Raw genomic sequence first — 57,671 nt, 5'->3', positions numbered from 1 at the left:
GGTGCGGCAGGCGCACGCGCCGATGAGCGCGGCGGGTGCGGTTCCATTCCGCGATCTGGTCGTGTTCCCCGGCGGTGAGCATGGGGAGCGTCGCCACCAGGCGGTCCGGCTCGGCCACCGCGGCGGCCAGCAGCGTCAGCAGGTGGCCGGTGAGCCGTTCGACGGTGTCCGCCGTGAACAGGTCCACGTCGTACTCGAATACGCCGCGCAGGCGGTCGGCGTCCTCGACCAGGTAGAGCGCCAGGTCGAACTTCGCCGTACCGGTGTCCGGAGGGAAGAGCTCCTCGGCCTGCCCGGCGGTTCCGTCCAGCGGCGCCGCGGCCTGCAGGGTCAGCATCACCTGGAAGAGGGGGTTGTGCGCCATGCTCCGCCGCGGCGCCAACTCCTCCACGAGCCGTTCGAAAGGCATCTCCTGGTGGGCGTAGGCGCGCAGGCAGGTGCGGCGGACCCCGTCCAGCAACCGGCGGAACGACGGCCGTCCGGAGGTGTCGGTGCGCAGCACCAGGGTGTTGGCGAAGAAACCCGCCAGCTCTTCGACATCGGCGGCCGGCCGGCCGGCGACCGGGGCGCCGACCACGACGTCCGACTGGCCGGACCAGCGGGACAGGACGGCGGCGAAGCCGGCGAGCAGCGTCATGAACAGCGTCGCGCCCTCGGCGGCGCCCAGTCTCCGCATCGCGGCGAGCAGGGCCGGAGGAACCTCCACGTCGTGGCGGGCTCCGCGGTGCGCCTGAACACGCGGGCGCGGGCGATCGGTCGGTAGTTCCAGGAGCTGCGGCGCCCCGGCGAGTTCGTCCGTCCAGAACCGCACCAGGTCCGCCTGCCGCTCGCTGGTCAGCAGCTCGCGCTGCCAGGCGGCGAAGTCGGCGAACTGCACCGGCAGCGGCGCCAGGGTGTCGGAGGCGAGGAGACGGAGCAGATCGCGCAACAGCACACCGCCCGACCAGCCGTCGGTGATGAGGTGGTGCAGGGTGAGACCCAGTACGTGGTCTCCTTCGGACAGCCGGATCAGGCAGGCCCGCCACAGCGGTGCCGTGCCCAGGTCGAAGAGACGCCGCGCCTCGGCGTCCAGCACGTCGCGCGCCCCGGCGAGCGGATCCGCCGATCCCCCGCTCGGGGCCGGCGGGCCGGATCCGTCGAGCTCGATCTCCTTGAGCTCGACGGCGACGGACTCGTGCACCGTCTGGAACGGACGTCCGTCCACCACCGTCACCGAGGTGCGCAGAACCTCGTGGCGCCCGGCCAACTCGGCCAGCGCGACGCGCAGCCGGGCCGTGTCCAGCTCGCAGCGCAGCCGCACGGCCACGGGGACGTTGTACGTGGCCTGACCGGGTTGCAGTTGCTCCAGCACCCAGAGCCGTTCCTGGGAGAACGATGCCGGAAGGGGCCCGCCGTCGCGTGGCCCCCGGCGCAGCTCCGGGGTCGCGACGGTGGCCTCGTGCCGTCCGAGCGCCTCCCGAACGGCGCTCGCGGCGCCGGCGACGGTCGCCTCCTCGAACAGTTCGGCGATTCCCAGGTCGACGCCGAAGACGTCCTGCACCCGGGTCAGCAGCCGTACCGCGAGGATCGAGTTGCCGCTCAGCGCGAAGAAGTTGTCGAACACCCCGAAGCGATCGGTCCGCAGTACCTCGGCCCAGAGTCCGGCCAGCCTGCGCTCGATGTCGTCGCGAGGTGGGACGGAGTCCTCCGGCGGCTGCCCGTCCACCGTCTCGGGGATCGGCAGCGCCTGCCGGTCGATCTTCCCGTTGGCCGTCACCGGAAGCGCCTCCAGCAGCACGAACGCCGCCGGGACCATGTAGTCGGGCAACCGGGAGGCCACGAACCCCCGCAGTTCCTCCGGACGAGGCCGCTCCGCCTCCGCGGGCACCAGATAGCCCACCAGCCGCCGCGAGTCGGGGCCGTGGTCCTCCCGGACCGTCACGACCGCTTCGCGCACCCCGGGATGGCGGGTCAGCGCGGCCTCGATCTCGCCGGGTTCGACGCGGAACCCGCGTATCTTCACCTGGAAGTCGGCTCTGCCGACGAAGTCCAGGGTGCCGTTCCGCGCCCACCGCACGAGATCACCCGTCCGGTACAGCCGGCCGCCTCCGCGCTGGAACGGGTCCGGCACGAACCGCTCCGCGGTCAGCCCCGGGCGCCCCGCGTACCCCCGGCCGATCCCGGTGCCGCCGAGGTAGAGCTCGCCGACGACTCCGGCGGGCACCGGCTGCATCTCGCGGTCGACCACGTAGGCCCGCATCCCCGGCACCGGCCGGCCGATGGTCGCGATCGGGCCGGACGTGCCGTCCGGCGGCGCGTCGATCACGGCGTGGCACTGGTCGTCGCTGCACTCGGTGAGGCCGTAGGTGTTGAGCAGCGGGACGGCGGGATGGAGGTCGAGCCACCGGCGCACGAGATCGCCGGGCAGCGCGTCGCCCGTGGGCACCAGCCAGCGCAGTCCCGCCAGCCGCGACGCGGCGGGACCGGCGAGCATCATGCTGATCGCCGCGGGCACGGCCTGGAGCACGCTCACCCCGCCGCTCCGCACCTCTTCGGCGAGCCGTTCGGGATCCTCCAGGGCCTCATCGGGCACCACGTGCACCCGACCGCCGATCGTCAGGGGGGTGAGGCACTGCCACACCACCACGTCGAAGGTGGCCGGCCCGTTCTGGGCGAGCACGTCCTCCGGTCCCATGCCCAGGTCGCTGATCTTGGCGGTCATGTGGTTGAGCAGGCCGCGGTGCAGGACGCCGGCCCCCTTCGGCGCGCCGGTGGTGCCGGAGGTGAACATGACGTAGGCCACCGCGTCGGGGAGGCAGCGGGCCGGCGGATCCCCGGCGGGCCGGTCGAGATGGGCCCGCGGGTCGATGTCGATCCAGACGGGGCGCCGGTCCTGCGGCGCCGCCGCCATCGCGCCGGTGAGGGCCTCGCGGCCCGCCGCGTCGCCCAGCACCACGCCGCAGCCGCTCTGGGCGATGATGTAGCGCAGCCGGTCGGCCGGCTGGGCCGGGCTGAGCGGGACGAACGCGCCCCCGGCCTTGAGCGTGGCGAGCATCCCCGCGATGAAGTCGGGACCCCGCCGGGCCATGAGACCGACGAACATCTCGGCCCCGGGCCCCGGCCCGAGCGAGCGGTGTTCGCGCAGCCGGTGCGCCAGCCGGTTGGCGCGCGCGTTGAGTTCCGCGTAGCTGACCCGTTCGGAGCCGCTGCTGACGGCGATGGCCTCCGGGGTGCGGGCGGCCTGCGCTTCGAACAACGCCGGCAGGCAGTCTTCCGGCCGGTCCACGCTCACCGGGGCCGGTCCACCGTCGGCCCAGCCGGCCAGCGTCCGGCGTTCGGACGCCGTCAGCAGCGGCAGGGCGGCCACCGGCCGGTCGGGGTCGGCCGCGGCCGCGGCCAGCAACGTGCGCAGGCTGCCGGCCAGCCGCTGCGCCGTATCCCTGTCGAAGAGGCCCGTGTCGTAGTCCAACGCGCCGCTGAGAGCGTTCTCGCGCTCCGTGAATCGCAGAGCCAGGTCCAGTGACGTCCCGGCAGGACCCCTGGCCGGCGCCACCGGGGCGTCCAGCGCTTCGTCGTCCAGCGTGAGCGCCACCTGGAACACGGGGTGGTGGGCCGGGTCCGGCGGCAGCGCCAACGCCTCCACCAGGGACTCGAAGGGGAGATCACTGTGCGCGTCCACCCGTTCGCACGTCCGCCGCAGCCGCCCCACCACCTCGCGGAACGACGGGCGGCCCGAGAGGTCCGCGCGCGTCGGCATCGGCGAACCCACCACGATGTCCGTGAGACCGGACCATCGCGCCATGACGACGGAGAAGGCCGCCAGCAGCGGGACGAGAGGCGTCGTCCGCTCAGCGGCGGCCAGTTCCCTCAAGGAGGAAAGGGTCTCCCCGGGCACCTCGACGGGGAGCCGCCCGGTTCGACGGGACGCCGCATGGCGGGGTCGATCGGTCGGAAGCGTCAGGACCTCGGGCGCGCCGGAAAGCTCCTCCCGCCAGAACGCGACGAGTGGGACCATCTCGACCTCCTTGCTGCGTTGGACCGGCGGGCGGCCGGGCGGTCGACCGGGCGCCGGCCTCACGAGCGGCTCAGCGGTCGCGGGGGTGACGACGACCAGTCGAATCTCGGTTCGGCCGGGGCGTCCGCGTAGAGCAGGTCGAGATAGCGCTCACCGCGGTCCGGTAGAAGGGTCAGCACCCGCACCGGGCGAGGCAGCCGCGGCAGGAGCTGCCAGAGCCCGGCGACGACGGCCCCGGACGACCCTCCGGCGAGGATCCCTTCGGAGCGCAGCAGTTCGTGGCAGCCTTGGACGGCCTGGTCGTCGTCGACGAGGACCACGTCGTCGATCTCGTCCCGGCACAGGAGCTCGGGGACACGGCCCGCACCGATGCCGGGCACCCGGCGCGGGGCCGGCGGATGACCGAAGATCACCGAGCCGACGGCGTCCACGGCGACGACCCGCAACCGCGGATGCGCGGCGCGCAGCGCCCGGGCGACCCCGTGGATGGTCCCCGTGGTGCTCACCGCCATGACCACGCAGTCCAGCGGCCCGTCGACGTCGGCGAGGATCTCCTTCCCGGTGGTCTCCGCGTGCGCCTGCCAGTTCAGCCGGTTCGCGTACTGGTTGACCCACACGGACCCGGGCACGGCGCCGACGATCTCCCGGACCCGGCGCAGGCGCTGCTCCAGGTAGCCGCCGCTGCCGTCGCCCTCGCTCACCATGTCGACGTGCGCGCCGTACCGGCGCAGCAGCTGCAGGTTCGTGGCGGTGATGTTCGGGTCGACGACCACCGTCAACGCCAGGTCGTAGATCCGGCACACCATGGCCAGCGCGATCCCGAAGTTGCCCGAGGTGCTCTCGACCAGGTGCGAGTCGGGGGCGATGGCGCCGTTCCGCAGGCCCTCCTCGATGATGTGCCGGGCCGGGCGGTCCTTGACGCTGCCGCCGGGGTTGAGCATCTCCAGCTTGGCGAGGACCTCGACGCCCGGCTCGTCGAACAGCCGGCGCAGCGCGACGATCGGCGTGCGGCCGATGCAGCTGACCACGGATTCGTGGATCACCGGTCCGCTCCCGGGTCCCCGTGCGCGGGCTCGTCCAGGCATGCCTCCAGCCGCCGGGCCACCTCGGCGACGGCCGGTCCGTAGACGAACTCCATATGGGAGCCGGCGTCGATCTCCTCGACCTTCAGGCCGCCGATCGGGAAGCGGGCCCACTCGGCCGGCAGGTCGCGGTCGGTGCGGTCCCGCTGCGTCAGCAGCGTCACCGTTCCCGGATAGGACGGACGGTAGGGGGAGATGGCCCGCGCGTTCAGCTCCAGACGGCGGCAGAAGGACTCGAACTCGGCCGGCTCGACGTCCGGCGGCAGGTCACCGGCGCGCTTTCCGGCCTCCAGGACCCGCTGCAGCTGCGCCTGCGGGTCCAGCCCGCGCAGTTCCTCCTCCGGCGGTGAGAACAGCAGCCACCCCGCGAGGATGAACGCGCGGTCAGGCGCGGGTGGAGCGTCGGTGAGCGGTGCCGTGTCCAGCAGCGCCACCGTGCCCACCCGGTCGCCTGCGGCGTGCAGGCTGTCGGCGACCGCCAGCGCGAACCTGCCCGCTCCCGAGAAGCCGCACAGGTGGTACGGCCCCTCCGGGTGGACCCGGCGCACTTCTTCGGCGTAGCGGTCCGCCATCTGCTCCATGGTCAGCACGCCCGGGTCGGCTCCGCCGTGGAAGAAGCCGTCGTTCTGGACGCCGTAGAGCGCCCGGCCGGTGCCCAGCGCCCTGGCCAGCTCGAAATAGTGGTACAGCTCTCCGAGCACCGCGTGGAGGAAGAACAGCGGGGCTCGCGGCCCACCGGGCTGCAACTCCACGACGAACTGGGGATCCGGCGAGACGGTCTCGCCGGAGCGGATCCAGTCGGCCAGCGCCTCCACCGTGCGCGTCGCGTACAGGTCGTGCAGGGTCACCGACCGGCCCGTGAGCCTGCACAGCCGGTCGACCACCAGCATCCCCGGCATGGAACTGCCGCCGAGTTCGAAGAACTCGTCGTGCGCGCCGATCGGCGTGACGCCGAGCACCTCCGACCAGACCTGCGCGACGTAGCGCTCCCAGCGGTCGCGCGGCTCGACGAAGCCGGGGGAGGCCGGCCAGAGGGACGGGGCGGGCGGCTCACCGGGGTCGCCGGTCTCCGGAGTGCTCCCCGACGGGGTTCCCGGCCGCTGTCCCGGTCGCGGGTCCGGCAGGTGGGCGATGGGCAGGTCGGGATCGGCGGTGACGGCGGCGAGGACCTCGACCAGGTATCCCGCGAGGCGCTCGATGGTCGCCGCGTCGAAGATGTCGGTGGCGTACTCGAACGTTCCGGCCAGCCGGCCCCGGTCCTCGTTCAGGTAGAGCGACAGGTCGAACTTCGCTCCGGCGCCGCTCGGGACGGCCACCGGCTCCGCGACCGTCCCCGGGAGGTCGAGGTGGCCGCGCGGTACGTTGCCGAACCCGAAATTGACCTGGAAGAGGGGGTTGTAGGCGGTGTCGCGCGTCGGCGCCAGGTGTTCGACGAGTTTCTCGAAGGGCAGGTCCTGGTGCTCGAACGCGCGCAGGGACTGCCGGCGCACGTGGTGGAGGAGCCGCCGGAACGAGGGGCCGCCGGACAGGTCCGTGCGCACCACCACGCTGTTGACGAAGAAGCCGATCAGGCCCTCGAGGTCCGGGTGGTGGCGCCCCGCGACGGGTGTTCCCACGACGACGTCGGTCTCTCCCGACCATCGCGACAGCACGGTGACGAACGCGGCCAGCAATGCCATGAACAGCGTGACGTCGGTGCTGCCGCTCAGTTCCCGGGCCGCCCGGAGCAGGTCGCCGGGCACCTCGAAGTCATGGCGGGCGCCGCGGCCGCTCCGCACCTGAGGTCTCGGCCGGTCGGTGGGCAGCGCCAGCAGTTCCGGGGCGCCGGCGAGCTCCTCCTTCCAGAAGCCCGTCAATCCGGCGACCAGGTCGTCGGTCAGGCGCTCGCGCTGCCAGACCGCGAAGTCGCCGTACTGCAGGGGCAGCGGCGGCAGCACCGGCCGTTCCGGCGCCGGATCCTTGCGCGACGCGGTGTAGAGCCGGCCGAGCTCGGAGAGGAGCACGCCGACCGACCACGCGTCGGTGATCGTATGGTGCATGGCGACGCCGAACAGGTGGTCCCGCGGGCCCATCCGCACCAGCCGCGCCCGCCAGAGCGGTGCCGCCGTGAGATCGAAACCGCGCTCGACATCGCCCGCCAGGATCCGTTCGGCGTCGGCGCGGGGGTCGGGTACGTCCGACAGGTCGGTCATCTCCCAGGGCACGGTCACCGAGTCGTGAACGATCTGGGCCGTCCGGTCGCCGGTCCAGGCCAAGGAGGTCCGGAGGATCTCGTGTCTGGCGGTCAGGTCGGCGAGTCCGGCGCGTAACCGGTCGACGTCGAGGTCGCCGCGCAGCCGACCGGCGGTCGAGACGACGTAGGCCGCCGAGTCGGGGCGGAGCCGGTCCAGCAACCACAGCCGCTCCTGGGAGAAGGACGCGGGCAGCGGGGCGCCGGTGCGGGGCACCGGCCGCGGATCCGCCGTCGCGGCGCCGTCCCGGGCCGGGCCGCGCATCCGGCGCAGGACGAGTTCGCGTGCCCGCGGGCTGAGGGCGGCCAGGCGCTCGGCGCGGTCGGACGGACCGGAGGTTGCTTCACTCATGTGACTTCTCGCCTTCCGCGAGCCTGGCGGCGATCTCTTCGTCGGACAGGCCGGCCACCTCGTCCACCAGTGCGTCCAGGTCGGCCGCGTCGCTGAGCAGGCGCTCGACCGCGGCGGCGCATCCGCTGATGGAGGGGGCGGCGAACAGCTCCGGCAGGGTGTAGTCGGCCGGGAAGGCCTCGCGGATCCGCCCCACGACGCGGACGGCCATGAGGGAGTCTCCGCCGAGGGTGAAGAAGTTGTCGTGGACCCCGATCTCCGAAACACCCAGAACCTCGCTCCACAACCCCGCCAGCACCCGCTCCGCCGACGTCCGCGGCGCCACGAACCGCTGCCCCAACCGCGGACGCTCCCCCTCCGGAACCGGCAACGCCCCCCGATCCACCTTCCCGTTCACCGTCAACGGCAACGAACCCAGCCACACGAACACCGCCGGCACCATGTACTCCGGCAACCGACCCGAAACAAACCCCCGCAACTCCTCGACCCCCACCTCACCCCCCACCTCCGAAGCCACCACATACGCCACCAGACGAACCACCCCACCCCCACCATCAGACCGAGCCACCACCACCGCATCACGCACCCCCCGATGCGCCCCCAACACCGACTCCACCTCCCCCAACTCCACCCGGAAACCCCGCACCTTCACCTGAAAATCAGCACGCCCCACAAACTCCAAACCCCCATCACCCGACCACCGCACCAAATCCCCGGTCCGATACAAACGACCACCCGAACCACCGAACACATCAGGCACGAACCGCTCCGCCGTCAAACCCGGCCGCCCCAAATACCCACGCGCCAAACCAGCACCACCCACGAACAACTCCCCCACCACACCAGGCGGGCATGGCTCCAGTTCGCGATTGAGCACGTGCACTCGCGTGTTGGCGATCGGACGGCCGATGGGGACGGCCCCTCGCCTCTCGGCGAACCCCCGCGGCAGAGCCTGGTAGGTCGCATAGATCGCCGACTCGGTCATTCCGTAGATGTTGGCGATCCTGCCGTTGCGGAACTGCCGGTCCCATTCGACGGCGAAGGACTGCGGCAATGGCTCACCGCCGTTGAAGACCCCGCGCAGGCGCGGCAGGGGATCATCGGCGCCGCGCCGCGCCGCGGCGGCCATGAACAGATCGAGTTGGCGCGGCACGAATTGGCAGTAGGTGACGTCGTGCCGGTCCAGTGCCTCGTACAGCGCGTCCGGGTCGCGTACGGTGTCGTCGTCGAAGACGGCCAGTGCGGCTCCGTGGCAGAGCGGCCACAGCACCTCGCAGACCGAGTCGGTGAAGCTGACGGGGGTCTTGAAGGCGACCACGTCGCCGGGACCGCAGCCGAGTTCCTCCCGCAGCCACCGCAGCGTGTTCAGCACCGCCCGGTGATCGACCACCACGCCCTTCGGCGTTCCGGTGGAACCGGACGTGTAGATCACGTAGGCGGGGTTGCCGGGGCGCGCCGGCAGCGGGCGCGCGGGCCCGGTCGAGCCGCCCTCGGCCGGAGGCGAGTCCAAGCAGACGATCCGGACCGCGGCTCCGCAGTCGGCCGGGAGCCGGTCGAGAAGGTCGCTACGGGTGATCACGGTGCGGCAGTCGCCGTCCTCGATCATCCAGGCGATGCGCGCCGCCGGATACCCGGGATCGATCGGGACGTAGGCGGCCCCGGACTTCAGAATCGCCATGGCCGCCGTCACGAACTCCACGGAACGCTCCAGCAGGACCGCCACCCGTTCCTCGGCCCGCGCGCCCTGCTCGACGAGCGTGCGCGCCAGCCGGTCGGTCCGCCGGTCCAGCTCCCGGTAGCTCAGCCGGGAATCGCCATGGAGGACGGCCGGCTCGTCGGGCGTCCGCCTGACCTGCGCCTCGAAGAGCTCCGCGACGGTGTGCGGGGGAGGGAACCGGCGCTCGGTGGCGTTGACCCGGTCGCGCAGGCCGCGAGTCGCCGCCGTTCCCGTGCCGAAGACCGGGACCGTGCCGAGGGGCCGATCCGCGCCGGCGGCCAGGCCGTTCAGCGCCGTGAGCACGGACTCGGCGAGGAGCGCGGCACTTCCGCCGTCGACCGTCGCCTGATCGTGCACCACCCGTATCTCAAGCCGCTCGCCGGGCACCGCGAACACCGTGATCGGGTAATGGGTGGTCTCGAACCCGCGCAGGTCGCTGGGACGGTATCCGGGGTCGATCTGCCCGGTCTCGTCCAGCCGCGGATAGTTCTGGACGACCAGCACGGTCTGGAAGAGCTCCTGCCCGGCGGGCATCTCGCTGCACCGCTGCACCTGGGACAGCGGGGTGTGCTCGTACTGCAGGGTGGCGGACTGCCGCGCGTGGAGCGCCCGCAGCCACGTCCCCACCCGGTCGTCGTGCCCGGCCGCCGCGCGGACCGGGACGGTGTTGGTGAGAAGTCCCACCATGTCCTGCACTCCGGGAAGGTCACCGCCGCGGCCGGAGACGACCTGGCCGAAGACGACGTCGTCGACGCCGGTGTGCCGCATCAACGTCAGCGCCCATGCGCCCTGCACCATGACGCCGAGCGGAACCCGGTACGTCCGGGCGGCCGCGGCGACGCGTTCCGTGTCCGCGGGCGAGAGCCGTGCGGTGTGCTCGGCCACCCCCGTCCGGCCGCCGCCGTCCGAGCCGCCCGGCCCGGCGACCGGCAGCGGCGTCGGCTTCGTGAAACCGCGCAGCGTCTCCCGCCAGTGGCGGTGGGCGTCGTCGTGGTCGCGCCGGCGGGTCCATTCGACGAAGTCCCGGTACGGGGCCCGGTCCGGTGACGGCATCACCTCGCCGGCGCGGGCCGCCGCACCGTGGCGGACCAGGTCCCGCATCACCATCGCTGTGCTCCAGCCGTCGAGCAGGATGGCGTGGTAGGTCCAGACGAACTGGTAGTCGTCCTCGCCGAGCCGCAGGAGCGCGTAACGGGCCAGCGGCGCGTGGGACAGCCGGAACGGCTCGTCGCGGTCCCGGTCGAGGAAGGCGGTGAGGCGCCGTTGCCTGATCTCGGGGGGCAGGTCGCGCCAGTCCTGCGTGTGGAACCGGACCGGCGCTCTCCTGTAGACCACCTGGACCGGCTCGTCCGCGCCTTCCCACAGGAAGGCCGAACGGAGCGCCGGGTGCCAGGCCACCGTCTGCTCCCAGCTGCGCCGGAAGGCGACCGGATCGAGCCCGGACAAGAGGGCCGTGGTCTGGCTGAGATAGACCGCCGAGTCCGACTCGCGCAACGTGTGGAAGAGCAGTCCCTGCTGCAGTGGCGACAGCGGATGGATGTCCTCGATGACGTCGGCCGCCGCCGGCCGTTGCCGCTGCTCCGGTTCCACCGTGTCACTCATCTGGTCGCGCCTCCGTCACATCGGCCGTGGTCTCCGGCGCCAGGGCCAGCGCCTTGTCGAGCAACGTGTGGAATCGCGTCCTGCCCGAGCGCCCGCAGTGGTCGATCAGCTCGCCGAGCCGGGCGACCACATCGCCGGTCAGCCGGTCGATGGTCGCCCGGTCATGGTGGGCACGGCTGTAGCCGACGCGTATCCGGAGCCGGCCGCCGACCACGGCGGCCGTGACGTCCAGCAGGTGCGTGCGCCGGTTGCCCGGATGCTGCGGCGGGGGCATCGGCTCGGGGGCGGCGGCCAGGTCCAGGTGATCGCCGGGCGGCCGGGTCGTCCGCGTCTCGGCGCTCGCGTCGAACTGGCCGAGGTAGTTGAAGCTCACCTGGGGAGCCGGTGGTTCGGCCAGCGCCTGACCGCGCACCGGATCAAGATGGCGCAGGATGCCGTGGCCGAGACCTCCGTGCGGGACGGCGCGCATCTGCTCCTTGACGGCGGCGAGCGCGTCGCCCGGGGCCGAGCCGTCCGGCAGGCGCAGCAGCAGCGGAGCGATCGCCGTGAACCACCCGACCGTGCGGGACAGGTCCGCCCCCTCCACGAGGTGCTGCTCCCGGCCGTGCCCTTCCACGTCGACGTACAGCCGAGTGATGCCGAACGACTTGGTCATCGCCAGGGCGAGCGCGGTGAGCAGGACTTCGTCGACGCGGCTGTGGTGGATCGCCGGCAGGTCCCGCAGCAGGACCGTGGTCTCCTCGGCGCCGAGGACTCCCTCGACGTCCTCGGCGTCGCCGTACGTTCCGGCACCGCCCGCCTGACGGTCCAGGGGCACCTCCCACCGCCCGGAAGGCCGTTGGGCACGCCAGAACTCCAGGTCGTCGGCGACCGCGCCGGGCAGTTCGGTGAGCGCGCGGGCCCAGGCCGCGAACGAGGTCGTGGCGTCGGTGATCCCGGCTTCACCGCCGGCGGCGAGCGCCCGGTACGCCTCGCGCAGGTCGTCGAGGAGGATCCGCCAGGAGACCGCGTCGATGACGAGATGATGGGCGATCAACGCGAGGCGACACCGGTCCTCCCGGCCGCCGTCGATCAGCAGCGCTCGCAGGGGCGGGTCCCGTTCCAGGTCGATGTCCTGGGCATCGGCGAGGGCGCGGGCGAGCGCGGGTTCCCACTGCGCCGAGCCGGACAGGTCCACGCGGCGGAACGCGGCGGGCGCCGGGGCCGCGTCCGGCGCGGTGTACTCCGCCCGCCGGCCCCCGGCCGCCCGGGTGTCCCGCGGGAACCGCAGCCGGAGCGCGTCGTGCCGCTCCAGCAGGCCCGTGATCGCGGCGGCGAGCCGATCGGCGTCCACCGTCGCGGGGACGCGGAACAACCATCCCTGGTTGTAGTGGCCGGGATGGGAGAACGCCTGGTCGAAGAACCAGCGCTGGACGGGCGTCAGCGGTGCGGGGCCGGCGGCCGGCGCCGCGGAGCCGGCCCGGTCTTCGACGGCCACCACCGGCACGGCCACCCGGGCCTGCCCCGCGACGGTCTGGTTCTCGAAGAACTGCCAGGGTGTGATGCGCAGACCGCGGCGGGCGGCCCGCGACATCACCACGATGCTCGTGATCGAGTCTCCGCCGAGGGTGAAGAAGTTGTCGTGGACCCCGATCTCCGAAACACCCAGAACCTCGCTCCACAACCCCGCCAGCACCCGCTCCGCCGACGTCCGCGGCGCCACGAACCGCTGCCCCAACCGCGGACGCTCCCCCTCCGGAACCGGCAACGCCCCCCGATCCACCTTCCCGTTCACCGTCAACGGCAACGAACCCAGCCACACGAACACCGCCGGCACCATGTACTCCGGCAACCGACCCGAAACAAACCCCCGCAACTCCTCGACCCCCACCTCACCCCCCACCTCCGAAGCCACCACATACGCCACCAGACGAACCACCCCACCCCCACCATCAGACCGAGCCACCACCACCGCATCACGCACCCCCCGATGCGCCCCCAACACCGACTCCACCTCCCCCAACTCCACCCGGAAACCCCGCACCTTCACCTGAAAATCAGCACGCCCCACAAACTCCAAACCCCCATCACCCGACCACCGCACCAAATCCCCGGTCCGATACAAACGACCACCCGAACCACCGAACACATCAGGCACGAACCGCTCCGCCGTCAAACCCGGCCGCCCCAAATACCCACGCGCCAAACCAGCACCACCCACGAACAACTCCCCCACCACACCAGGCGGGACGGGATGCAGTTCTCCGTCGAGTACGTAAGCGCTCAGGTCCGGGAGCGGAACTCCGATGGGGCTCCGCTCGGAGGACGGGGAATCCGGCGCCTCGGCGAAATCGGCCGCGGGGACGTCGGCCGCCGACAGCGGGTAGTAGGTCGCGTGCACCGTGGTCTCGGTGATGCCGTACATGTTGACCAGCCGCGGCGCCTGGTCGCCGTTGCGGGCGAACCAGCCGGTGAGCATGCCGGGCATCAGGGCTTCGCCGCCGAACACCACCACGCGCAGCGCCGGCCATCCCTCGGTGGCGTCCGCGTCCTCGGCGGCCATCAGGTTGCGGAAGGCCCCCGGCGTCTGGTTGAGCACGGTCACCCGCTCCCGCACCAGGAGGGCGCGGAACTTCTCCGGCGACCGTGTGACGGCCGTCGGCACGACGACCGCCCGGCCGCCGCTCACCAGCGCGCCCCAGAGCTCCCAGGCCGCGAAGTCGAACGTGACGGTGTGGAACAGCGTCCAGACGTCGTCCGGCCCGAAGGAGAACCACGGCCGGGTGGCGGTCAGCAGCCGGACGAGAGCGGCATGGGTGACCATCACCCCCTTGGGCCGTCCGGTCGACCCGGAGGTGTAGATGACGTAGAGCAGACTGACGGGCACCGTGTTCGGCGGCGGCGCCTCGGCGGGCCACCGGTCGATCGCCGCCGCGTCCTCGTCCATCCGTACCGTCGGCAGATCCGTTCCCGCGGGTGCCCGCTCGCCCGCCCGCCCGGACGTGACGAGGATCCGCACGCCGGCGTCGTCGAGGACGTAGGCGATCCGCTCCCCGGGATGATCCGGGTCCACCGGGACATAGGCCCCGCCCGACTTGACGACCGCGAGCAGTGCGATGACCAGTTCGATCGAGCGGGGCAGGCAGACCCCCACCCGCACCTCCGGACCGGCCCCGAGCGCGCGCAGGTGATGAGCAAGCCGGTTGGCCCGGCGTTCCAGCTCCCCGTAGGTCAGCCGTTGCGTGCCGCACACCACGGCCACGGCCTCGGGCCGCCGCGCGGCCTGCTCCTCCACCAGTGCCGCAAGGCGTGCCCCGGATGATTCGCCCTCCGGGTCCCCGCTCGATCGCAGCAGCAGCCGTCGTCCTTCCGGCCCCAGAAGGTCCAGGTCCCGGCAGGCGCTGTCGGGCCGGTCCAGCGAGTCGGCCACCAGTGCCAGGAAGGACTCCATCAGCTGCCCGGCGGCGGAACGCGGCAGCGCGTCGCCGTCGTACCCGAGCGTGAACCGCATCCGCTCCCCGGTGTCCTGGCAGGAAAGGCGGACCAGGAACCTGTCGTGGTGGCCGTACGACTCGGTCGGGCCGGCGCCGTCGTGGTCCGCGGGCCGTTGCCCGGCGTCGAAGTCGAAGCCGATCGGGAACCAGGACGGCCGGCCGGGTGCGGCGGGGGGAACGCAGCGCTCCCAGCTGTACCACTCGGCGTGAGCATCGCCCGCCTCGATCTGCTCGGCCGTCTCGGCGGCGGCGGCCGAGACGGCGACGTCGAGCGGCCGGTCGAGGCGCACGGGCAGGGTGACGGTCAACGGCCCGGAGCAGCCCCGCAGCTCCTCGTGCCGGCGCAGGTCCGTCGCCACGCCGACGACCAGGGCGCCGGCGCCGGTCATCCTGCGCAGCAGCACCTGCCAGCAGGCCAGCAGCCAGCCGCGTGCGTCGTTCGGCGAGGGGCACCGGCGGCGCAGCGCCATGGTCTCGGCGGGGGGAAGGAAACCGGTCAGGGCCTGAGGGCGGAACGGCCCGGCCCGGTGCTTGCGCTGCCCCGGCAGCTCTATCGGCTGATCCCACCCGGCGCAGCGGGAACGCCAGAACTCCCGGGCCGTCGCCCCCTCCGGCAGCTCGGCCATCTCGTTCCACCAGGCGGCCACGCCGTCGTACGGCAGGCCGCCGGCACGGGGGGTGCGGCCCGCCGCGCGTTCGACGACCTCATGGGCCAGGCTCCGCATCGTCGTGACATCGGCGCAGATGGCCGGAAGCGAGAAGGTGACCGCGTGACGGCCCTCGGCCAGCCGTACGGCGAGAACGTTGAGTTCGACGCCCTCGGTCAGCGGAGTCGGGTGTTCCACCTCTGCCGCGTGTTCCGCCGGTTCGGCCGCGCCCTCGGCAGGGTCAGGGCACATCAGGTCGAGGCGGCGGAACGTGATCCGGGGCCGGGCGGCGACCGTCTGGACGGGGCCCGTTCGGGCCGCCGCCGAATCATCGTGGGGGGAGAACACCAGCCGCGACTCGGTGCGGCGGGCGGCGACGGCCTCGGCCGCCGCGGCGAGGCGGTCGACGTCCAGGCCGCCGGTCAGGTGCACGGTGCACGTCGTCGCGTACGGGCCGACCCCGGGGCCTCCTTGCAGCCGCCAGAGCCGGCGCTGCGCGGGAGTCAGCGGAATGGCGGCGGCGCGGTGGTCGCGTGGAGACCCGGTTTCGAATTCCCCGTCATCCATGTTTTGGTGGCCCTCCTCGCTTGCGCGCATCAGGTGCGCCGGCGCCCGCGCTGAGCGGCATGCCCAGCATCCATATTCAGTGGGTCACGTTTGTAATTCATGTCCCACAAACCGGTGACATGCGATATCAGAAAGCCGCCGCACTACCATTTTGGTTCTGGCTCGTCAAGGTCGGCTTCACTGCCGGTCTCCGCCGCCTCGGTGATGCCGATCGCGGCGACGGCCCGCAGGTCGGCCGCCACCGGGACGGCCCTCCCGCCCTCCGCGGAAGGCGCGGCCTTCAGTCCGCTGCCGGTGTTGAGCAGTACGACGCGGTCCGCGCTCCCGAGCTCCCCCCGCGCCACGAGGGCGGGCAGTGCGGCGGCTCCGGCCGCACTGGCCGGCTCGGGATACACGCCGCTTTCCGCGGCGAGCCAGTCGACCGCGGCGAATATCTCCTCGTCCTCCACCGCGACCACGAGTCCCGCGGTGTCCCGCACCGCCGCCAGGGCCCGGAATCCGTCCTGCGGCTCCCCGACGTTGATGCTCTCGGCGCGCGTGCGGGCCGGAGCCGGGCTGACGTCCGCGGCGCCCTCGGCCCAGGCGCGGTGAACCGCCGGCGAGGCGGCGGCCTGCACCCCGATCAGGCGCGGCATGCGGTCGATCCAGCCCATCGCCAGGGCGTCGCACAGCCCTCTGTACAGGCCGACCAGGATGTTCCCGTCCCCCACGGGCACCACCACCGCGTCCGGCGCGGACCAGCCGAGCTGCTCGACGATCTCCAGAGCGGCGGTCTTCTTGCCCTCGGCGGTGCAGGGGTTGTACGCGGTGTTCCGGCAGTACCAACCCCATCGCCGGCACGCGGCCGTGCTCAGCCGGACGGCGTCGTCGTAGTCGCCGTCGACCACCAGAACGCGCGCCCCGTACCGGCTGATCTGGGTGACCTTCGTCGCCGGGGTGCCGCGGGGCACGAAGACCACGCACCGCAGGCCGACCGCCGCGGCCGCGCCGGCGAGCGCGGCCCCCGCGTTGCCCGAGGACGCCGTGGCGATCACGTTCCGGCCGCGGTCGAGCGCGTCGGCGACCGCGACGACGCTGGCCCGGTCCTTGAGGGCTCCGGACGGGTTGGCGGCCTCGTCCTTGATCCACAGTCGGCCCAGCCCCAGCCGGCGGGCGAGCCGGTCGGCCCGGTGCAGCGGGGTCCAGCCGGCCACGTACCGGGACCTGACCCGGCGGGAACCGCCCCCGTCCATGCCGACGGGCAGCAGGCGGGCGTACCGCCAGAGGGAGTGCTCGTCGGTGAGCAGCACGTCGGCGGGCGGCCGGCCCGCACCGACCCGCTCGTAGTCGATGACCAGGGTCAGCCTGCCGGACCACCGGCACCGGGTGCACGCGTAGCGCAGGTCGCCGACCGGCGAGAAGGCGGCACATCGCGAGCACTGCCACCGCAGGTGGTCCATGCCGCCGGCGTCGGCCACGGGCTTCGGCGTCATCGCCGATCCCTCAACCTCGCGGCACGGCGTCGGCGTCCGCGTCGACGTCCGGAGGGGCTCCCGTGAAGAAGCCGGCCAGACGGTCGATGCCCTCCTCGTAGCGGGCGGAGGTGTAGGAGAGCCGTAGCGTGTCCGGCAAGCCGAAGTCCGAGCCGGGCACGGTCGCCACCCGCGTCGCCCGCATGATGCGCTCGGCCAGGGCGAGCGAACCGGGGACGTCGTGCCGGCGCAGATACTCGGCGCAGTCGAGGGTCAGATAGAAGCTCCCCCGGGAAGGGACGGCCCGCACCGAGGAAACCTGGCCCAGGCGTTCGAGCGTGTAGTCGCGCCGGGCGCCGTAGCGACCGGTCAGCGACCGCACGCCGTCCTGGTGGTCGAGCGCCGCGATGGCGCCGAACTGCGGCACCGGATCGGTGGTGAGAAGGGTGTGGTGCTGGATGACGGTGAGCGGGTGGACCAGCTCGTCCGGGACGATGGCGTAGCCGACCCGCCGCGCGTACATCCGGTGGGCCTTGGAGAACGCGTTCGTCACCACCAGCGGACTGGTCATCTCGTCGGCCAGGGCGATGGCCGAATACGGTTCGTCGTCGAAGTGGACGTTGTTGTAGATCTCGTCGGCGATCAGCACGGCGCGACCGGCGACGACCTCGTCGATCCGCCGGAAGGTCGCGGGATCGATGACGTTCCCCAGCGGGTTCCCAGGGGAGTTGACCACCACGATCCGGGTGCGCTCGTTGATCGCCGCGGCCAGCGAGTCCATGTCCACCTGGAGCGTGTCGAGGTCGATGCGGTAATGCCGGACCCGAGCGCCGGCCAGTCGCGCGGTGAAGGGGTAGAGCGGGTAGTAGGGCAGGGGCACGACCACCTCGTCGCCCGGGCCGGCGAGCAGCTGGGTGAGATTCCGGAAAGCCATGCTGGTGCCCACGCTGATGACGAACCGTTCGGACGGCACCTCGACGCCGTAGCGGCTCCGGTACTCGGCGGCCAACCGGCGGCGCAACTGCGGAAGGCCGCCGGGGAAGACCAGACTCGCCTTCGCGTAGTCCTGTGCCGCGTCCAGCATGGCCGCGATGATGGGCGGTTCCGGCGGCAGCTCGGACTTGCCGAGCGTGAGCCGGATGACGTCGTCATATCGCTGCTCGTAGTCACCCGCCATCTCGTCGAGGACGAACATGAGGAACCGTTCGTCCTCGAAGGAGATCGCCGGACGCAGCCGGCTTCCCGCGAGCGTGGGCGGCCGGGTGTCCTGTCCAACGGTCATGGTGCCTCCTGAGACCGGCGAGTTGAGATGGTCCGGGCTGATCACGATGGGGCTCGGCGGGGCTCGGGTGCGACGGCCTCCGCCAGCTGGGCGACCGTCGGCCGGCCGAGGATCTGGGCGGCCGAGAGGGGTGCACCGTTCCCCGGGTCGGCCCGCCCGGCGAGGCGCAAGGCGTGCAGAGGGCGGGCCCCCAGCCAGACGAGGTCGTCGGACCTTCCCACCTCGTCCACGCCGAGCGACCCGGCGAAGCCGGACGCGAGCCGTTCCTCGACGGGGTCGGCCGGTGGCCGGTACCTTTCACCGGCTCCGGTGATGTCGGTGCTCCGAAGCCGCCGACGGTCGAGTTTTCCGTTGGGCAGCAGCGGCGGTTCCGCCAGGGCGATGAACGCGGTCGGCACCATCGCCTCGGGAACCCGTCCGCGCAGGTGGTCCCGCAGTTCGGCGACCGCTTCCTCGTGCTGCCCGGGCGGGTCGCCCGCCCAGGAGACGAACGCGGTCAGCGTCATGCCGTCCGAAGCCTCCCCGGCCCCCTCCCGCCGGGGGACGACGGCGGCGTGCCGTACTCGCGGATGGTCGGTCAGCGCCGCCTCCACCTCGCCCGGCTCGGTCCGCACACCACGGACCTTGACCTGGTCGTCGGTCCGGTTGAGGAACTCCAGCTCCGCGCCGGGCAGTCGGCGGGCGCGGTCCCCGGTGCGGTAGAGCCGGTCTCCGGGCCGGCCGGACAGGTGATCCGGCACGAACCGTTCGGCGGTCTCGGCCGGGCGGCCCCGGTAGCCCCACGCCAGCTGGGCGCCGCCGACGAAGAGCTCGCCCGGGGTTCCGGGTGGGACCGGTTGGCCCAGCTCGTCCAGCAGGTACAGCCGCACACCGGTGACCGGGTGCCCGATCGGCACGGTCGTCCCCCGGGCTCCGGCCTCCGCCCGCCACCAGGTGGCGTCGACGCATGCCTCGGTCGGGCCGTAGAGGTTGAGCAGCGCGGCCTCGGTGTGGCCGATCACCGCGTCGGCCAGCCGCTGCGGCAGCGCCTCACCGCCGCAGCACACCAGCCGCAGTTCCGGGCACCGGGTGAAGGTGGCGCTCTCGGCCAGCACGGCGAGCAGGCTCGGCACCACCTGCAGAACGGTGACGGCCCGCTCCGTGAGGACCGTTTCCAGGGCGGCGATGTCCCGGTCCGCCCCGGCCGGGACGGTGACGACGGCCGCTCCGCAGCTCAGCGGGGCGAAGAACTCCCACAGCGCGGCGTCGAAGGCGACCGGTGTCCGCTGCGCCACCCGGTCGCCGGGCCGCAGCCCGAAGGCCTCCACCGCCCACCGCACCTGCTCGACCACCGCGCTGTGCGGCATCACCACGCCCTTGGGACGACCGGTGGAGCCGGAGGTGTAGAGCACGTAGGCGGGGGACTCCGGCGACGACCGGTCCAGCGGGGGCCGCCGCTCCTCGGGGCCGTCGCCCCGCCGGTCGAGGATCATCGTGGGCCCGGTGAAGTCGAGCCGGTCCGCCACGTCCGAACGGGTCAGCAGAAGGTCGGCGCCGGCGTCGTCGAGCGCGAACTCGCAGCGGCGCCGCGGATACCGGACGTCCAGGGGGAGGAAGGCGCAGCCCGCGGCCAGCACCGCGACCATGGCGACGACCAGGTCCGCCCCGGGGGGCACGTGCACCCCGACCAGGCCCTGCGGCGCCACGCCGGCCGTCCGGATCCGGTCGGCCAGTACGGTCGCCCGTTCGTACAGCTCGTCGTAGCCGACCACAGTGTCCCCGTCGATGACCGCGGGCGCGTCCGGGGTACGGGCCGCCTGCCGTGCGATGAGCCCGTGGAGTGTGGCCGGGTCTTCGGCGGCGGCGGACGATGAGGGCGTCGACTCGGCGGGCCGGACGGACGCCGGGCCGGGGGGCACGGAACCGAGCAGCGGGGCACTGGTGCGGGGATCGCCTTCGACGTCGGTGGTGATCTCGGTCAGCGCCCGCAGGTAGTAGCCGAGGATCTCGTCCGGGTCGCCGCCGTGCCGGAACAGCCGGAGGGTCATGCCGCCGGTCTCGGCGGCGTCCTCCACGGTGAGGGTCAGCGGCGCGACGGGAGACTCGGTGAAGGTGTGCTCGACCGCGTCCAGCAGTTCGCCGCCCGGCGGTCGATCGGCGGCCGGCGTCTCGCAGTACTCGAACAGCGCACCCGGGACCAGGCCCGTCTCGACGAGTTCGGCCACCGGGAAGGACCGGTACGGCCGGTGGGCCGCCAGTGCCGCGTCCGTCCGCTCCACGAGCGAGGCCCAGGTCGGGACGTCGCAGCACATCGAGACCGGCAGCAGGGAGCGGAAGTCCCCCAGGGCCCCTCCGTCGACGCCCGCGGGCCCGCGCGCGTCATCGAGCAGCCACGTCCCCGCCGTGGCGGTGCCGCCGATCAGGGCGAGTACACGCAGGTAGGCGGCCAGCAGCACCGCGTCCCGGGAGGTCCCCGCCCGCTGGGCGGTCCGCCCCAGCCGGGTCGCCAGATCGGGGGGCAGCGCCGCCACCGCGGGAACGCCCCGCGCGGCCGCCGCGTCGGGTGATCGCCATGCCAGGCCGTCCGCGGCCCGTTCCAGCGTTCGCCGCCAGTACCCGGTCGCCTCGGCCGTGACGGCGCCCCACTCCGCGGCGGCCATGTCGCGCATCCCGGTCACCGGTGGCGCGTCCGCGGACGGTCGGCCACGGAGTTCTGCCGCGTAACCGCGAAGCAGCGCGGTGGTGAGCAGCGCACTGCTGCGCCTGTCGAGCAGTGGCCCGGCGAGCCGGAGCGAGACCGTCACCCGGCCACCGGACGATCGTCGCACCGTGCAGCGCGAAGAGGCGGGCAGGCCGAGCGGGCCGGTGGGCAGTTCGGCGACCTCGCCGCCATCGGTCCCCGTCCGCGGCCGGCCGGCGAACGCGGGCTCGGCGGGGTCCGTGGTCGGGGCCGGATGCACCAGGTGCACCGGTCCCCCGGACGGCGGCAGGTGGACCGTACTGCGCAGTACGGGATGGCGCCCGACCAGACCGGCGAGCGCGCGGACGAGCGCGGGCCGGTCGCACGGGCCGTCGAACGCGACGCTCACCTCGCTCGTCCGGCCGGGATCGGCCAGCAGCGCCGCCTGCTGCCAGGCGGTGAGCGGAAAGACGTCCGCGATCCGCCCCGGTCCCGCGGCGGTCGCGTCGCGGTGCGCCACCGGCCCCTGCGTCATCATCACGGTTCTCCCATCGGCTCGCCGCAGCCTCAGCCCTGTCCCTGCAGAGCTCGCAGCCGGTTCACGCTTGAGGTGTCCAGCGCCTGCCGCACCTGTGCGGACACGTTCACGTCACCGTCCGCGGTGGCGAAGACCAGGCCGTCCGGCTCGGCGGCCAGGCGCCGCACGAGGTCGAGGTACTCGTCGGCGAACTGGCCGACGAACGCCGGTTCGAACAGATCGGCCGAGTAGTGGAACATGCAGTGCACACCGCCCTCCCATTCGTAGAGCTCGGCGACCAGGTCGAAGCGGGCCACTTCGTGATCGGTCTCGAACAGGGTCGCCTCCACCTCCCCGAACCGCAGAGGCGCGAACGGCGCGTTCTGGAAGTTGAACGCCACCTGCACCAGCGGGACGCGGTCCGTGGCGCGGTCCGGTCCGAGCTCGCTGACCAGCCGCTCGAACGGCAGGTCCTCATGGGCGAGGGCGCCCAGGTGCACCCGCCGGACATGCTGCAGAAGCCGGCGGAACGTCGGTTCTCCGGAAAGGTCGAGACGCACCGGGAGGGTGTTGACGAAGAACCCGACGAGGTTCTCCAGATCCGGATGGGAGCGGCCCGCCACCGGCACCCCGATGACGAAGTCGCGCCGGCCGGCACGGCGGGCGACCAGCACGGCGAACGCCGCGAACAGCACCATGAACAGCGTGCCGCCCTCCTGCCGGGCCAGATCGCGCACGACCCGGAGGACGTCGGGCGTGAGGTCGACATCGCACCGGCCGCCCCGGTGGGACCGTTCCGCGGGCCGCGGCCGCCCGGGCTGGAGTTCGAGCATCTCCGGCGCGTCCCTGAGCCGCCCGACCCAGTACTTCAGCAGTTCGTCGAGCGGCTCGCCGGTCAGCCGCCGCCGCTGCCATGCCGCGAAGTCGGCGTACTGTGCCGACAGCGGGGCCAGCGTCCCCTCGCGTCCGTCGGCGAACCTCTGATAGAGCTCGCCCAGATCACGGAAGAGCACGCCGGTCGACCAGCCGTCGATCGCCAGGTGGTGCAGGCAGATGCCGATCACGTGATCGTCGTCGTCCAGCCGGACGACCCGGACCTTGAACAGCGGGGCGACCGACAGGTCGAAGCGCCCGGAGCTGTCCTCCTCCAGCATCGTGCGCGCTCTGCTCTCGGCCTCCGGCAGCGGAAGGGACGAGAGGTCGCTGAAGGCGAGCGGCGGTTCCAGCGACCCGTGGACGACCTGGACGGGACGTCCGTCCCTCTCGTCCAGGCGGGTCCGCAGCAACTCGTGGCGCTCCATGACGGCGGCGAGCGCGGCCCGGAACGCCGGCACGTCCACGGGTCCGCGCAGCCGGCAGGGCAGCAGGATGTTGTCGTGGCGCGCCGCCCCTCCGAGCCGGTCCATGATCCACAGGCGCTCCTGGGCGAAGGACGCGGGAATCGGCCCGGTCCGATCGCACCTCGGAATCGCCCGCTCCGGCTCCAGCGTGGCTCCGGAGCGCAGCGCCGCCATCACGGCGTGCGCCGTGCCGATCACCGTGGGGTCCCCGAACAGGTCGTTGAGGGTGAAGTCCACGCCCAGGGCCGAGCGGATCCGCGACACCAGTTTGATCGCGAGGAGCGAGTGACCTCCGAGGTCGAAGAAGTCCTCGTCGACGCCGGGGGCGCGGTCGAAGACCTGGGCCCAGATGCCCGTCAGGACCTCGATCATCACGGCGGCGGGCGACGCCGCGGGCACCGCCTCCCGCCCGCCGTCCTCCTCCGGTGCCGGCAGGGCGGCCACGTCCGGCTGCCCGTCCCGGGCCGTCGGCATGGCGGCGAGCGGTACGAACGCCGACGGCACCAGCCGTGCCGGCAGCCGGAGCATGAGGAACTCCTCCAGCTCCGCGGCGTCCGGCATGTCCTGCACGGACTCGCCGGCCGGGACGACATGCGCGGTGAGCCGTTGTTCACCGGACGGGCCCGTTCCCACGGTCACCGCCGCGTCCCGCACACCCGGATGCCCGGCCAGCACCGCCTCCACCGCCCACTGCCGGGCGCCTGCGTTCCTCGCGGGCACGGGGCCGTCGGCGTCGGCCGCGGACGGCAGCACCCGCGCATGGCCCCGGCGGCGCGCCACGAGCGGCGCCGCGACGAGTTCTCCCGTACCTGCGTGCCAGAACGAACTCTGCGGCACCGGATGCGGGAACCGGTACTCCTCCACCAGATCCGCGCCTGTCCCCTGGGTCAGCTCAAGCCGCGACGCCGTCGGCACCGGGCCGGGCACGAAGACGAGGCGCAGGGAACGGCACCGCCCGAGGGCGGATGCCACCGAGCCCGGTGGCGAGCCGGGGATGACGGCGACGGTGGCCTCGTTCTCGACGAGGATCTCTTCGAGGACGGCCGGGGACACCCCCGCGGACGGCCGGGCGGCGCGCGGCGGGAGGACCAGCGCCGCACCGGCGGACATCGTCCAGAAGATGTCGCGCACCGACTCCGCCGAACCGGGCGAACGCAGATGCGCGACGCGGTCATCGGCGGACAGGGGGAAGTGCTCGCCCATCCAGTGCAGCAGCCCCGCCAGCGCGTCGTACCTGATCAGGGAGGCCGCGGGCTCCTGCGCGTCATGCCCGAGCACCGCCCAGCGCGTCGCGGAGGGGGCGTCCGCCGCGCTCCCCCCGGGAGTGGGCCCCGCGCCCGGGTGCTCCGCCGCCTCCCGCTCCCCCAGGCGCAGGAGCCGCAGATCGCCGCCCACCGTCACCTGGTCGGTCGCGGCCGGCGAGTCGGCGTCGGAGCCGTCGCAGAGCACGACCGTGGCACCGGCCGCGGCCACCGCGGCGCTGATCCGCTCCCTGCCGTCGTCCGGATCCAGCGGCAGGATCGCGCCCCCGGCCTTCACCACGGCCAGCAGGCCCACCGCCAGTTCCGCGGACGGGCCCAGCATGACGGCGACGGGGCCCGCTCCGGAGCGGCGCAGCTCGTCGGCGACGCGTTCGGCCCGGCGGTCCAGCTCCCCGTACGTCAGCGTGAGATCGCCACAGATGATCGCCGGCGCGTCCGGGGTGCGCAGGCACTGGCCGGTCAGCCGGTCGAGGGACCGTCCAGAGGACGGAACGCCGGTCGCGGTGACCCCGTCGTCCACCGCGGCCCGCCCGACGGGTTCCGGCCATCCCGGCAGCTCGCCGAGGCGGCGTTCGGGATCCGTGGCGGCGATGGTGAGGATCTCCACCACCAGGTCGCGGACACGCTCGGCCGTGTCCCGCCGGAAGCGCACCGGATCGTAGCCGAGTGCCATCCGCAAGCGCCGCTGGTCGGGCACGACCGTCAGGTGCAGGGGGTAGTGCGGCTGCTGGATGACCCGCAGGTCGGCGACCCGGACCGTCCCCCCGTCGGTCCAGCTCGGCCGCACCGGATAGTTGATGTAGACGACCAGGCTCTCGAACAGCGCGGTGCCGCGCGGTACCTCGCTCCATCGCTGGACGTGCGCCAGGGGGCTGTAGTCGTACTCCCGGCCGTCGGCCAGCTGCGCCTGGAGCCCGGTCAGCCAGTCGGCGAGCGAGGTGTCCCCGGCGACCCGGGCCCGGACCGGAAGGACGTTGATGAACAGCCCGACCATGTCGTCCACGCCGGCGAACTCGGGTGGACGGCCGGAGACCACCGAGCCGAACACGACGTCTTCCCGCCCGCTGTACCGGCTGAGCGTCAACGCCCACGCCGCCTGGACCACCGTGCCCAGCGTCAGCCGCCGCGTCCGGGCCAGAGCCTCCAGCCCCGTGAACACCTCCGGGGGCAGCGTCGCGTGAACCTCGCCGAACTCCGGCCCGTTCCGGACCGGGGGATCGACGGCTTCTCCGCCGATCGGAGTGGGCTCGGTGAATCCGGCGAGGCGCTCGCTCCAGAAGCTCTCGGCTCTCCCGAGATCCTGCCGCTGGGTCCACGCGACGTACTCCCAGAACGGTCTCGGTGCCCCCCGCTCGGGCAGCCGTCCGGCGGCGAGCTCCCGGTACCAGCCGAACACGTCGTCGAGCACGAGATAGGTCGACCATCCGTCGAGCAGCAGATGGTGGTAGGACCAGACCAGCCACCACGCCTCATCGGCGACCCGGACCACGGCCAGGCGCATCAGCGGAGCCCGCCCGAGTTCGAAGGGACGGGTCCTGTCCTCGTCGAGCATGGCGTTCAGCCGCTGCTCGATCTCCTCCGCGGGCGTGCCCCGCCAGTCCGACTCCTGCCATTCTGGCTCGGCGTCATCGCTCACCACCTGCACCGGCAGGTCCAGCCGCTCGTAGTGGAACGAGGTGCGCAGGATCGGGTGCCGGCGGATGACGGCGCGCCAGGACTCCCGCAGCAGCGACGGGCTGAGGGCACCCTCCAGGCGAAGGCAGAGCTGGTAGATCGTCTCACCGGAGTCCTGCTTGCGCAGCGCCTCGAAGAACATCCCGTCCTGCAACGGCGTCAGCCGGCAGATCCGCTCGATTTGGTCGGGACGCATCTGTAACCCACCTTCGGGGGACTGGGAGATCGAGTGGCGATCGACCGACACGTCGGCTCGCGGGCCGCCGGGCTCAGCCGGCGACCGGTTCGGGCGCGGGTTCCACCGTGGGCCGGCAGTCGGCCAGACTCACCTGTTCGCCCATCGCGACGAGGATCTTCCGATCGCCGCGGAAGGCCTCGCGGCCATGGCAGGACAGGATGTTGTCGACCAGCAGCAGGTCGCCCGGCCGCCACGGCTCACGGCGCTGGGCGCCGTCGTACGCGGCGTTCAGCGCGGCGATGTCCTCGGCGTCGATGGGGCTCCCATCGCCGTAGAGAGTGTCGAAGGGCAGCCCGTCCGGTCCGTAGCTGGTCAGGAGCACATCCCGGATGTCGGGGTCGAGGGAGTGCTGGTTCCAGAAGGCGATGTGGTTGAACCACACCTCCTCGCCCGTCCCCGGATGATGGATGGTCGTCGCCCGCCGCTGCGTCGTCGCCAGGCCGCCGTCGGGCAGCCATCTGTATCCGATGGAGCTGCGACGGCAGTAGTCCTCCACCGTGGCCCGGTCGGACGTTCCGAAGGCGGTCGACCACGGCAGGGAGACATGTTCGCGGTAGTTGCGCGCGAGTACCCACCCCAGCCGGCGGAAGCGGTCGGCCAGCTCCGCGGGGACCCGTGCGAGCACCTCCCGGGTGTCGGCCACGGTGGTGGCCCCGCCCTCTTCCGGTGCCACCAGGCAGCCGAAAAGCAGGATTCCGGGGAAGTCCAGGGTGTAGCTGTTCTCGTTGTGCAGCCGGATCACCTGCGCGCTGGGCAGGTCGGTGGACGACAGCACCCCCTCCCCGTAGTCGCTGCGCGGTGTCGCCTTCTCCCGGTAGCTCACCCTCTGGTCGAGCAGAACGTCGCGCGCCCCGGCGAAGTCGTGGACGCTCTCGATGGGCAGACCCCGAACCAGCAGACATCCGTATCGGGCCAGCGCCGCGCCGAAGGCACCGCGCCGCTCGGTCAACCACTCGCGGGCGGTCGCCATGGACGTGGTCTCGCCCGCCTGCGCGATCGGCGGCCCGGACTCTCCGACGGACAAGCCCAGTTCGGCGATGGCCTGGTCGTTCACCGTCACGTCCATCCCTCTTTCCCCGGTCCGCGCGCCGCCGCGGGACCGATCGGCCCCGACGGCGAGCAGTCCGCCATCCGCCGCGGCTCTCCCATGGCGACCAGCACCCGGCGGTCCCCGGTGAACGGCTCACGCCCATGGCTGCACAGGAGGTTGTCGACCAGCACCAGATCGCCCCGCCGCCAGCTCTCGCGGACCATCACCTCGTCGAAGGCCCGGTTGATGACGGCCACGTCCGCGGGATCGATCGGCGAGCCGTCGCCGTAGTAGGTGTTCTGCGGTAACCCGTCCGGACCGCAGGCGGCCACCAGGATCTCCCGGGTCTCGGGATCGTGAGTCCACTCGTTGAACACCGCGACGTGGTTGAACCAGCTCTCTTCACCCGTCGACGGATGCCGGACCGTGGCCGAGCGGACTCCGCTGGTGCGCAACCGGTCGCCCGGCAGCCACTCATAGCTCAGCTGGTTCTGGTCGCAGTACGACTCGACGGCCGCGCGGTCCGCCGCGCCGAAGGCCTGCTGCCACGGCATTCCCACATGCTTCTGGAAATTCCGGACGATCATCCAGCCGCGACGCCTGAACCGTTCGACCAGATCGGCGGGCAACGCGGCCAGTACCCGGCGGGTGTCGCCCAGGGTGGTGGCACCGCCCCGCTCGGGCGGAACCAGGCAGCAGAACAGCAGGATCCCCGGGAACACCACGCTGTAGCTGTCCTCGCAGTGCAACCGGATGCGCTGCACCGGCGGCAGATCGGTCGCCGAGAAGATTCCGTTCCCGTAGCCGGTTCGCGGGGTCGTCTCCTCCCTGGGAACTTCCAGGTGGTCTTCGAGAAGCACATCCCGTGCGGCGGCGAAATGCTCAGGGGACGCCAACGGCAGTCCACGGATCATCAGGCTTCCATGGCGGCGCAACTCGGTCAGAACCCTCTCCCGGTTGTCCGCCAGCCAGGCCTGCGCGGAAGCCGCGTCGGCGACGCCGTCCACCCGCACGAGGGTCGGCCCCCCGTCGGCCGCGGCCGCATCCGCACCGTCGGACGAGTCCCGTCCGGCGTGACGAACCATCGGTCATCCTCCGATCGGGCCGGTCGGCGCGACGGCCCGCTTCCCCAGCACGAAGCGGGTGATGGCATCGACGCTCATGAAATTCGCAATGTCCAGATCGTCGCCGGAGACCGCGAGATCGAAGGTGCGCTCGACCCAGGTGAGGATCTGCACGGCGAACAGGGAGCTGACGAAGCCGGTGGCGAAGATGTCGACATCGTCGGCGATCGACGCTCCCCCGGTGTGCTGGGACACGAATTCCCGCACCATGGCGATCACCCGCCCACCGTCGGGTTCCCGCGAGTTCCCGCCGAGTTCACCGTCCATGGGTCCCTGCCCTCCTCCACGTTGGTACGAGCCGGCGTCAGTCGTGGTCATAGACATGGAAACCTCGTCCGGTCTTCCGTCCGAGGTGACCGGCGTCCACATACCTGCGAAGCAGCGGGCACGGCCGGTACTTCGGATCCTGGAACTCCTCCAGCAGGACCTCCAGCGAATAGAGAACGGTGTCGAGGCCGATGAGGTCGGCGGTCTCCATGGGCCCCATCCGGTGCCCGAAGCATTTCTTGAAGAGCCGGTCGATGTCCTTGGGCGAGGACACCTGCTCGTGCAGCAGGAATATCGCCTCATTGATGGTGAGCATGAGCACGCGGTTGGTCACGAAACCGGAGGAGTCGCCGACGAGCACGGTCTCCTTGCCGATGTCGGCCAGCAGTCCCCGGGACAGCTCAAGGGTCGCGTCGCTCGTGTGGACGCCTCGTATGATCTCGACGAGCGGCATGACCGGAACCGGGTTCATGAAATGATTGCCGATCACCTTGTCCGGTCGGCCCGTGCACCCTGCCAGCCTGGTGATGGGAATGGCCGACGTGTTGACCGCGAGTACGCACTCCGGCCCGCAGGCGCGGTCCAAACTGCGATAGAGGTCTTTCTTGACCGCCCACTTCTCGGTCACGTTCTCCACCACGTAGTCGACGCCGCGAAGGTCGCCCAGGTCGGTGGTCGGTGTGATCAGTGCGAGGATCTCGTCGGGCGTGCGCTTTGCGGGCCGGCCGACCACCACGGGCAGCAGCCGGGCGTTTCCCGCGATCGTCTCCCTGGCGGTCTTCAGCGCCGCCTCGGAGATGTCGATCAGGGTGACCGGGTACCCCGCCTCGGCGAAGGCATGGGCGACTCCGGTGCCGATGGTGCCGGCGCCGACGACTCCGACCGCTTGGATCATCGATCGACTCCCCTACCGTGCGGGCGACCGCGTTCGTCGCCGCGGAACTCTTCCGGCCAGCCGCTTTCATCGAGCCCGTGCTGGCAGACGAAGGCGTATGCCAGCCGCTCCAGGCCGAACCCCACACATCCGGTCCAGACCGGTCCGCGGTCACGGCCGGTGATGTCGAACGCCGTCCCGAAGTGCTGCTCGTGGAAATTGAACGACCCGACGGCGACGGTCGCGTCCGGGGCGATGTCCAGACGCAGCTCGTACTTCAGTTCGAGAAGCCGTTGCGCGGATATCCGCGACGCCCCGTCGGCAGCGCAGAAGAACGGGTCCGTGGCCACCTCGCAGCGTCCGGAGAGGCCGAGCCGTTCGACCAGTTCGATCGCTCGTCGCAGGAAGCGTTCCCGGCCGTCCAGGACCTGCTCGCGCTCCCCCATGAACACGATCTCGCGGATCGTGAAGTCCCACAGCCGCTCCAGCGAGGTGTGGTAGCGGCCCTCATACCGGAACGACTTTCCGCGAGCGGTGACCACCGTGGACGGCGACGAGAGCCGTTTCCCCGCGTACTGATGGAAGGTGTGATAACACATGGTCGGCGGTAGGCAGTAGTCCGCGTTGCGGCAATGGGCGAGCATCGCCTCGCCGACGTGTCCCTCGTCGTGGTCCCGCTCGGTGAACTTCCGGTAGACGTCCAGGTCGCCCCGCAGCCGGGTGGCGAGCATGACGTGCTGGGGAAACGCACTGAAGTATCCGCTGCGCTGCAAAGCCCCGGTGGGAACGAGCGTGGGATAGCGGAACTCGGTGGCGCCGAGCTCGGTGACGGCGATCTCCCGCAGCATGCCGTCGAAACGGTCCATGAGCGTCAGCACGGGCTCACCGACCGCGACCTGCCCCTCCCCCGCCTCGAAGGCCGCGCCCCGGTCCGCCAGCGCCTCGAAGATGTCGGGCCGCGTGTCCGGTGTGCGGGTCGAGCGCCAGACCACCTTGGGGGGACGGGCCAGCTGGCCGAGGACGTCCATGCGGACCATGCGCCGGAGTTTGCGGGAGAGCGCGGCGGTCGGCTCGGCCGTGCCGGTCCGCAGCAGCACCGCGTCCACGGCGTCGCCCTGACCGCGCAGCAGCCGGAAGCTCGCGATGTCCTCGGAGACGAAGAAGATCCGCCTGGCCAGCTCGGTGGCGAGCTCGGAGGGTACCGGGCGGGGCAGCCGGACCGTGTGCTCGGTCGCCCTCCCCCCGGGCCGACCGTTCCTGCTCGGCCGGGTGCTCACGGCGCACCCGGCAGGCCGAGCAGGCTCGCAATGATCGACCGCTGGATCTGCGACGTACCGCCATAGATCGTTCCGGCGAGCGCGTCGCGCAGCTCTCGTTCCATCCCGCCCTCGGTGAGGTAGCCGCGGGCGCCATGGATCTGGACCGCCTCCAGGGCGGTTTCGAGCAGACCCTCGCTGACGACGAGCTTGAGGATCGACGACTCCAGCATGGCCAGCCGGCCCTCCCGCTTCAGCCAGCCGAACTTGTACAGCATCAGCTGCGCGAGTTCGAGGCGTATTCGCATGTCGGCCAGCGTGTGGGACACGGCCTGAAACGAACCGATCGGCCGGCCGAACTGCTCACGCTTTGCAGCGTGGTCGACACAGGTCTCCAGCAGCCGCCGCAATGTCCCGACGCCGCTGGCGAAAAGGAAACCGCGCTCCCATTCGATCGTCGACGTGAATATCTGGTGCCCGGCGCCCTCCCGGCCCAGCAGGTGCTCCTCGTCGAGCCGTACGTCCGAGAATTGGATCTCTCCCATGGGGGCGCCGCGCAGGCCGGCCTTTTCCAGCTCGCGTGCGATCCGCACTCCTGGCGCATCGGCAGGTACGAGGAACGCCGACAGCCCGCGCTCGGGCGCCTCCGATTCGCTGGTCCGGGCGAAGGTGACGAAGAGGTCGGCACACGATCCGTTGCTGATGAAGGTCTTGGTCCCGTTCAGCACCCAGCCCGAGCCGCTCCGGTGAGCGGTGGTGGCCAGTGCCAGCATGTCCGAGCCCGCCTGCGGCTCGGTCAGGGCGTGCGCGCCGATGACGGTGCCCTTGCATAATTCCGGTAGCCAGCGGGCCTTCTGGTGTTCGGTGCCGTACTTGACCAGGTAGATCGCGCAGGCCCAGACGTGATTGTTGATCGCGAAGAGCAGGCCGTTGTTCGAACATCCGTAGCCGAGCGCCTCGAAGGCCAGCGCCGAGGTGAGCGGGTCGAACCCGGAGCCGCCGTGGTCACGGGGCACCGGCCAGCCCAGTGCTCCGAAATCGGCGGCCTTCTGCCAGCCATCGGTGTCGAGGCTTCCCGACCTGTCGGAGTCGCCGGTGCGACCGCCCAGCTCTTGGCGTGCAAAACGAACCGTTTCTGCGCACAGCTCTCGCTGCCACGGGCTTATCGCAAAATCCACGCACTACCTCCTGGGCATGGGCGGCCATCGGCACCTGGCGAACGGCGTTGCGTATGTGCCGCCGGGCGACCCACATGCAGAGCATGGCTGCTCACCGCTTCCCACGGCATGTCACGCAAACGCGGGACTTGCCCGGCTGTCCCGCCTGGGGCATCTGTTGAAACGGCCGTAGGCGTGTACTCCAGAACTGATGGGCGTCTTCACTGAGGAGAAAGCGTGCTGTTACGGATGGCTACCCCGGCAGATCTGAGCGCGCTGCTGGGCATATACGACAGCACCCTGAGCTGGCTGGCCGAGCGCGGCACGGACCAATGGCAGGAGCCCCGCCTGGAACCCGAGATGATGAAGGCGGCCATCCTGGCGTCCATCCACCACCGGCAGACCTGGTGCGCGATCGACGAACGGGGCGGACATGCCGGCCTGGTGACGATCAAACCGCACACCCCGCCGGGCCTTTGGCGGCCGGAGGAGGAGAGCGAGCCCCACCGTTACCTCTACCTGGCGCTCGTGTCCAGAGAGAACACCGGCGTCGGGCTCGGGGCCGACCTGGTGGACTGGGCCGTCACCCGGGCGGCCAAGGCCGGAGCGCGCTGGGCTCGCGGTGACGTGTGGACCGCCAACAAGCCCCTCCAGGAGTACTACCTGCGGCATGGATGGCAATTGGTGCGCTATGTCCATCGGCCGGACCAGCCGTCGGGTGCGCTGATCCAACGGCCCGCCGTGCCATGCGAGACTCCACGCCTCGTCGAGGTGCCCGAGACGTGAAGAAGCCCGATTGCGGGACTGCACAGCTGAAAACCGCTTCTACCAGGCCCGCAATGCCGCTTCGCTTCGCGATGGGGTGTCCGCGGCCCGGTGGCGCGGCCGCGGGATGGCCAATACCGGCCGAATGACTTGCGCTCGAATGTGATCGGTCATCGCGCGGTCACGCCCTGGAGACCGGGCTGTCAAGGGACCGTCCCGCCGGCCGGTCCGGCACGGAAGCGCGGTTACTCCGGGCGCGACTCGGCCGACATTTAAGGAACGGTCCAAAATAGCGGCCGTTTTTTGTATTAGCACGTTCCATAACGCCTCTGAGCTGCGAAGACAGGAAACGGCGGGCCAGCCTCATGCACCGGGTGGAGCACCCGATAAGCGCTCCCGCCACCAAGGCCGATCCGCCGTTCCCCGCGCGCCCCTGCCGACGGATGACAAGTCCGCCGCGTTCAAGAGGGGCTTACGCGCTTGACAATATAACACTTACCACGGGCCGATCACCCTGTTACCATCCGATTGAAACTCAAAGAAGAGCCCGTTCCGGCTCTCTCAGCGAGTTGCACTGTTCACCAAGGTGCAACCAGGGAGAGCCGGGACTGACAACCCGGGACTTCCTGGTGCACCCATGCACCGAAAGGGGAGTCCCCGAATGGACTTCACCAAACCAAAAGCGGGCGGCGAGCTGGGCACATCCAGCGAAGCCGCTCCGCCTCAGGGCAAGCTCGCCGCCCTTGTGGTGGCGGCACTCGTGATCGGCGAGACCGGCGTCATCCTCCAGCTCTTCTTCAACGTGATCAAGGAGGAGGGCGCCATCATGACCTCCTTCCTGCAGACCGTTGTGGGCACAGCGCTGCTGTGGTGCGTCGTCCGGCCGAGCCTGAGGGTCGGATGGCCGCTGTGGTGGCGGGCGCTCGCGATCGGGGGATCGAGCGTGATCAGCCTCGTCGCAGCACGAGAGGCCATGACCCTCGTCCCCTACGGGACGATCACGTGCCTGGCGTTCGTGTTCGGCCCGATGGCCGCCGCGAGCTTCAGGATCATCCGCGCCAGGATGATGCGGGCGCTCATATGGCCGCTCATGGCCGCAGCGTCCGTGTTCCTGCTGGTCGACGGACTCGGGTCCGGCGACCTCGTGGGCTTCGGGCTCATCGCGCTGGTGGCACTCGCCTACCACGTGTACGCGACGACCACCTCCGGCCTCCAGAGGGACGAGATCAACACGGTGGCGACCTTGGCAAGGCTGCCCACCGTGCTCCTCCTCACGGGGATGCTCTTCTCCGCTGAAGAGCCCGACGCGCTGCTCCACGTCAGTGGGGAAGCCTGGTGGGTCTGCTCGGTCTCCGGCGCCGTCGGCGTCGTGGCCCTGCTGATGATCAACGCGGCATGGAAGCGCGGCCTCACGGTCACGACCCACGCCAGCGTGATGCCCGCCGACAACGGGCTCGCAATGGTCGACGGCATGATCGCCGGCCAATTCCCGTCCCTGGCCAACTGGTTCGGGGCCGGGCTGGTCATCATCGCGGAGGTGGGCGCCACGCGCGCCCGGATCCCGGACCGGAAGCAGTCGCCGAGGTTCTCCATGTGGCTCGACGGCCTTCCGGGCAAGAGCAAGCGCTGGCTCGACAGCCTGCTGGCCAAGATCAAGCGCTGACTCGACGCACATCCACGCGTTCGGGTAACGAGGTGAGGCCCTAGGGCCGATCCGCTAGCCGCGGCGGGGAGGGATCACCCTCCCCGCCGTCTTCTTGTGCAACCCGCCCGGCCCCGGTGCGACAGGCGGCCCCTCCGGCAGGGCCGACAGGCGTCCGGTCAGGCGGTCACCAGGGTCTCGACGCCGGCGGGGAGGCTGCCGGCCAGGGCGGCCTCGACGAGGAACGTCTGGAGCGTCTCCTGGAATGCTCGGGCCGCGTGGGTGAGCTCGACGTCCTTGCGGTGGGCGAGCGCGATGGTGCGGAGCAGGCCGGGGCCGTGGCGGCCGCGGCGGGTCTCCTCGTCCGCCAGGACGAGCGGGGTTCCACGCAGGCCGGGGCGTCCGGCCAGCACCATGCTGGGGACCACCGCGATGCCGAGCCCGACCTCCACGAAGCGCAGGACGGCGTCCATCTCGCCGCCCTCGACCGCGAACCTCGGCTCGAACCCGGCGGCCCTGCACGCGCTGATGGTCGCCTCGCGCAGGTCGTATCCGGCACGGAACATCACCAGCGGGCGGTTCTGCAGGTCCTCGATGCGCAGGTAGGAGCGGCGCGGCAGCTGGGCGGCCCTCGGGGAGCGCTCCGGGGCGTCCGGCCCGGGTCCCGCCGGGGAGGCCACCACCAGGTACTCGCGCAGGATCGGTGTCGTGTCCAGTGGCGGGTCGCCGTGCAGGGGGAGGATGACCAGGGCCATGTCCAGCGAGCCGCGCGTCAGCTCCCGGACGAGGTCGCGGGAGCCGCCTTCCTCGACGATGAGCTGGATCCCCGGATAGGTGTCGTGGAAGCGGCGAAGGACGTCCGCCAGCAGGCCCGCGCACAGGGACGGAGTCGCGCCGAGCCGTACCCGCCCGCGCTTGAGGCCGACCAGCTCCTGGACCTCCAGGCGGGCCGTGTCGACGTCGGCCAGTATGCGCTTTGCCAGAGGGAGCAGCGCCTCACCGGCGGGAGTGAGGGTGATGTTGCCCCGCGCGCGGCTGAACAGCGACACGTTCAGCTCGTTCTCCAGCGCGCGGATCTGCTTGGACAGCGAAGGCTGCGCGACGCGCAGCAGCTCGGCGGCCTGCGTGAAATGGCGTACCTCGGCGACCGCGACGAAGTAGGCGAGCTGCTGCAGCTGCATCCTGCACAGCGTACGGGTCACCGTCCCTCACGCCCTCCACGGGGGCGGTGTCCCTCCGGGACCCCCGGCCACTCCGCCGGCCCACCCTTCTCCGGCGCTCGGTCGCGGGTCAGCGCGCGTGGCGGCGTAGGGCCTGGAGGTCGTGGACGATGAGGCGGCGGCGGCCCGTCTCTATCCAGCCGTGCCGGCGCAGCGTGCGCAGTGCCTTGCTGACCGCCTCGCGGGACGCGCCCACCCAGCCCGCCAGCTCTTCCTGCGACAGGTTCAGCGTGATCTGGACGCTGTCGCCGCCCGCCGCGCCCGTCCGGCGGTCGTAGGGCACGCCGAACCGCTCCGCCAGCTCGACGAGGCGCTGCGCGACCCGCCCCGTCGCGTCGAACATGCCGAACTCGACGCGCTTGCGGTCGGCGTCGCGCCAGCGCTGGCACAGCATCCGCATGATGAGGACGGAGACGCGGCCGTGCACCTGTAAGAACGCCATGAACTCGTCGGCCGTGACCGCGAGCGCCCCCACCGGTTCGAGCGCGATGACCGTCGCCGAGCGGGGCAGCCCGTCGATCGCGGCGACCTCGCCGAGCAGCGCCCCCGGACCGCGCACCGCCAGGATGGTCTCGCCGCCGAACTCGCGGTAGGAGCACGCCTTGACCCGGCCCCGCAACAGGACCGCCACCCAGCCGGGGTCCTCCCCCTCGGCGAAGAGGGTCTCCCCTCGGTCGAAGTCGCGGACGCGGCCGCGGGCCGCCAGCTCCTCGCGTTCCACGGGGGTGAGATCGCCGAGGAACGAACCTTCGAGGGCGCTCATGCCCACAACGCTAAAGGGCCTGGAGCGTTCCCGCCTCCCGGGAAAGAATCACGGTTCAATCACGCGTTGTGTGCACTTATCCCTACTCGAACATTCGAGGGTGCGCCAGTGTTGGACGCGGCGTGCACGGCCGGAGGTCGTCCCGGCGTCCACGGCGTTCACGGGGAACGGCGGAACGGCGGGCGGCGGGCCGGGGGCACGCCGCCCGCCGGGCCACGGAGCGTCGCCTGCCAGAACGGCGCCCTGTGACGGGAAGCGGCGGAAACGCGAACGCCCCCCGTCGCGCGGGGCGACGGGGGGCGTTCGCGAAAAGCCGTGCGGGCGGGTCAGGCGGACGGGGTGTCCTCGCCCTTGCGCACGATGCCGAGCTTGCTGCCGAGCCACACCAGCGGGTCGTACTTGCGGCCGACGACCCGCTCCTTCATCGGGATCAGCGCGTTGTCGGTGATCTTGATGTGCTCCGGGCAGACCTCGGTGCAGCACTTGGTGATGTTGCAGAAGCCGAGACCGTGGTCGTCCTGGGCGATGTTGCGCCGGTCGGCCTGGTCCGCCGGGTGCATCTCCAGCTCCGCGATCCGCATCAGGTAGCGCGGGCCCGCGTACTCGGGCTTGTTCTCCTCGTGGTCACGGATGACGTGGCACACGTTCTGGCACAGGAAGCACTCGATGCACTTGCGGAACTCCTGCGAGCGCTCGACGTCCACCTGCTGCATGCGCAGCTCGCCCGGCTTGGCGTCGCCCGGGTCGAACGAGGGGACCTCCCGCGCCTTCTGGTAGTTGTACGACACGTCCGTGACCAGGTCGCGGATGACCGGGAACGTGCGGACCGGGGTGACGGTGATCGTCTCCTCCGGGTCGAAGGTCGACATCCGGGTCATGCACAGCAGCCGCGGCATGCCGTTGATCTCCGCGGAGCACGAGCCGCACTTGCCGGCCTTGCAGTTCCACCGGACGGCGAGGTCGGGTGCCTGCGTGGCCTGCAGCCGGTGGATGATGTCGAGGACGACCTCGCCCTCGTTCACCTCGACGGTGTAGTCGGTGAGCTCGCCCGTGCCGTCGTCGCCGCGCCAGACCTTGAACTTCGCCTCGTAGCTCATCGGCCGTCCTCCTCGTTCTCCGCGGCGTCGGCGGCGGCCGCGTCCGGCTCCGGCGCGTCCTTCGCATCGCCGGCGGACGCCTGCTCGGCGGGGGCCGTCGGCAGCTCCTCGGCGGTCAGGTACTTCTTCAGCTCGTCGTTGTCGAACAGTTCGAGCAGGTCCGTCCGCATCGGTGTGAGCGGCTGGCGCCTCAGCTCGACGTGCGGGGACGACGGGTCGCCGGCCAGCGAGCAGACCAGGTTGATCTTCCGCCACTCCGCCGACATGCCCGGGTAGTCGTCGCGGGTGTGGCCGCCGCGGCTCTCCTGGCGCTCCAGCGCCGCCTTCGCGACCGCCTCGGACACCAGCAGCATGTTGCGCAGGTCCAGCGCGAGGTGCCAGCCCGGGTGGTAGCCGCGCCCGTCGCCGACCGCGACGGGATCGACGCTGACGTTCGCGACCCGCTCGCGGAGCTTGCCGAGCGACGCGATCGCCTGCTGCAGCTCCTCTTCCTTGCGGATGATGCCGACCAGCTCGTTCATCGTCTGCTGAAGCTCGGCGTGGACGGCGTAGGGGTTCTCGCCGCCCTCCCGCTCGAACGGGGCCATCGCCTCGGCCTTCGCCGCCTCGATCTCGGCGTCGGGGACGGCGGGACGCGCGGGGAGGGCGTCCACGTACTCCGACGCTCCCAGCCCGGCGCGGCGGCCGAACACCAGGAGGTCCGACAGCGAGTTGCCGCCGAGCCGGTTCGAGCCGTGCATGCCGCCGGAGACCTCACCCGCCGCGAACAGGCCGGGCACCTTGGCGGCGCCGGTGTCGGGCTCGACCTCCACCCCGCCCATCACGTAGTGGCAGGTGGGGCCGACCTCCATCGGCTCCTTGGTGATGTCGACGTCCGCCAGCTCTTTGAACTGGTGGTACATCGACGGCAGCCGCTTGACGATCTCGGCGGCGCCGCCCGGCATCCGGTCGACGACGGTGAGGAAGACCCCGCCGTGCGGCGATCCCCGTCCCGCCTTGACCTCGGAGTTGATCGCGCGTGCCACCTCGTCGCGCGGCAGCAGTTCAGGGGGGCGCTTGTTGTTGTCGGGGTCGTCGTACCAGCGGTCGCCCTCCTCCTCGGTGGTGGCGTACTGGTTCTTGAAGACCTCGGGGATGTAGTCGAACATGAACCGCTTGCCCTCGGAGTTGCGCAGGACGCCGCGGTCGCCGCGCACCGACTCCGTCACGAGGATGCCCTTGACGGACGGCGGCCAGACCATCCCCGTGGGGTGGAACTGGACGAACTCCATGTTCAGCAGCGATCCGCCCGAGAGCAGGGCCAGCGCGTGCCCGTCCCCGGTGTACTCCCAGGAGTTGGACGTGACCTTGAACGCCTTGCCGATGCCACCGGTCGCCAGCACCACCGCGGGCGCCTCGAACACGACGAACCTGCCGGTCTCCCGGACGTAGCCGAACGCGCCGCAGATCCTGCCGTCGGGGTCCTTCAGCAGCCGCGTGACCGTCGTCTCGGACCAGACCTTCAGCTTGGCCTCGTAGTCGCCGTGCTCGGCGTGGTCCTCCTGCTGGAGGGCGACGATCTTCTGCTGGGCGGTGCGGATCAGCTCCAGGCCCGTCCGGTCGCCGACGTGCGCCAGCCGCGGGTACTCGTGCCCGCCGAAGTTCCGCTGGCTGATCTTGCCGTCCTTGGTGCGGTCGAACAGCGCGCCCCACAGCTCCAGCTCCCAGATGCGCTCCGGGGCCTCCTTGGCGTGCAGCTCCGCCATCCGCCAGCTGTTCATGAACTTGCCGCCGCGCATGGTGTCGCGGAAGTGGACCATCCAGTTGTCGTTGGCGTTGACGTTGCCCATCGCCGCGGCGGCCCCGCCCTCGGCCATCACCGTGTGGGCCTTGCCGAACAGCGACTTGGAGATGATCGCGGTCTTCTTGCCCTGGAGGCGCGCCTCGATCGCCGCGCGCAGCCCGGCGCCGCCCGCGCCGATCACCACGACGTCGTAGAGGTGCCTCTCGATCTCAGTCATGATTCCTTGGCCTCAGTTGAAGATGCGCAGGTCGGAGATGGTGTTGCTGGCGACCAGCGCGACGTACAGGTCGGCCACCACCAGCGAGCCCAGGGTGATCAGGGCGTACATCCCGTGGCGCTGGTTGATCTTGGACACCCAGCCCCACATCCGGTAGCGGAAGGGGTGCTTGGAGAAGTTCTTCAGCCGGCCGCCGACCACATGCCGGCACGAGTGGCACGACAGCGTGTACAGCCAGAGCAGGACCACGTTCGCGACCAGGATGATCGTGCCGAGCCCGATGCCGAACCCGCCGTCCTTGCCGTGGAAGGCGCGGACCGCGTCCCAGGTGTTGATGAGGGAGATGGCGAAGGCGGCGAGCCAGAAGTACCGGTGCAGGTTCTGGCCGATCAGGGGGAAGCGGCGCTCACCGGTGTACTTGCCGTGCGGCTCGCGGACGGCGCACGCGGACGGCGACGCCCAGAACGAGCGGTAGTAGGCCTTGCGGTAGTAGTAGCACGTCAGCCGGAAGAGCAGCAGGAACGGCAGCGAGATCGCCGCGAAGGGGATCCAGCCGCGGGTGGCCGCCGGCAGGAAGGTCCCGAACTCCGCCGCGTCGCCCGTGTGCCCGTCCACCGTGACGTTGTTGCAGATCTCGTTCAGGCACGGGGAGTAGAACGGCGTCAGGTAGTGGAACTCCGGGACGTAGAAGGCCGCGCCCCAGAAGGCCCGGACGGTCGCGTACACCACCCATGCCGTGAAGATCACGAAGGTCGTGACCGGATACAGGCGCCAGTTGTCCTTGCGGAGGGTGCGTTCCTTGATCTGGGCGCGCGACTTGGCCGGCGCCTCCACAGTGGTCATCGATCGCTCTCCTGAGCTCGGGTCGTCGTGTCCCCGTACCACGGTCCGCGCGCACCATGCGGCCGTCGCGCCGCGGCCGGCGACAGGGCGTCCCCGGCCGGGCCGCGCGCGGCGGCCGGAGACCGTGCCGCATGCGGGCGGTGACGCCTTGTGTGCGCTTCCAGCGAAGCGACCCTACGCCACCCGCCAGGAGCTGTGACATACATAACAGGCAGACCCGCATGTGACCCTGACCACAGACTTTAGCCCGCTCAGCGCCCTTTCACGGCTCCCGGGAGCCATAACCAGTCGTTATGATCAAAGTGAATCGAGACGAGACCGCTCCGGCATGACCGTCCGGTCGTCCGGCGTCTGCTTCAGCACCGTCCGGGCGAAATGCGCCTCGGCCTCGCTCGTGCGGCCGGTGCCGTACACCCGCAGCACCTCGGCGAGGTCGGGGAAGCGGTCGGCGACGAGCCCGGCGGCCGCCTCGATCTCGGCGGCGGACGCCACCTCGCGCAGCAGGGCCTGGACGAGCCGGGCCGGCTCGGCCGCCCCGCGTCCGGCCGCGCGTTCCGCCGCGCCTTTGGGACCCGCCGGCACGGGCCCGGTCGGAACACGTCCCGAGACCGCCCCGCGCATCCCCGACGTGGTGGCCGCGGACTCCCCCTTGATCTCCTCCAGGCGCGCCTGGAGCCCGGCGGCGGTCAGCGCGTCGAAGCCGGGCCCGGCGACGAGGTCCTCGACCGCCATCAGGCGGTGCAGGACGGCCGGGTTGCTGATCTTGGCGCGCTGGCCCGACATGAGCTGGGAGAGCATCGGCGCCGACAGCCCGAGCACGCCGGCGAGCCCCGACTGCGACATCCCGAGGCGGCCGAGCAGCGGCCGGACGCGGTCGCCGAGCGGCTCCCCGTACCACTCGGCCTGCAGCGCGCGGTTCCGGGCGATCGTGTCCTCGGCGACGCTCACCCGCCGACCCCCTTGACGATTCACAGATGCAAACGATAGATTCGCGACCGCACATGGAACTACGGCGCATGACGCCATGGTGCCACGAACAACAGCATTTGCATATGTGACAGATCGAAAGGAACGACGATGGGTCTGGCACATCGCCTGGCCGCCGCCACCGCGACGGCCCTGCTCCTCACCGGCGGCCTGGCCGGCTGCTCGCTGCCCGGGACGGGCTCGTCCTCGAACTCCCCCTCGTCCCCGTCCGGCGGTAAGAAGGCCGAGGGTTCGGTGGGCAAGGCGAGCTTCGACAACGCCTCCAAGCCACTGGTGAAGGGCACCTTCGACAGCCCCCTGGCGCAGGGCGCCAAGATCGACATCGCCGTCATGGGCCTCAAGACGAGGGGAAGGCTGGCCACCCTCACCATGCAGCTCACCCCGCACGTCCCCCCCGGCGGGCCGACGCGCATCAACGCCTACGGCCTCAACGGCGAGCACGGCCTCGGCACCTCGCTGATCGACCCGGTCAACCTCAAGCGGTACGTCGTGGTGAAGGACACCGGCGGCAAGGAACTGGAGACCGACGACATCTTCACCCACATGACGAACGACCAGGTCACTCCGTTCTACTTCACCTTCGCCGCCCCGCCCGAGAACGTGAAGACCGTCGACGTGCAGATCGGCACGTGGCCCACGTTCCGCGACATCCCGGTCGAACGGTGAGCCGCCTGCGCCGGCCGGCCGTCCTCGCGGGGGTCCTGGCCCTCGTGCTCGCCGTCCCGGCCGTGGCGGGAGCCGACCCCGGAGTGCCGGACCAGAACCTGGCGGAGAGCGTTCATTCCATCGAGACCGGCGCCTCCGTGTACGGAATCGACCTGCAGCAGGCGGTCATCCCGCTGGAGGAGGAAGAGGGCGACGGGGGGCAGGTCACCGTCCGCATCTCGGCGGACGTCCTGTTCGACTTCGGCAAGGCGACGCTCACCGGCGCCGCCCGCCGCCGCATCGCCGAGCTGGCTCCCCGCCTGCGCGGCGCCCGGGGCGCCGTCCAGGTGTCGGGGCACTCCGACTCCATCGGCGACCCCGCCTACAACCTCGCGCTCTCCGAGCAGCGGGCCGAAGCGGTCAAGGCCGAGCTGGCGAACGCCCTGACCGGGACGAGCCCGCAGATCGAGGCCAGGGGCTACGGCGAGACCAAGCCCGTCGTCCCCAACGAGCAGGGCGGCAAGGACGACCCCGCGGGTCGCGCCAAGAACCGCCGCGTCGAGATCACCTACGAGAAGGGCTGACCATCGTGCGGCGAGCGTCGCGAGCCTTCGCCGTCGTCCTGGCCGCGGGTCTGTCCCTGGCCGCGTGCGGCGGCGAGGGGCGGCCGGAGCGAGCCGGGGGCGGGCATGACCGGACCGGCGGCGCGCCGGAGTCGCCCGCGGCGACCGTGCCCACGGCGGAGCCGTCGAGCTGCCCCGGCGGCGGCCGGCTGATCAAGGCGGTCGAGATCCCGGCCGTGCACAGCGAGCCGGTGCGGATCCCGGAGGCCGTGATCGGCGGCCAGAAGGTCCCGGCCGTGACGATCCCGGGCGTGGACCTCCCCGCCCAGCGGGTCCCGGCGCAGTGCGTCGAGCACAGGCCCGCCCCGGGCGGCTGCCTCGGGGCGATCGCCATTCCCGGGACCTCCATCCCCGGCGTGACGATTCCCGCCGTGCGGATTCCCGGAGTCAGGGCCCCCGGCATCGACGCTCCGCCGGTCGAGCAGGCCGCCGTGTCGAGCAGGGCGGTCAGCCAGCAGGCGGTCACCGGCGCAGAGGTCTGCCAGGGCAAGCCGTCGAAGGAGGGCGAGTACGTCAGCTCGGTGTACCGGGCGTCGCTCTACCGCGCCAGCCTGTACCGCGCCTCGGCCTACCGCAGCAGCCTCTACCGCCCGCGTACCTGCAACGACAACAACGAATGCCTGCCGCAGGTCTCCGTGCCCGGCGTCTCCGTTCCGGGCGTCAGCGTCCCGGGCGTCAGCGTCCCCGGGGCCACCCTCAAGTCGTATGTGGCCGGGCCCGGGCAGGTCATCAAGGGCGATGACAGCATCGCCTACAACATCGAGGCGGACGTCCTCTTCGACTTCGGCGCGGCCGAGATCAAGCCCGCCGCGGCGGGCGAGCTGAAGAAGATCGTCGAGTCGCTGGACAGGGAGGTCCCGGCCGGCGCGGCCGTCCAGGTCGACGGCCACACCGACGGCAAGGGCGACACGGCGTCCAACCAGGCCCTCTCCCTGCGCCGCGCGCAGGCCATCGTCGACTGGCTGGCCACCGAGGGCGGCATCGCCCGGTCCCGCCTCAGGGCCACCGGCTACGGCGAGACGAAACCGGCTTATCCCAACACCGAGCCGGACGGTTCCGACGACCCCGAAGGGCGAGCCAAGAACCGCCGCGTGGTCATCTCGGCCGCCCGGTGACTCAGGCGGGCGCGGGCGGCGGGCCCAGGTGGTCGAAGATCTGCAGGGGCTCGCCGTCCAGCGTGCGGACGGGGAAGCGCAGTTCCAGCCGGCACGCGGCCAGCGCCCCGCGCGCCGCGTCGGCGTGGGCGGGACGTCGCCCCGGGTCGGCCGCGCACAGGTGGGCGACCACCGCCCACAGAAGGGGTGGCACACCGGGGGGCGGCGCGCCGATCCGCTGGCGCGGCTCGGGGTCCCCGGCGCCGGTCAGCATCCGCCAGGCGACCATGCCGGCGGCGTACAGGTCCTGCCGGGGGCCGGGCCGGTCCCAGTCGAGCACCTCGGGCGCGAGGTATCCCGGCGTCCCGACGGCGAAGCCGGTGGTGGTGAAGCGCTGGTCGGCCTCCCCCAGCGCGATCCCGAAGTCGGCCAGCCGTACGTGCGGCGCCCCGACCGGACTCGGTTCCAGCAGCAGGTTCGCGGGCTTGACGTCCCGGTGGACCACCCCGGCACCGTGGATGTGGCTCAGCGCGGCCAGCAACTGGTCCAGGACCTCGGCCGCGTACCCGGGCGGGAGCCTGCCGTAGTCCCCGAGGAGCGTCTCCAGCGAGCCCCCGCGCACGAGGTCCATGGCGAGGAGCACATCGTCGTACGCCGTGCACGAGGCGTAGGGCGTCAGCACATGGGGGTGCGCCATGCGCAGCGCCCGTTCCCGGACGACCCGCAGCATCGACGTGGGTCCCGGCTGCCGGACGAGCTTGGCCGCGCAGTACCGTCCCTCCGCGTGGTCGTAGGCGCGCCACACACGGCTGGTTCCTCCCGCCCCGATCCGGTCGAGCATGGTGAACCGCCCGCCGATCACCCACCCCGAGTTCACGGCACCGATCGTACGGAAGACCGCCCGCCCCCGGTTGCCAGATTTCCGCACACATGTCAACAGAACGGGTGTTCTGCGCATCTAACACCAGGAGGTACGGACGCCCCTGGACGGCGGCCTCCCTAGACTGACCGATCACGCAGACCACGTGCCCTCCCCAGGGCCCGCCCCCGAGACGGGACCGATGAGCGACAAAGACCCGCGCCGCGACGACCTCGCGGGGGACGAGGCCGCCCGCCGACCGCCGGCGGCCCCGGAGACGGCCGGCGACACCGCCCCAGGTTCCCCGGACGCCGGAGAGGCGTCGACCACCGGTGAGCCCGAACCGGGTGACGGCGAAACGGCCACCGCGCCCAGCGGCACGGCGGCCGAGGAGAGCGGCGACGAGACCGACGGCCCCGCGGACGCCGAGGCGGCAGCCGGCCCGCACGCGTCCGGACAGGACGACGACGGCAACGCCGACGCCGAAGCACCGGAAGAGACGGTGACCGGGGACAAGACGGTGACCGGCGACGAAGAGTCGGCCGCGGCCGGCGAGGCGGCGGACGATGACGGGCCGGACGACGCCGCGCCCTCCGGGACCGCCGCCAGAGCCCGGCGGCGTGGCGGACGGCGGAAGGGGCTGCGCCGGGTCGCGGTCGTCGCGGTCGCGCTGCTGCTGGCCGCGGGGGGCGGCGCGGCGTGGCTCTATCACGACCTCGTCGGCGGGATCGAGCAGAAGCACGTCAGCGACAAGCTCGGCACGAACCGGCCGAAGAAGCTGAACAAGTCGCTCAACATCCTCCTCATCGGGTCCGACACGCGGGAGGGCGAGAACTCGGAGTACGCGGTGCCCGGGATGGCCGGGGCGCGGTCGGACACCACGATCCTGCTGCATCTCTCGCCGAACCGGGACCAGGCGGTCGGGATCAGCTTTCCGCGCGACTCCATGGTGAGGATGCCGGCGTGCAAGAAGGAGAAGGGCGGCACCGTCCCGGCACAGTTCGGGATGCTGAACGCGGCGTTCGCCTATGCGGGGCCGACGTGCACGTGGAAGACGCTGGAGTCGCTCACCGGCATCCACATCGACCATTTCGTGCAGGTGGACTTCGCCGGGTTCAAGCGGATGGTGGACGCCCTGGGCGGCGTCGAGATCTGCGTCGACAAGCCCGTGAGGGACCCGAGGGCCGAGCTCTACCTGAAGGCCGGGAAGCAGACCGTGAAGGGGGACGATGCGCTCGGCTACGTGCGCGCGCGCTACTCGCTCGGTGACGGCTCGGACCTGGAGCGCATCGAACGCCAGCAGAAGTTCATGGCGGCGGTCGTCGACAAGGCCACCAGCGGGTCCGTCCTCACCGATCCCCCGAAGACGTACAAGTTCCTCAAGGCCGCGACCAAGTCGATGACGACCGACGACGACCTGGATCTGGCGGGGATGCGGAAGCTGGCGGACGGGCTGAAGGGGATGAGCGCCGGCCAGGTGCGGTTCGTCACCGTCCCCGTGGAGGGGTACGCGCCGGACCCGAACCGCGTCCAGTGGAACGGGGAGCTCGCGAAGCCGCTGTTCGAGGCGATCCGGCATGACGACGAGCTGCCCGCCGAGCCGGTCAAGCCCGCCCCGGCGCGACCGGCGCCGCCCCCGCCCGGCAAGGTACACGTCACCGTGGTCGACGCGGGCGCCCGGGACGCGCAGGTGAAACGGGTCGTGAAGCAGCTCCGGCAGCGTGGGTTCACGGTGGCGAAGAAGGTCGAGAAGACCGCCGCGGCGCCGGAGACCCGCCTCGTCTACGCACCGGCCGCGGAGGCGCAGGCGTCGGCGCTCGCACGGGACGTCCCGGACGCGCAGCTCACCTCCGACACCGCCGGTCCGCGGGACGGCGTCCGGCTCGTCATCGGAGCGAACGGGGTGCGCCTCGCGCCGCCCGCCATCAACAAGATCGGCGGAGGCGTCAAGGCCGGCCGGAAGCTCTGCGGCTGACCCTCGGCCGGCGGCGGCCGGTCAGGGCCGCGTTCGGTCAGGGCGCCGGTCAGCGTCGGTCATAGCGGCGGTCATAACGGCGGTCGTAACGGTCGTCATAGTCGTCATCGCCGTTGATCAGAAGCCAGATGAAATAGCACAGCAGCAGTCCGGCGAGCACGCTGCCGATATCGATCGCGCCGCCACCGGTGAAGGACTCATGGGTCGCGGGGGCCGTGCAGACACGGCCTTTGCACTTGGCGTCCTCGTGCTTCTCGCGCCATTCGTCGGGCGGCGAGGTCACCCGGACGTACGGCTTGTCCTTGATCAGTACGGCCGTCTGCCGTACACCGTCCTCCACCGCGGTGGCGCCGGGCTCGAAGTACTTGCCGGCATGGATCTGGGGCCGGTTCTCGTAGATCGCGTTGACGGCCTTCGCCTGCAGCCAGGAACGGTTGGCCACGCAGATGATCAGCACGATGCCCATCATCACGAGAAGAATGATGCGGGCTATCAGCCCGAAGCAACCCAGCCCGGGACTCCGACGGTAGAACACACTGAGAATCCGTCCGGAAACCGGCCGAAGGCGCAACCGGTTCCGATCGGCGCACCGACCACGCCGGACGAAGACGAGACCGCCGCAGGTCCGCTCTGCTCACCACGGCCCGGCCGGACGTGTCGGACAGGTCCGGCGGCGGGCGCCTTGCCCGGCACGACCGTGCGAGGACGGTCAACCCCGCGAGATCTCCGAGATCTCGCAGTCCATCCAAATCAGATTCCGAAGGAGGGGCCTCATGTATGAGGACTCCGACCAGGGCTTCACGCGCGTGGGCTCCTGGCACATCAGGTTCGGCCCCGAGCCCGCGGCATCCCGCAGGCTGGTGAGGAATCTTCTCTCCGGCCAGCCGCACAAGGCGGCCCTGGCGCAGCTCGGCGTGACCGAACTCGTCACCAACGCCTACCGGCACGGGCTGGGCCTGACCGACGAAGAGATCCAGACCATGGACACGTTCTCCGAGGACGTGGTCCTGAGGCTGGCCGGCATCAGGCGCGGGAGGTCGTACTACCTCCGCATCGAGGTCTACGACCCCAACCCGACACCGCCGGACTGGGCTCGCAGCCTCGATGACGGTTCCGCCCTCAACGGCCGAGGACTGGCGCTGATCCGCAAGGAGCTGTCCCGGTACGGGGCCATCTCCACCAAGGACGGGAAGTGCGTGGTGGCCGAGTACGAACTCGACCACCCCGCCGCCTCCTGACCGCCCGGCCGAGCCGCTTCCGAGGCGACGCGGCGTCCGGGCAACGGCGAACCGACCGGCCTTCACCCTCACAGGTGGAGGCCGGTACTCGTCTGCGCCCCTCACGCCCAGGAGGCGCCCTGTGGGGGTGGACACGGCGGAATCGTCACCTTGCCTAGTCCCACCGCACCCGGACGGTCCCTACTGCGGGTCCTCGGAACCCGCAGTCATACAAATCACACCTCGGAAAGGCATCTCATGTACGAGATCTACGACGACGAGAGCTTCCCTGCATTCCGGACGCTCTTGTTCGCGGCGGAACAGGTTCTTCCCGAGCGCGCGGCCCGCATGACGCGCCACGCGCTGGAAGAGCTGGAGCTCCCGTACGCCGCTGCGCAGAACGCGGAGCGGTTCGCGTACGAGCTCATGCTCAACGCCTACCAGCACACGACCGGGGTCGACCTCGCCAGTGTGGGTGACGCTCCGCTGCCGCGCCACGTCCGCCTGGAGGTCGGCACCATCTACCTGGCCGACCGGCCGCAGATCCGTGTCGCCGTCTTCGACCAGGGCGACCCGTTCCACTTCGGGGGGGTGTACGCCGGCCGCGGACTCTCGTTCGTCCGGACCTTCGCCCCCCGCTACGGCTGCTTGGCCGCCTCACCGCGCGGAAAGGTGGTGTGGGCCGAGGTCTGATCACAGGCTTGCCGGCCGCAATCCACGCCGACGCCCGCCGCGGCTCCTGACGGGAGCCGCGGCAGAGACCCGGACCGGCCTCCGCCCCGACAGGGTGGAGGCCGGCTCTTCTTTCTCCGGCCGGCGGCCGGGTGCGCGCGTGACCGAAGGGTTGCCACACCTGGTCGCGTCCGGACGGTAGAACCCGCGAGTGACCGTCACGGCTCTCGCTACGCAACCAAGAAGGAGCAATTCCATGAACGGACTGACCGGGTTCGGCGCCTCTCTTTCGCAGCGGAGGCCCGCATTCGAGAGCGACCAGCAGGTGCCTTACGTCATCGCGAAGCAGTCGTCCGAACTCAAGGACTTCACGGACGCGATGGTCAGGCAGGCGGTGCTGGGCATCTTCGCCGACAAGCATGAGACGGTGCAGGGCGACGTGCTGCGGGTCACGATGGAACTGATCCGCAACGCCCAGCCGCTCTGGCGGCCGCAGGCAGGGGTGGCCCAGCCCGAGGGGCCGGCAGCCACTCTGACGCTGGGCTGGACCACCGACGAAGACGATTGGGTGAAGTACCCCCTCGTCATGGTGAGCGACGGGAACCCCGACATGCCCGAGGTGCAGGACCTGACCCGGACCTGGCTCGGGCTGGTGATCGAACTGACTCACCGGTGCGGCGCCGTGCGCATCGACCCGCGCCGTCCCCATGCCGGCAAGCGCTTCTGGGCCCTCGTGAGCCCCGACGCGCGCTGATCGCTACCTGAACGACGTCCGGTATCCACCGATCCGGGCGATGCAGTGGCCGGCCTCCATCCCCGACGGGGTGGAGGCCGGTTCTCTTTGCCCGTCCACCGCAGATCTCGGCCCGATTCGAAGATACGGGTTGCCGACTCGGCCGGGCTCTGTACAGTCCACTATGCGGGTCCTCACGACCCGTCATTTTGTTCACATTGATTGCAAATAAGAACGGGGTTACTGATATGGCCAAGGAAGAGGTTGTCGAAGGCAAGGTCGGCGAGAACCAGGACAGCGACATCGTCAAGAAGGACGGTGTCATCCAGGCCGAAGAGAAGAAGAACTGATCCACGCGGCCTCCGGGCCGCGATGATTGATTGATTGAATAACAGACCGCTCTCGTCCCGGATTTCCGGGACGAGAGCGGTTCTTTCTTTTCCGGGGAACGGACGCCGGGTCAGTCGCGGAGGCGGACGCGGCAGGCCAGGTGCAGGGCGAACGCGGTGTCGGGGTCGGACAGGTCGGCGCCGAGCCTTTCGACGATCTTCCTGATCCGGTAGTTGACCGCGTTGGGGTGCAGCGCCAGCCGGGACGCGGCGGCCTTCAGCGAGCCGCGCGCATCGAGGTAGGCGCACAGCGTCGCGATGGCCTCGGCCGACCGTCCCGGGCCGAGCGCGTCGAGCGGGCGCAGCAGATCGTCGATCACCCGGCGGCTGAGCGCCGAGGCGGCGATCTGGGAGAGCACCCGGTTGATGCCCGCGGCGTCGAAGGTGTGGACGAGTTCGCGGGAGCGGACGGCGATCGCCGCCGCGGCGCGGGCCTCCGTGGCCGACTGGCGCAGCCCCTCGATCCCGCGCTGCGGTGTGCCGATCCCGAAGCGCAGCACCGTGCCGGGATGCTCCTCGGCCACGGCGGCGCGCACGGCGTCGATCATCTGCAGGGCGCGCGCTTGGCGGATCTCGGCCCGGGCGGTGCCGACCAGCACGATGTCGGCGGCGAGCCGGGCGAGGTTCCACGACTCGCCGGACGGCTGCGGGGCCTGGTGGGTGCGCAGGGTGAGGGTGTCGAACAGCCGCCGCCGTTCCGCGAGCTCGGCGGGGTCCGGGCCGGGCGGCCGGTCCGGGGTCATCCAGATGACGGTGTGCAGGTCGTCCACGGCCAGGCCGAGCAGCCGGGCCCGGTCGGCCAGCGCGCCCGCCTGGGCGCGTTCGCTGACGATCAGCTCGGTGAGGATGTCGGACCGGGTCTGGCCGGGCGCGGTCGCCCGCTCCAGCGCGTACTGCCGCAGGCGGCCGATCGCGGCGGCCACGGCGGGCAGCACCAGCCGTACGGCGTCGTCGGGCGGACCCGTCACGCCGCCCCGGCGGCGGCCCGCCACCCAGATCGGCTCGGCGCCGGCCGGCCCCGCCGCCTCGTCGGTCGTCGTCAGGGTACGGCCGAGCACGGCCCCGACCCGCTCCAGCAGCGCGACGACGCGGTCGCCGCCCTCGGCGGGGCCGGGGGCCTCGCCGACGTCGCGGACGATCTGCAGCGCCGCCTGCGCGCGGGCGAGCGAGTCGGCGGCGTCGCCCCGGATGACCTGGCCGAGGTAGAGCACGACCTCGGCGACGTCGCAGTCCTCCTCGGCCGTGAGGACGGCCAGGCGGGCCCGGTCGGCCAGCCGGGCCGCGGTGATCGGCAGCGGTCCGCAGCCGATGAGGACCAGCGCGGGCACGCCGCGTTCGGCGGCGGTGCGGACGGCGATGTCCAGCTCGTATCCGGCGGCTCTCGCGGCCGACCGTCCCGTCACGACGACCAGGGCGCCCTCCGGGGCGCGTTGCAGCCGCGCCAGCGCCTCGACCGCGGTGACGGAGGTGAGCGGCTCGGCGTCGGCCGGGCCGGCGAGCAGGGTGAGGGGGATCCGGGAACCGGTCCCGACCAGGTCCGCGACGAAGGACACGCCCACATTGTGCCACCGACACAAACACTCGCGAAACCTTGTGCCCTCCACCCTTCCGCCAGGTCAGACGGTGGGACCATTCTTCCAGCATGCAGATGACACCTTCGAGGACCGGTCGCGTGACTCTCGACGACGTTCCGGCGCTCGCCCGCGGCTGCGCGATCCTGGGCACCGGGGGCGGCGGGGACGTCGAGACGGGCACGCTGACCGCGGTCCGGGCGATCGACGAGTTCGGCGAGGTGCCGCTCATCCCGCTGTCGGAGGTGCCCGACGACAGCCTCGTCCTCCCGCTGTCGGGGATCGGAGCACCCACCGTCGCCCACGAGATGCTGATGAGCGGCGAGGAGCCGCTGCTGATCCGGGACGAGGTCGAGCGGATCCTCGGCCGTCCGGTGGCGGCGGTCATGGCCTGCGAGATCGGCGGCTCGAACGGCGTCGGGCCGGTCGGCTGGGCGGCGCGGCTCGGCCTGCCGCTGGTCGACGCCGACGGGATGGGACGGGCGTTTCCCGAGGTCCAGATGGTCTCGATGTACGTGGCGGGACGGCCGGTGAACCTCGTCGTCCTGGCCGACGTGCAGGGCAACGTCACCACGGTCCGCCCGGTCGACGGGCTGTGGTCGGAGCGCATCTCCCGCGCGGTCTGCATCGCCAGCGGGGCGTCCGCGCTGATGGCCGACTACGTGCTGACCGGCGCGCAGGCGCGGGGCGCGGTCATCGAGGGGACGGTGAGCAAGGCCCTCGCGATCGGCCACGCCGTGCAGGAGGGCTCCGACCCGCTCGGCGCCCTGTGCGCGACGCTGGACGCCACCGTCCTGATCACCGGGAAGGTCATCGACGTCGAGCGCCGGACCGGCGGCGGTTTCGTCCGCGGCAGCCTGGTCGTCGACGGCACCGGCGACGACCGCGGCCGGCTGCTCCGGGTGGAGATCCAGAACGAGAACCTGATCGCGCTGGAGGACGGCCGGGCGCGCGCCTGCGTCCCCGACCTGATCACCGTGGTGGACGCGCAGACCGCCGGCGCCATCTCCACCGAGTCGCTGCGCTACGGACAGCGGGTGGCGGTGCTGTCCTGGCCGTGCGACCCGATCTGGCGGACCGAGCGGGGTCTCGCCACGGCCGGCCCGCGGGCCTTCGGCTACGACATCGACTACACGCCCGTGGAGGAGCTCTCTCATGGCTGACCGTACGCCCGGCGGCACCGTCACCCGCGACCTGCGCATCGGCGTCGACGTCGGCGGTACCAACACCGACGCGGTCGTCCTCAGCGCCAAGGGCGAGGTCCTGGCCAGGACGAAGCAGGCGACGAGCGCCGACGTCTCCTCGGGTCTGCACGCGGCGCTGACCGCGGTGCTGGACCAGCTCGGCGAGGACGTCCGGCGGGTGGGCCGGGTCATGCTCGGCACCACGCACGCCACCAACGCGATCCTGGAGCGGCGGGGGCTCGGCAAGGTGGCCGCGATCCGGCTCGGCGGGCCGGCCACCACCTCGGTGCCCCCGGCGCAGTCCTGGCCGGCGGACCTGTCGGCGGCGATCACCGCGCGCACCGCCGTGCTCCCCGGCGGCCACTACGTGGACGGCAGGCCGATCTCCAAGCTCGACCCCGGCGCGCTGCGCGCCGTGCTCGCCGACGTCGCCGGCGAGGCCGACGCGATCGCGCTGACGAGCGTGTTCAGCCCCGCCTTCGCCGACCAGGAGATCGAGGCGGCGGAGATCGCCCGGGACGAGCTCGGCGACGCGGTGCCCATCTCGATGAGCCATGAGATCGGCACGCTCGGGCTGCTGGAGCGCGAGAACGCCACGATCCTCAACGCGGCCCTCTACCGGGTCATCAGCGCCGTGTGGGACGGACTTCAGCACACGCTCGCCGAGCGGGGCCTGGACGTCACCACGTACTTCGCGCAGAACGACGGCACCCTCATGGCGATCGACTACGCCGTGCGGTACCCGGTGCTGACGATCGGCTCGGGCCCGGCCAACTCCATCCGGGGCGCGGCCTTCCTGTCCGGCCTCACCGACGCGATCATCGCGGACGTGGGCGGCACCTCCACCGACTTCGGCGTGCTGTACGCCGGCTTCCCCCGGGAGTCGTCCGCGGGCGTCGAGATCGGCGGGGTGCGGACCAACTTCCGGATGCCCGACATCCTCGCGCTCGCGCTCGGCGGCGGCACCGTCATCGGGCCGGACGGGAAAGTGGGGCCGCAGTCGGTCGGGTACCGGATCACCGAGAAGGCGCTGACCTTCGGCGGCGACACCCCCACCATGACCGACGCGGGCGCGCTGGCGGGCCGCGGGGCGCCGGCCGGCGCCCCGATCCCGGACCGGCTGCGCGGCGCGCTCGGCTCGGCGGTGGAGACGGCCGACCAGATGCTGGCCGACGCGGTCGACCGCATGACCCTCGGCAAGACCGACCAGCCGCTGATCGCGGTGGGCGGCGGGTCGTTCCTGATCCCCGACGCGCTGGCCGGCGTCGCCGAGGTGATCCGCCCCGCCCACGGGGACGTCGCCAACGCCGTCGGCGCGGCGATCGCCATGGTCAGCGGGACCATTGAGACCATTATCCCGGCAGGCGAGGGCCGCAGGGAGGCCATCGCCGAGGCGTCCGGTGTCGCCGGTCGCCGGGCCGTGCAGGCCGGAGCCGATCCGGCCGGAGTGGAGGTCGTGGAGATCACCGAAGTACCGATGAGTTACCTGCCCGAACCCGCGCTGCGGCTGCGGGTCAAGGCCGCCGGCCCGCTCGGCAACCTCTAGCCCGGCCCCCCACTCCCCCTGTCCGGTCCCCCTGCAAGGAGATCCCGTCATGTCCTGGCGCATAAGATCACTGGCGCTCGCGGCGGCAGTCGCCGTGACCGTCACCGGCTGCTCGGGCGGAGCCGTCCGCAAGGCGGCCTCGACGTCCAGCACGTTCGTCTACTCGTTCAACCTCAACGTCGTCACCGACTGGGACCCCGCGACCTCGTACTCCAACGAGATCATCGCGATGCAGAACGTCTACGAGTCGCTGACCCGGTACAACACCAAGTCCAAGAAGGTCGAGCCGCGGCTCGCGACCAAGTGGACCTCGTCCGACGCCGGCAAGAAGTGGACGTTCACCCTGCGGGACGGCGTGAAGTTCCACACCGGCACCGCGCTGACCTCCAGCGTCGCCAAGGCCGCGATCGAGCGGACGATGAAGATGAAGGGCGGCGCCGCCTACATCTGGGACCCGGTGAAGGCGATCGAGACGCCGGACCCGCACACGCTGGTGTTCGAGCTGAAGTACGCGGCTCCGCTCGACCTGGTCTCCTCCTCCGGCTACGCCTCCTACATCTACGACACGAAGGCGCCCGGCGGCGGAGACCTCAAGGACTACGTCGCGAAGGGCCACGACACCGGCACCGGCCCGTACACGGTCGCCTCCTGGAACAAGGGGCAGGAGGCCGAGGTCCGGCTGGGTCAGTTCAAGGACTACTGGGGCGGCTGGAAGGGCTCGCACTACACCGGCATCGAGTTCCGCAACACCCCGCAGGTCACCACCGCGTGGCAGCAGTTGCAGGCCGGTGACGTCACCTACGTGCACCGGCTCAACCCGCAGCTGTTCGCTCAGGCGAAGGGGATGAAGAGCCTCAAGACCGACTCGGTTCCGTCGTTCCAGAACCTCATGGCGTTCTTCAACACCGAGGCCGGTCCGCTGAAGGACGTCAAGCTCCGCAAGGCCGTCCAGGCCGCGATCGACTACAACGGGCTCGTGTCGACGCTGAAGGGCTCGGGAACCGCCGCCAGCGGCGTCGTCCCGACCGGGCTGACCGGGGCGACCCCGGGTCTGGCCGGGCGCCAGGACACCGCGGCGGCGACGCGGCTGCTGAACGAGGCCGGGTACGGGCCGGGCAAGAAGTCGCTGACGCTCGACCTCACCTACGCGCAGGGCGACGACGACCAGCAGAAGTTCGTGACGCTGCTCAGCTCCGCGCTCAAGGGCCTGAACGTGAAGGTCCAGGCCAAGCCGATGCAGTGGGACGCCCAGTGGGACCGTGCCAAGAGCAAGGACGCGTCCAAGCGCCAGGACGTCTTCGTCATGTACTGGTACCCGGACTACCCGGACGCCTACAGCTGGTTCCTGAACCTGTTCCGCTCGGCCGACCCGGTCAACTTCAACCTCACCTACCTCAACGACTCGGGCGTCGACGGTGAGATCGACAAGCTGCCGGAGCTGACCGCCACGAACCGGTCCGCCGCGGAGGCGTCGTACGCGTCGCTCCAGCGCAAGCTCCTGGTCGACCAGGCCGTCGCGGCGCCGCTGTTCGTCCAGCAGTACCAGCGCGCGTACTCGGCGGACGTCGACGGCTACACCGACGACCCGGCGTATCCCAACGTCGTGTTCGCGCACGACCTCAGCCCGGCTGCGTGATATGACCCGCTACCTGCTCCGACGCCTGGCACAGGCCGCGTTCGTCGTGGCCGGTGTCGTGGTGCTCACCTTCGTGGTGATGCGGCTGGTCCCCGGGGACCCGGCGGTGACCTACGCCGGGCCCCGGGCCTCCGCCGCCGAGCTCGCCCGGACCCGCGCGGAGCTCGGCCTGGACGACACGCTGCCCGTCCAGCTCTGGGACTACCTCACCTCGCTGGTCCAGGGCGACTGGGGGATCAGCCTGCACACCCGCCAGGACGTGCTCGGCGACATCTCCACCGCCTTCCCCGCCTCGCTGGAGCTGGTCGGCACCGGGGTGATCATCGCGGTGCTGGTGGGCATCCCCCTCGGGGTGCTCGCCGCCCGGTTCCGGGGCCGGCCGGCCGACGGATCCATCCGGATCACCTCGATGGCGGGCGTGTCGGTGCCGGTCTTCCTGCTGGCGCTCTTCGCGCAGAACGTGTTCGCCACCAAGCTGGGCTGGCTCCCCGTCGCCGGGGAGTACGACCCCAAGCTGGACGGCACCAGCCCGCTGCACCTGTACACCAACATCACGGCGGTGGACGCGCTGATCACCGGGAACTGGGCGGTCCTCGGCAGCACCCTGGCCCATCTGGTGCTGCCGGCGGCCGCGATCTCCGCCTATCCGACCGGCGTGGTCGCCCAGATGACCCGCGCCGCGCTCATCGAGGAGTCGACGCAGAACCACGCGCGGCTGGAACGGGCCCTCGGCTTCACCCGCTGGCAGGTGCTGACCCGGTTCTCGCTGCGGCCCGCGCTCAGCCCGGTGCTGGCGCTGCTGGCGCTCGTCTTCGCCTTCTCCCTGGTGAACGCCTTCCTGGTCGAGGCCATCTTCAACTGGCCGGGGCTCGGGCGGTACGCCGCCGACTCGATCCGCTCGTCCGACGCCCCCGCCATCGCGGGCGTCACCATCGCGATCGCGTTCACCTACGTCATCGTCAACCTGCTGGTGGACCTCGCGCAGGCCGCCATCGACCCGCGGGTGAGGATCAGATGACCGCTCTCGACACCCCCGTCGCGCCCCTCCGGGAACGGCCCGTGCACCGGGTGATGCGGGCGGCCCGCACCGACCGGCTGGCCGCCGTCGGCGCCGTGGTCCTCGCCCTGGTCGTGATCGCGGCCCTCGCGGCCCCGCTGCTGTCGCCCTATCCGGGCGACGGGACCGACGCGACCCACCCGGCCGAGGCGCTGCGGTCGCCCGGCGCCGAGCACTGGTTCGGCACGGACGGGGTGGGCCGCGACATGCTCACCCGGGTCCTCTACGGGGCGCGCACCTCACTGACGATCGCCGTCGCGGTGCTCACCCTGTCCGCCGTCATCGGCGTGCTGCTCGGCGTCGTCGCCGGCTACGCGGGCGGGATCGTCCGGGACGTGATCATGCGGATCACCGACGTGTTCCTGGCCTTCCCGGCGCTGCTGCTGTCGGTGGCGCTGGCGCTCGTGCTGCATCCGGGAACGCAGGGGGCGATCATCGCCATCACCGCCTCCTGGTGGCCCTGGTACGCCCGGATGAGCGCGGTCGCCGCGACGTCCATCAGATCGCGCGGCTTCATCGACGCGGCCCGCTGCCTCGGCGGGTCCCGGACGCGGATCGTGCTGCGGCACGTCCTGCCCAACTCGCTGACCCCGGTCCTGGTCCAGCTGTCCCTGGACGCGGGCGGGGTCATCCTCACGGCCGCGGCGCTGTCCTTCCTCGGCCTCGGGCCGCAGGAGCCCACCGCGGAATGGGGGCTGATGGTCCAGCAGGGGCAGAGCCTGTTCACCACGAACTGGTGGGTGGTCGCCTTCCCCGGCCTGGCCATCGTGATCACCGCGTTCTGCTTCAACGTGCTCGGCGAGGGCCTGCGGTCCGCCCTCGACCCCCGGCGGGAGGTCACCCGATGAAAGCGGTGCTCACTGCGGAGAACCTGCGGGTGCGGGCCGGCGACCTGCTGCTGGCCTCGCTCGACGAGCTGAGCGTCGGCCCCGGCGAGTGCGCCGCGATCGTCGGCGAGAGCGGCTCGGGCAAGACCACCGCCCTGAACGCGATGCTCGGGCTGACGGACGGGCTGCAGGTCAGCGGGAAGATCCTCGTCAACGGCACGGACGTCGTGACGGCGGACGACCGGACGCTGTCGAAGATGCGCGGCTCGGTCATAGCCCTGGTCAGCCAGAGCCCGCAGGCGTCCCTCAACCCAACGATGCGGCTCGGGGCCCTGCTCAAACGGGTGCTCGCCCGGCACGGCCTGCGCGGCGCCGAGGCCCGCGAGCGGACCGAGGAGGCGCTGCGCAGCGTCCTGCTCGACCCCGGGCTGCTGCGCCGCTACCCGCACCAGGTGTCCGGCGGCCAGGCGCAGCGCTTCGCCATCGCGATGGCCGTCGCCCTGCGCGCCGACGTCATCCTCGCCGACGAGC

The 57,671-nt window shown here is 71.5% G+C and carries 39 protein-coding genes (2 of these 39 cut by a window edge); 15 read left to right on the top strand and 24 right to left on the bottom strand.

Features of this window, described 5'->3' with window-relative positions; translation table 11 throughout:
* The 15 genes from AB0H37_RS12915 to AB0H37_RS12845 all read right to left on the bottom strand — a co-directional run.
* A protein-coding gene (locus tag AB0H37_RS12915; protein WP_360612553.1) for an amino acid adenylation domain-containing protein crosses the window boundary here: on the bottom strand, positions 1-3,994 show its 5' portion. The gene continues 1,877 nt to the left of window position 1, outside the view; only the first 3,994 of its 5,871 coding nucleotides appear in the window; it begins with the start codon at positions 3,992-3,994; the stop codon falls past the left edge of the window.
* Positions 3,995-4,053: 59 nt separating this feature from the next.
* Entirely contained in the window at positions 4,054-5,037 is a 984-nt protein-coding gene (gene sbnA / locus AB0H37_RS12910) for a 2,3-diaminopropionate biosynthesis protein SbnA (RefSeq protein ID WP_360612551.1), read from the bottom strand.
* A complete protein-coding gene (locus AB0H37_RS12905; RefSeq protein ID WP_360612549.1) occupies positions 5,034-7,658 on the bottom strand; it encodes a condensation domain-containing protein in 2,625 nt (874 codons plus the stop codon). The genes sbnA and AB0H37_RS12905 overlap by 4 nt, the downstream gene beginning before the upstream one ends.
* On the bottom strand, positions 7,651-10,977 hold the full coding sequence (locus AB0H37_RS12900; protein WP_360612547.1) for an amino acid adenylation domain-containing protein: 3,327 nt from the start codon (positions 10,975-10,977) through the stop codon (positions 7,651-7,653). Before AB0H37_RS12900 ends, AB0H37_RS12905 begins: the two co-directional genes overlap by 8 nt.
* Positions 10,970-15,664, bottom strand: a complete 4,695-nt coding sequence (locus tag AB0H37_RS12895; RefSeq protein ID WP_360612545.1) for an amino acid adenylation domain-containing protein — start codon at positions 15,662-15,664, stop codon at positions 10,970-10,972. The genes AB0H37_RS12900 and AB0H37_RS12895 overlap by 8 nt, the downstream gene beginning before the upstream one ends.
* A gap of 143 nt (positions 15,665-15,807) precedes the next feature.
* Positions 15,808-17,136 (bottom strand): threonine synthase, encoded by a 1,329-nt coding sequence (gene thrC, locus AB0H37_RS12890; RefSeq protein ID WP_360612543.1) that lies wholly within the window; start codon positions 17,134-17,136, stop codon positions 15,808-15,810.
* Positions 17,137-17,146: 10 nt separating this feature from the next.
* The gene (locus AB0H37_RS12885) at positions 17,147-18,397 is read right to left on the bottom strand and encodes an aminotransferase class I/II-fold pyridoxal phosphate-dependent enzyme (RefSeq protein ID WP_329094672.1); all 1,251 of its coding nucleotides are present in this window, start codon (positions 18,395-18,397) and stop codon (positions 17,147-17,149) included.
* A gap of 41 nt (positions 18,398-18,438) precedes the next feature.
* Positions 18,439-21,594 (bottom strand): amino acid adenylation domain-containing protein, encoded by a 3,156-nt coding sequence (locus AB0H37_RS12880; protein WP_360612541.1) that lies wholly within the window; start codon positions 21,592-21,594, stop codon positions 18,439-18,441.
* 29 nt (positions 21,595-21,623) lie between these two features.
* Positions 21,624-26,045, bottom strand: coding sequence for a condensation domain-containing protein (locus AB0H37_RS12875; protein ID WP_360612539.1), 4,422 nt, complete (start codon positions 26,043-26,045; stop codon positions 21,624-21,626).
* A 73-nt stretch (positions 26,046-26,118) separates the two neighbouring features.
* Positions 26,119-27,153: a TauD/TfdA family dioxygenase gene (locus AB0H37_RS12870; protein WP_329094677.1), complete on the bottom strand. Its 1,035-nt coding sequence runs from the start codon at positions 27,151-27,153 to the stop codon at positions 26,119-26,121.
* A complete protein-coding gene (locus AB0H37_RS12865) occupies positions 27,144-28,124 on the bottom strand; it encodes a TauD/TfdA family dioxygenase (RefSeq protein WP_360612537.1) in 981 nt (326 codons plus the stop codon). Before AB0H37_RS12865 ends, AB0H37_RS12870 begins: the two co-directional genes overlap by 10 nt.
* An 81-nt stretch (positions 28,125-28,205) precedes the next feature.
* Positions 28,206-28,508 (bottom strand): phosphopantetheine-binding protein, encoded by a 303-nt coding sequence (locus AB0H37_RS12860; protein WP_218934992.1) that lies wholly within the window; start codon positions 28,506-28,508, stop codon positions 28,206-28,208.
* Between the two features lie 37 nt (positions 28,509-28,545).
* Entirely contained in the window at positions 28,546-29,403 is an 858-nt protein-coding gene (locus AB0H37_RS12855) for a 3-hydroxyacyl-CoA dehydrogenase NAD-binding domain-containing protein (protein ID WP_329094682.1), read from the bottom strand.
* Positions 29,400-30,659, bottom strand: coding sequence for a hypothetical protein (locus AB0H37_RS12850; RefSeq protein ID WP_360612534.1), 1,260 nt, complete (start codon positions 30,657-30,659; stop codon positions 29,400-29,402). Before AB0H37_RS12850 ends, AB0H37_RS12855 begins: the two co-directional genes overlap by 4 nt.
* Positions 30,656-31,816 (bottom strand): acyl-CoA dehydrogenase family protein, encoded by a 1,161-nt coding sequence (locus tag AB0H37_RS12845; protein WP_329094686.1) that lies wholly within the window; start codon positions 31,814-31,816, stop codon positions 30,656-30,658. The genes AB0H37_RS12850 and AB0H37_RS12845 overlap by 4 nt, the downstream gene beginning before the upstream one ends.
* Positions 31,817-32,044: 228 nt before the next feature.
* Between AB0H37_RS12845 and AB0H37_RS12840 the strand changes: the two genes are divergently transcribed.
* Positions 32,045-32,581 (top strand): GNAT family N-acetyltransferase, encoded by a 537-nt coding sequence (locus tag AB0H37_RS12840; protein WP_360612532.1) that lies wholly within the window; start codon positions 32,045-32,047, stop codon positions 32,579-32,581.
* A 640-nt stretch (positions 32,582-33,221) separates the two neighbouring features.
* Entirely contained in the window at positions 33,222-34,223 is a 1,002-nt protein-coding gene (locus AB0H37_RS12835; RefSeq protein ID WP_360612530.1) for a hypothetical protein, read from the top strand.
* A 158-nt stretch (positions 34,224-34,381) separates the two neighbouring features.
* Here the strand turns inward: AB0H37_RS12835 and AB0H37_RS12830 are convergent, their stop codons facing one another.
* From AB0H37_RS12830 to AB0H37_RS12805, 6 genes are all read right to left on the bottom strand, one after another.
* Positions 34,382-35,383 (bottom strand): LysR family transcriptional regulator, encoded by a 1,002-nt coding sequence (locus AB0H37_RS12830; RefSeq protein ID WP_179832831.1) that lies wholly within the window; start codon positions 35,381-35,383, stop codon positions 34,382-34,384.
* Between the two features lie 109 nt (positions 35,384-35,492).
* The gene (locus AB0H37_RS12825; protein WP_329094693.1) at positions 35,493-36,185 is read right to left on the bottom strand and encodes a Crp/Fnr family transcriptional regulator; all 693 of its coding nucleotides are present in this window, start codon (positions 36,183-36,185) and stop codon (positions 35,493-35,495) included.
* Positions 36,186-36,511: 326 nt separating this feature from the next.
* On the bottom strand, positions 36,512-37,282 hold the full coding sequence (locus AB0H37_RS12820; RefSeq protein ID WP_179832829.1) for a succinate dehydrogenase/fumarate reductase iron-sulfur subunit: 771 nt from the start codon (positions 37,280-37,282) through the stop codon (positions 36,512-36,514).
* Positions 37,279-39,282 (bottom strand): fumarate reductase/succinate dehydrogenase flavoprotein subunit, encoded by a 2,004-nt coding sequence (locus AB0H37_RS12815; RefSeq protein ID WP_329094695.1) that lies wholly within the window; start codon positions 39,280-39,282, stop codon positions 37,279-37,281. Before AB0H37_RS12815 ends, AB0H37_RS12820 begins: the two co-directional genes overlap by 4 nt.
* Before the next feature lie 12 nt (positions 39,283-39,294).
* A complete protein-coding gene (locus tag AB0H37_RS12810; protein ID WP_179832827.1) occupies positions 39,295-40,125 on the bottom strand; it encodes a hypothetical protein in 831 nt (276 codons plus the stop codon).
* Positions 40,126-40,422: 297 nt separating this feature from the next.
* Positions 40,423-41,073 carry a helix-turn-helix domain-containing protein gene (locus AB0H37_RS12805; RefSeq protein WP_360612527.1) on the bottom strand — a complete coding sequence of 217 codons (651 nt, stop codon included), beginning with the start codon at positions 41,071-41,073 and terminating at the stop codon, positions 40,423-40,425.
* Positions 41,074-41,202: 129 nt separating this feature from the next.
* Between AB0H37_RS12805 and AB0H37_RS12800 the strand changes: the two genes are divergently transcribed.
* Genes AB0H37_RS12800 through AB0H37_RS12790 form a run of 3 tightly spaced genes read left to right on the top strand, consistent with a single transcriptional unit; the run spans position 41,203 to position 43,495 of the window.
* Positions 41,203-41,778, top strand: a complete 576-nt coding sequence (locus AB0H37_RS12800; protein WP_329094701.1) for a hypothetical protein — start codon at positions 41,203-41,205, stop codon at positions 41,776-41,778.
* Entirely contained in the window at positions 41,775-42,341 is a 567-nt protein-coding gene (locus tag AB0H37_RS12795) for an OmpA family protein (protein WP_329094703.1), read from the top strand. Before AB0H37_RS12800 ends, AB0H37_RS12795 begins: the two co-directional genes overlap by 4 nt.
* Before the next feature lie 5 nt (positions 42,342-42,346).
* Positions 42,347-43,495, top strand: a complete 1,149-nt coding sequence (locus AB0H37_RS12790) for an OmpA family protein (protein WP_360612523.1) — start codon at positions 42,347-42,349, stop codon at positions 43,493-43,495.
* Between the two features lies 1 nt (position 43,496).
* Here the strand turns inward: AB0H37_RS12790 and AB0H37_RS12785 are convergent, their stop codons facing one another.
* Positions 43,497-44,351, bottom strand: a complete 855-nt coding sequence (locus AB0H37_RS12785; RefSeq protein WP_179832822.1) for a serine/threonine-protein kinase — start codon at positions 44,349-44,351, stop codon at positions 43,497-43,499.
* Between the two features lie 184 nt (positions 44,352-44,535).
* On the opposite strand from AB0H37_RS12785, the gene AB0H37_RS12780 reads away from it, so the two are divergent.
* Positions 44,536-46,308: an LCP family protein gene (locus AB0H37_RS12780; protein WP_360612521.1), complete on the top strand. Its 1,773-nt coding sequence runs from the start codon at positions 44,536-44,538 to the stop codon at positions 46,306-46,308.
* Positions 46,309-46,357: 49 nt separating this feature from the next.
* Here the strand turns inward: AB0H37_RS12780 and AB0H37_RS12775 are convergent, their stop codons facing one another.
* On the bottom strand, positions 46,358-46,780 hold the full coding sequence (locus AB0H37_RS12775; protein WP_360612519.1) for a hypothetical protein: 423 nt from the start codon (positions 46,778-46,780) through the stop codon (positions 46,358-46,360).
* 301 nt (positions 46,781-47,081) lie between these two features.
* Between AB0H37_RS12775 and AB0H37_RS12770 the strand changes: the two genes are divergently transcribed.
* The 3 genes from AB0H37_RS12770 (at position 47,082) to AB0H37_RS12760 (ending at position 48,951) form a co-directional block, all read left to right on the top strand.
* A complete protein-coding gene (locus AB0H37_RS12770; protein ID WP_360612517.1) occupies positions 47,082-47,546 on the top strand; it encodes an ATP-binding protein in 465 nt (154 codons plus the stop codon).
* 237 nt (positions 47,547-47,783) lie between these two features.
* A complete protein-coding gene (locus AB0H37_RS12765; RefSeq protein ID WP_360612515.1) occupies positions 47,784-48,218 on the top strand; it encodes a hypothetical protein in 435 nt (144 codons plus the stop codon).
* A gap of 235 nt (positions 48,219-48,453) precedes the next feature.
* Entirely contained in the window at positions 48,454-48,951 is a 498-nt protein-coding gene (locus AB0H37_RS12760; RefSeq protein ID WP_360612513.1) for a hypothetical protein, read from the top strand.
* A 439-nt stretch (positions 48,952-49,390) separates the two neighbouring features.
* On the opposite strand, the gene AB0H37_RS12755 is transcribed toward AB0H37_RS12760, so the two are convergent.
* A complete protein-coding gene (locus tag AB0H37_RS12755) occupies positions 49,391-50,872 on the bottom strand; it encodes a helix-turn-helix domain-containing protein (protein ID WP_179832817.1) in 1,482 nt (493 codons plus the stop codon).
* A gap of 119 nt (positions 50,873-50,991) precedes the next feature.
* Between AB0H37_RS12755 and AB0H37_RS12750 the strand changes: the two genes are divergently transcribed.
* The 6 genes in view from AB0H37_RS12750 to AB0H37_RS12725 are tightly spaced (at most 49 nt apart) and all read left to right on the top strand, a layout consistent with a single transcriptional unit that may run on beyond the window.
* Positions 50,992-52,053, top strand: a complete 1,062-nt coding sequence (locus AB0H37_RS12750) for a DUF917 domain-containing protein (RefSeq protein WP_229810260.1) — start codon at positions 50,992-50,994, stop codon at positions 52,051-52,053.
* A complete protein-coding gene (locus AB0H37_RS12745; RefSeq protein ID WP_329094718.1) occupies positions 52,046-53,620 on the top strand; it encodes a hydantoinase/oxoprolinase family protein in 1,575 nt (524 codons plus the stop codon). Before AB0H37_RS12750 ends, AB0H37_RS12745 begins: the two co-directional genes overlap by 8 nt.
* 49 nt (positions 53,621-53,669) lie before the next feature.
* Positions 53,670-55,256, top strand: coding sequence for an ABC transporter substrate-binding protein (locus tag AB0H37_RS12740; RefSeq protein WP_329094719.1), 1,587 nt, complete (start codon positions 53,670-53,672; stop codon positions 55,254-55,256).
* 1 nt (position 55,257) lies between these two features.
* The gene (locus AB0H37_RS12735; protein ID WP_179832814.1) at positions 55,258-56,274 is read left to right on the top strand and encodes an ABC transporter permease; all 1,017 of its coding nucleotides are present in this window, start codon (positions 55,258-55,260) and stop codon (positions 56,272-56,274) included.
* Complete coding sequence (locus AB0H37_RS12730) at positions 56,271-57,161, top strand: ABC transporter permease (protein WP_360612510.1); 891 nt, start codon at positions 56,271-56,273, stop codon at positions 57,159-57,161. Before AB0H37_RS12735 ends, AB0H37_RS12730 begins: the two co-directional genes overlap by 4 nt.
* Positions 57,158-57,671 carry the 5' portion of an ABC transporter ATP-binding protein gene (locus AB0H37_RS12725; RefSeq protein ID WP_179832812.1) on the top strand. It continues 251 nt past the right edge of the window, so only the first 514 of its 765 coding nucleotides appear in the window; its start codon is at positions 57,158-57,160; its stop codon lies off the right edge, out of view. Before AB0H37_RS12730 ends, AB0H37_RS12725 begins: the two co-directional genes overlap by 4 nt.

It is taken from the genome of Actinomadura sp. NPDC023710 (assembly GCF_040639875.1).
Classification (GTDB): domain Bacteria; phylum Actinomycetota; class Actinomycetes; order Streptosporangiales; family Streptosporangiaceae; genus Spirillospora; species Spirillospora citrea.
The sequence above is the reverse complement of the archived record's forward strand: the minus strand, read 5'-3'. Positions and strand labels throughout refer to the sequence as shown.

Excerpts from the sequence above, each read along its gene's own strand:
- AB0H37_RS12905 (WP_360612549.1), bottom strand. The coding sequence starts at position 7,658 with ATGAGTGAAGCAACCTCCGGTCCGTCCGACCGCGCCGAGCGCCTGGCC.
- AB0H37_RS12900 (WP_360612547.1), bottom strand. The coding sequence starts at position 10,977 with ATGAGTGACACGGTGGAACCGGAGCAGCGGCAACGGCCGGCGGCGGCC.
- AB0H37_RS12895 (WP_360612545.1), bottom strand. The coding sequence starts at position 15,664 with ATGGATGACGGGGAATTCGAAACCGGGTCTCCACGCGACCACCGCGCC.
- thrC (WP_360612543.1), bottom strand. The coding sequence starts at position 17,136 with ATGACGCCGAAGCCCGTGGCCGACGCCGGCGGCATGGACCACCTGCGG.
- AB0H37_RS12885 (WP_329094672.1), bottom strand. The coding sequence starts at position 18,397 with ATGACCGTTGGACAGGACACCCGGCCGCCCACGCTCGCGGGAAGCCGG.
- AB0H37_RS12880 (WP_360612541.1), bottom strand. The coding sequence starts at position 21,594 with ATGATGACGCAGGGGCCGGTGGCGCACCGCGACGCGACCGCCGCGGGA.
- AB0H37_RS12875 (WP_360612539.1), bottom strand. The coding sequence starts at position 26,045 with ATGCGTCCCGACCAAATCGAGCGGATCTGCCGGCTGACGCCGTTGCAG.
- AB0H37_RS12870 (WP_329094677.1), bottom strand. The coding sequence starts at position 27,153 with ATGGACGTGACGGTGAACGACCAGGCCATCGCCGAACTGGGCTTGTCC.
- AB0H37_RS12860 (WP_218934992.1), bottom strand. The coding sequence starts at position 28,508 with ATGGACGGTGAACTCGGCGGGAACTCGCGGGAACCCGACGGTGGGCGG.
- AB0H37_RS12855 (WP_329094682.1), bottom strand. The coding sequence starts at position 29,403 with ATGATCCAAGCGGTCGGAGTCGTCGGCGCCGGCACCATCGGCACCGGA.
- AB0H37_RS12840 (WP_360612532.1), top strand. The coding sequence starts at position 32,045 with ATGGCTACCCCGGCAGATCTGAGCGCGCTGCTGGGCATATACGACAGC.
- AB0H37_RS12835 (WP_360612530.1), top strand. The coding sequence starts at position 33,222 with ATGGACTTCACCAAACCAAAAGCGGGCGGCGAGCTGGGCACATCCAGC.
- AB0H37_RS12830 (WP_179832831.1), bottom strand. The coding sequence starts at position 35,383 with ATGCAGCTGCAGCAGCTCGCCTACTTCGTCGCGGTCGCCGAGGTACGC.
- AB0H37_RS12825 (WP_329094693.1), bottom strand. The coding sequence starts at position 36,185 with ATGAGCGCCCTCGAAGGTTCGTTCCTCGGCGATCTCACCCCCGTGGAA.
- AB0H37_RS12820 (WP_179832829.1), bottom strand. The coding sequence starts at position 37,282 with ATGAGCTACGAGGCGAAGTTCAAGGTCTGGCGCGGCGACGACGGCACG.
- AB0H37_RS12815 (WP_329094695.1), bottom strand. The coding sequence starts at position 39,282 with ATGACTGAGATCGAGAGGCACCTCTACGACGTCGTGGTGATCGGCGCG.
- AB0H37_RS12810 (WP_179832827.1), bottom strand. The coding sequence starts at position 40,125 with ATGACCACTGTGGAGGCGCCGGCCAAGTCGCGCGCCCAGATCAAGGAA.
- AB0H37_RS12800 (WP_329094701.1), top strand. The coding sequence starts at position 41,203 with ATGGGTCTGGCACATCGCCTGGCCGCCGCCACCGCGACGGCCCTGCTC.
- AB0H37_RS12780 (WP_360612521.1), top strand. The coding sequence starts at position 44,536 with ATGAGCGACAAAGACCCGCGCCGCGACGACCTCGCGGGGGACGAGGCC.
- AB0H37_RS12770 (WP_360612517.1), top strand. The coding sequence starts at position 47,082 with ATGTATGAGGACTCCGACCAGGGCTTCACGCGCGTGGGCTCCTGGCAC.
- AB0H37_RS12765 (WP_360612515.1), top strand. The coding sequence starts at position 47,784 with ATGTACGAGATCTACGACGACGAGAGCTTCCCTGCATTCCGGACGCTC.
- AB0H37_RS12760 (WP_360612513.1), top strand. The coding sequence starts at position 48,454 with ATGAACGGACTGACCGGGTTCGGCGCCTCTCTTTCGCAGCGGAGGCCC.
- AB0H37_RS12745 (WP_329094718.1), top strand. The coding sequence starts at position 52,046 with ATGGCTGACCGTACGCCCGGCGGCACCGTCACCCGCGACCTGCGCATC.
- AB0H37_RS12740 (WP_329094719.1), top strand. The coding sequence starts at position 53,670 with ATGTCCTGGCGCATAAGATCACTGGCGCTCGCGGCGGCAGTCGCCGTG.
- AB0H37_RS12735 (WP_179832814.1), top strand. The coding sequence starts at position 55,258 with ATGACCCGCTACCTGCTCCGACGCCTGGCACAGGCCGCGTTCGTCGTG.
- AB0H37_RS12730 (WP_360612510.1), top strand. The coding sequence starts at position 56,271 with ATGACCGCTCTCGACACCCCCGTCGCGCCCCTCCGGGAACGGCCCGTG.